Source organism: Niabella aquatica, from assembly GCF_054779315.1.
The window spans coordinates 114,804-172,474 of the sequence record NZ_BAAGYM010000003.1 but is presented as its reverse complement, the minus strand read 5'-3'; the positions used below and the strand labels follow the sequence as shown (position 1 = coordinate 172,474).

Here is a 57,671-nt window from a genome sequence, read left to right as displayed (position 1 = left end):
ACCGGAGACTGGCGCGACCCTGTCTTCTTCCAAAGCAGGTCCGTTAGCACTTGCATTAGAAACCCAGGATGATACAGCTACCGTGTTTAATTGGAATAAAGTTTCTTATGAAACCGATGTTCCTGTAACCTACACGTTGCAATATGATTCTGTTGGTAAAAATTTTTCCAGTCCTGTTGATGTGGTTTTAGGTGCTTCCACCTCGGTGGGCATTACACAGTCTATGCTGAACGGGTATGGTATCAAATCCGGAATTGCGGCAGATGCTTCGGGCGGGTTAGAGTTCAGGATAAAATCGGCCATTGGATTGAAAGGAGTTTTACCTTCTTATTCTAATGTAATTAAGCTTTTGTTTAACACGTATGGATCAATAGCGTACTGGTATGTACCGGGCGATTACCAGGGCTGGAACCCCTCTGCAGCGCCCCGGTTAGGCTCATCAGACCTGGACAATTATCAAGGCTATATATGGGTGCCATCCGGCAATAGCGGCGAATTTAAAATAACATCCCATCCTAACTGGGATCATACCAACTACGGGGGCACGAGTACTAAATTAGATCCATCTGGTCCCAATTTGGTATGGCCGGCAGTGGGCAAACATTATTTAGTAACAGCATCTCTCAGTAAACTTACCTGGTCTGCCACAACTATTAACACCTGGGGAGTAATCGGAAATGCCACACCCGGTGGCTGGGATAACTCAACCCCAATGACCTACGATCCTGCAACAGGTAAATGGAAGGCAACTGTAACCTTTACTGCGGGAGAGTTTAAGTTTCGTGCTAATAATAATTGGGATTTAAGCTTGGGATCTGGGCCTAGTGGATATTTAACAAGTGACAATGGAGGAAATTTATCTATTACAGGTGGTACTAAAACTATTTACTTGGATTTAAGAGAGCCATTGAAATATAGTTATACAATAGAGTAAAATAGTAGGGAATACGTAGAACAAAGGCTGTCAAAAGTATGACAGCCTTTGTTCTATTCAAAGTAATTGATCCTGATGTAAAATTAGCGCTATTGACTGGCGCTCCTGTAGCCCAAACGGTACCTCTAATTTGGCTCCAGTAGTTACTATTAATAACTACAAGAATTGTAGAATTAGTCAAGCGGAGTAAGTTAATGATTGTTGGGTAATCACTCATTGCGTTACCGCTATATCTTAATATACCGTTTGATATACTGAGAACGGGAATCCCCAATTACCTAAATTTCCACTACGAAAAAAAGCAATCTCTGCAGATTTTATTTTGTGCAACCCCCCATTTGTAATAACCAATAGCTGCTACAAAAACGCCTTTAAAATCTTCAGAAAAACCGTCAATAATTTTTTTAGTCAAAAATTTTACTGTAAATCAATTCTTTATGAAAGTGTCTTTAAAAAAATCTGCTATTTTTGATTGTTTTTATCTATAACACCGCTACTTTTGCACTCCCAAATCCAAAATGGAAAAAGGGCCGGGGGATAGCCCGGTTTTTAATAACAAATTGAATTTATAAAAAATGAGCAAACAACATTTCACCACCAAACATGCGAACGAGGCTACCGTGCAGCGTAATTGGTACGTTGTGGATGGTACTAATCAAACCGTAGGTCGTATGTGTTCCCGTATTGCCGCTATTCTGCGCGGTAAAAACAAAGCGTATTATACGCCACACGTTGATACAGGCGATTATATCATCGTTATTAACTGCGAAAAGGTAAAGCTGAGCGGTAATAAAATAGATCAGAAAGTGTATGATACTTTCAGCGGATATCCCGGAGGACGTAAGGAAGAGGTTGCCAGCGATCTGCAAAAGCGCCGCCCGGAGGTGATTATTGAAAGAGCGGTAAAAGGGATGTTACCTAAAAATCGCCTGGGCCGTAAGATGTACAAAAAATTATTTGTATATAGCGGACCTAATCACCCTCACTTTGCACAACAACCCAAAGAACTTAAATTCTAATAACCTGCTTTAAGCGTTAGGCTTTGAGCATTAAGTATAAAAATAAATGGAAAAACAAAAAAATGCAGTAGGTCGTCGTAAAGAAGCAGTTGCCCGTGTTTTCATTAGCAGGGGTAGTGGCGCCATTACTGTAAACGATAAAGATTATAAAACTTATTTTTCCCTGGTGTATTTACAAAACCAGGTAGCGCGCCCTTTAAATGCGGTTGAAGCTGCTGATAAGTTTGATATTAAGATCAATGCGTCTGGTGGCGGCGCAAAAGGCCAGGCTGAAGCGGCCATGCTGGGTATTGCGCGTGCATTGGTAGATGTAAATGCTGAGTACCGTCCTGCTTTAAAAGCTGCAGGATTGCTGAAACGCGATCCCCGTTCTGTTGAACGTAAGAAATTCGGTCACAAAAAAGCGAGGAAAAGCTACCAGTTCTCTAAAAGATAATGGCTTATGCCTGCCTGTTCGACAGGCAGGGTTCATGGTTCGCAGCCATGAATTATTAACCATGAACTATGAACGTTTAAAAATACTTTTCAAATTTATACGATGGAAAATAACAATACATCATTACAGCAGCAGCTTCTGGAGGCAGGGGTACATTTCGGTCACTTAAAAAAGAAATGGAACCCTAAAATGTTACCTTACATTTTTGCTGAGAAAAAAGGGATCCATATTATTGATCTTAACAAAACCGTTGAATGCCTGCAGGAAACTGCAGCGGCGATGAAACAAATCGCCCGCAGCGGTAAAAAAATATTGTTTGTTGGTACAAAAAAGCAGGCAAAAGATATTGTAACCGAGTGCGCTCAAAAAGTGGGAATGCCTTATGTTACCGAGCGTTGGTTGGGAGGTATGCTTACCAACTTTAATACGGTACGTAAAAGTGTTAAGAAAATGCAGAGCATTGAAAAGATGCTGAGCGATGGTTCTTTTGATAGCATTACCAAAAAAGAACGTCTTACTTTATCGCGCGATAAAGATAAAATGGAAAAAGTATTAGGCGGTATTGCTCAGCTGGGCCGTGTACCGGCTGCTTTATTCATAGTGGATATCGGGCATGAGCATATTGCCCTGGCAGAGTCAAAACGTCTTGGCATCAGTACTTTTGGTGTGGTAGATACTAACTGCGATCCTAATAAAGTGGATTTTGCCATCCCTGCAAATGATGACGCTACCAAATCGATCGCGATTGTTGTAAACTACATTACCGCTGCCATTGAAGAGGGGCTTGCGGAAAGGCAGGCCGCTAAAGATGAAGAGGTAGAAGACAATTTTGCAGATGAGAACGAAAAACAGGCGGCTAAAATACAGGCAGAAGCAGAAGCAGAAGCTGGTCGTGGTGGCCGTGGACGTGGTGCCGGGCAAGGTGGCCAGCGCAGAAGAACTACTGGCGGCGGTGCAAGAAGCGGGGCTCCGAGGAAGTAATTCCGGGTTTCAGGTTTGAGCTTTAATGATCTATGTTATGTTCCATAACTGAATATCAAGCTTTAAGCCTGGATAAGGTTTATGTCTGGCAGAAAGATGCATTCTTCTCATTGCCGGGTTAATAATAATTTAAGATCTAAAAAATAAGTTCGGGTTATGTTTGTTGCTGGTTAAAGTATACAACCTGTTACCCGAAACTTAAAATCTGAAAAAGCATGAGTACAGTAACAATTACAGCACAGGATATTAATAAATTGCGCCAGGCTACCGGCGCAGGTATGATGGATTGCCGTAAAGCACTTACAGAAACCAACGGCGATTTTGAAGCAGCAATTGACTGGCTGCGTAAACAGGGCCAGAAAGTAGCTGCCAAGCGCAGCGACCGGGAAGCAAAAGAAGGTGTGGTTGTAGCTCAAACTACAGCAGATCATAAAACAGGTATCATTGTATGTGTAAGCTGTGAAACAGATTTCGTATCTAAAAACGACGATTTCGTTGCGTTTGTAAAAAGTATTGCAGATGCGGCTATTGCCAGTAATGTAAGCTCTGTTGAAGAATTGAACGAGGCTGCTGTAAACGGCACCAAGGTTTCTGAACTGGTAAATGATAAGCTGGCTGCTATCGGAGAAAAGATCGGTATCACTAAGTTTGAAAAAGTAACTGCTCCTTATGTAGCTTCTTACATTCACGGTGCTTACCGTATTGGTGTACTGGTGGCTTTAGATCAGGAAGCTCCTGAAGCGGGTAAAGATGTAGCGATGCAGGTAGCTGCTTTAAGCCCTGTAGCAGTAGATGCCGCAAGCGTACCGGCTGATGTTGTAGCCCGCGAAAAAGCGGTTATTATAGATATTATGAAAGAAGATCCTAAAATGGCCGGTAAGCCCGAAGAAATGCTGGCTAAAATTGCTGAGGGTAAATTAGGGGCTTTCTTTAAAGAACAGACTTTGACTGCCCAGGCTTTTGTGAAGGATGGCGGCAAATCTGTAGGGGATTACCTGAAAGAAAACGGTGTGAATGTATTAGAGTTTAAAAGAGTGGCATTGGGGTAATCAGCCTTTAAAAAAAGATTTAAAAAGCGCTTCAGGAATGAGGCGCTTTTTTGTGTTTATAAGTAAATACGAACAAAGTCATTATTCAGAACCGGTTTCCGTTTAACAGCATTGTACAGGCTGGTGGCAAGGGTGCAACCCAATGAACAACCGGCCCCGTTCCAAATATTTACAGTGTTTATAGCCTTGCTGCCATCAATGCTGCCGGCTTTAAAACCGAGGTTGATATATAGTATAGAAAAACTATATCCCGTGAGGATAAATTTCCTGTGAGTTCATTTCCAAAATGTTGATCTGAAATAAGAAATTTTTGACTGATCAAGTGGGATCAAAGCCCCGAAGCCTTACGGCTATTGGGTTTATAAATTTTTTCAACAATCGGTGCATAACTATGATAATTGCTAACCGTATTTATGACGTTATTTTATGACCTGCTTTTGATATGCAGCCCGTGGCCCGTGGTAGCTGTGTTCTTTGTTGCCTGACAATGAATGCCCTGATCATAACATAAAACCTTATTATATATAAACTCGTAAATGATGGAAGTGTATGTAATTAAACGTAACGGTAATTTTAAAGCGTTCCAATCTTATAAAATAAAGGATGCTATTGAAAAGGGTTTTGAAAGTGTATCCCTGCCACCCGATAACAGCATTTTTGAGCGGGTAATGGAAGGTATAAGCCGGAAAACGGTATGGGAAGTGGAAGACATTCAAAACCTGATAGAGAAAGAATTATTCGATGCCGGGTATTTCGGGGTAATGCGATCCTTTATGCTGTACCGGCATACCCGAAAGATGCAGAGAGAGCATATAGCCGGTATTAATGATGATACTACGTATATTGACTGTACGCAGACTATAACGGAATATATCCATCAGCAGGATTGGAGGGTAAACGCGAATGCCAATGCTGGTTACTCCAATGCGGGGCTGGTTAATAACGTGGCGGGCAAAGTCATTGCCAATTACTGGCTGGATAAAGTGTACACCAAGGAGGAGGGGCACGCGCACCGTAATGGCGATATTCATATTCATGACCTGGACTGCCTTACCGGCTATTGTGCGGGATGGAGCCTGAGGGTATTACTCAACGATGGCTTTAACGGCGTAAGAAGCCGCGTGGAGAGCCGTCCTCCCAACCACTTCAGGGAAGCCTTGGGGCAAATGGCCAATTTCCTGGGCATACTGCAAAGCGAATGGGCCGGGGCGCAGGCTTTCAGCTCTTTTGATACCTACCTGGCGCCGTATGTGTTCAAGGATAAGCTGAACTACGAGGAGGTTAAAAAGGCTGTAAGAAGTTTTGTATATAACCTGAACGTGCCGGCACGCTGGGGACAATCGCCGTTTACCAATATTACCATTGACTGGACCGTACCGGAGGACCTTAAAAACCAAATGCCCACGCGTAGCAATCACCACCTGTTTTCCGGTATTGGTGATGCCGGCCTGGCGCTAAAAGCGAAGGAACGCGGCGCGGATACCCTGGAAGAGCTGTGCTACAGCCATTTTCAACCGGAAATGGACCTGATTAATAAGGCGTATTATACGGTAATGACCGAAGGCGATGCCAATGGCCAGCCCTTTACATTCCCCATACCTACTGTAAATATTACAGAAGACTTTGACTGGTACGGGCCTAATACCGACCTGTTGTTTGAGAACACGGCAAAAATAGGCTCTTCCTATTTTCAGAATTTTATCGGCAGCCAGTATATGTACGATGAGAGTGGGAAGAGAATGGAGAATCCTGATGCCTATAAACCTAATGCTGTTCGTAGCATGTGCTGCCGCCTTCAGCTGGACTTACGGGAGCTTCTGAAAAGGGGAAACGGTTTGTTTGGCAGCGCAGAAATGACAGGCAGCATAGGTGTTGTTACCATTAATATGGCGCGGCTGGGATATGTTTTTAAAGGTAATAAAGCGGGCCTGTACCAACGCCTGGATTATTTACTGGACATAGGAAAGAGCACGCTTGAAAAGAAAAGGATTTTTATACAGGACATGTACGAGAGAGGGCTGTACCCTTATACCAAACGGTATCTGCCTCATTTCCGCAACCATTTCTCTACGATTGGTGTAAATGGGCTGAATGAAATGATCCGTAACTTTTCAAATGACCGTTTGGATATTGCAGATGCTGAGGGCAAAGAGTTTGCGCTGGAAATACTGGACCACATCCGCGACCGCATGAAGCGATTCCAGGAAGAAACCGGTAATCTTTATAATCTGGAAGCCACTCCTGCCGAAGGCACGACCTATCGTTTTGCCAAAGAAGATAAAAAGAGATTTGAAGATATTATACAGGCCGGGTTTGATAAAAATATTTACTATACCAACAGCTCGCAACTGCCGGCACAATTTACGGAAGACCCGTATGAGGCATTAATGCTGCAGGATGAGCTGCAATGTAAGTACACCGGCGGCACTGTGCTGCATTTATATATGAGAGAGCGGATAAGCAATGCCGATGCCTGCCGCAGCTTTCTCAGGAAAGTTATCTCCAATTTCCGGCTGCCATACGTTACTGTTACACCGGTATTCAGCATCTGCCCTGTACATGGTTACCTGAACGGAGAGCATAAATATTGTCCCAAATGTGATGAACAATTATTAGAAAAATTATCGAATAAAAATGAACATGAATACGAAACCTGCTCATGCACTGTTGCTTCAAAATGAAGACCTGCGTACGAAATGTATGGTGTACACCAGGGTAATGGGATATCATCGCCCTGTGGAGAGTTTTAACATTGGTAAAAAAGGAGAACACAAACAAAGGGTGTTTTTTTCAAAAGTGAGCAGTGATAAAGACCATTTATGATATCACTCCTTTTTCGTTGCTCGATTATCCCGGTAAAGTAGCAGCCATTCTTTGGTTTGCGGGTTGTAATATGCGGTGTGCCTATTGCTATAATCCCGAAATCGTTTTAGGAAAAGGCAGGCATACCTTTGAGGAAGCGCTTGATTTTCTGGAAACCAGGAAAGCCCTGCTGGATGCAGTAGTTTTGAGTGGCGGAGAATGCACGCTCCATAAAGACCTGCCGGTTTTTGTAACAGCTGTTAAACAAAAAGGGTTCCTGGTAAAAATAGATACCAATGGAACGCACCCCGAATTGCTGGAGCTATTGATTGGCCGGGGCCTGGCAGATTATGTGGCGGTTGATTTTAAAGCACCTGCCAACAAGTATGGCATTGTAACCGGTACTCCTTATTATGACAGCTTTATAAGAACGCTGCAGGTGTTGGTGAACTCGTCCCTGCCTTTTGAAGTACGCACCACTGTTCACTCTTCCCTGTTACAGCAGGGTGATATAGAGCAGATGTGCCAGGTGCTGAAAGAACAGAACTATACCGGCAATTACTATTTGCAGTATGCTTTAAATAATGTTGCCATGTTAGAAGAATTGCCGGATTCGGTGGGCCGGGTGCAGATGGATGCCAGCCGGTCCATTAGCGGAGTGCCGATCGTGGAAAGATCTCTTTAATAGCTATTGGTCTTTTGCAAGTGTTGTGCAGCAACCTGCTTTATCCCAGCCATTCTTTAATAAGGTCCTTCAGCTCTTCTTCGATGCTTTTACCAGGCATGGTCGCGCCGGCTCTTTTATACCAGTAAGCGGCGTTCCAGTTGTCTCCTTCAACCCTGTGCAGGTAAGCATGAAGGCGGTCGAATTCTTTTTGCCCCTCATATTGCTGGGCAATATCATGCGCAGCATCCCATTCGCCTTTAGCTGCATGCCAGAGCGCTGTTTGAAGTGCTGTTAAGGCAGGCGGCGGAGCTGCATCGGTTAATGAATTATTAAATTGTATCAGGTCCATCAGGTTTTAAAAAGATATTTTCAATACGATCCACATCATATTGCGGGCATGCACCTTTTTGAGAGGCTACAAAAGCGCCTATCCTGCAGGCGAATGCCAGGGCTGTTTCAGGAGACCGGCCTGCCATGTACTTTGATAAAAAGCCGGCCAGGAAAGCATCTCCGCTGCCAATAGTATCGGCTACTTTTATCTTATACCCTGCATGGTAATAGAATCGTTTTTCAAAAAACAATACTGCACCATCTTCGCCTTTTGTAATAATGATGGTTGGTATGGAAAACTTTTCGCTCACCAGCAGCACCTGTTTTTCAAAATCAGCTTCATTGGTATACCAGCCGGCAATTAAAGCCAGCTCGTGATTATTCAATTTTGAAATATCGGCTTTATTCAACAGGATTTCTAACGTAGATGGCTCGTAATGGGGCGGCCGCAGATTGATATCAACAATTTTAGTACGGGCAACGTTCAGCAATTGAAATAACGTGTTTCTGGAGTGCCTGCTTCTTGCCACAAGGCTGCCGCAAATAAAGTAGTGAGCTTCTTTTACTTTTTGTAATAGCGCCTCATCATAATCTATAAAGTCCCATGCTACCGGCTGTACAATATCGTATTCCATTTCATTGCCTTTTTGCGTGGCCATAACGGTACCGGTTGGCTGTTCATGATCTACCTGCACCAGCGATGTATTGATATTGTTTTGTTGTAAGAAATCGATCAAGGCCTTCCCGTTTTCATCGTTCCCCGTTTTAGAAATGATGGCTGCCTTTCGGCCCAGCCGGTTTAAATGATAGCAAACGTTCATGGGCGCGCCGCCGGGAACTTTTTCATGAGGGAGAATGTCCCATAAAATTTCACCAAAGCAAATCGTGTTCATGCGGGTTATTTTTAATTTGAAAGTCGGAAAGAAACGTGCAAAATTTAAAGTTATTGTTGCTAATGCTAAACTAAGTGTGAGTTGTCAGTAGTGAGTATTGCGGATATATACTCACTACTGACCATTCACTTTAAATGCGACATTTTTTCATTAATATAACACGGGCATTTAGGTAATGCTTTTCCTATCATCTTCCGGACTTTCTTTACAAAAGAAATTTATCGTTCAGCCACCCGTTAATCAGCTTCAGATCGTCTTCACTAATAGAAATAGCCATGGCCCTTGCATTTTCTTCGGCTTGCTGCGCATTACGCGCACCTGCCAGGGCAGCAGCAACTGCAGGCTGATGAAAGGTCCAGGCCAGCACCAACTGTCCTGCGGTGGCATTATATTTTGCTGCCAGATCAGCAAGGTTATCCGTAAGCTTTTTAACCGCTGTAAAATCAAATCTTTTAAAATAATTATTACGATGATCTTCTGCATTCAGCGCATCCATACTTTCGTATTTGCCTGTCAGTAAACCCCTTTCCATAGGGCTATAAGCAATAATGGAAAGGTTGTTTTCAAGCGCATACGGAACCACTTCTTTTTCAATATCACGTTTTAACATGCTGTACGGCACCTGGTTGCTGGCCAGCTTTATAGTTTGCTCTGCCTCTTTGAGCTGGGTAGCATTGTAATTGCAAACGCCCACGGCTCTTACCTTTCCGTCCTGTAACATTTTCTCCATAGCACGCATGGTTTCCTCTATGGGTGTAGTGGTATCCGGCCAGTGTAACTGTATCAGGTCGATATAATCGGTCTGTAATCTTTTAAGACTTACCTCTACATCACGCAGTGCGGTTTCATAGCCGCCATACCGGTATATTTTCTTAATATCGCCTTTGCTATCTTTTCCTTCAAAAGCAAAATCACCTTTTTCCATGTCCCACACCATTCCAAATTTGGTCAGTATCTGCACTTTGCTGCGGTCATAATTTTTAATGGCTTTCCCCACCAGCTCTTCGCTGTAACCAAAGCCATAGATCGGCGCCGTATCAATAGAGGTTACCCCGTTATCAATATAAGCCTGTATGGCAGCGATCGAATCTTTTTCATCATTGCCGCCCCACATAAATCCGCCGATGGCCCAGGCGCCCATTGTAATGGGTGTTACTTCAACTTCGGTTGTTCCTAATTTCCGTTTCATATGTAAAACTATTTAAGACTTTAAATATACTAATAAGCTCATTAGCTAATGGCACAGATATCAATTCCCGTCTTCTAATCTCCAACTTCCGTACTTTCCGACTTTTTCGATCTTAAACTTTTCAACCTTTAAACTGTTCCCTATCTTCGCCACGCAATTTTGATCCATTAACCATAAAATAAGTAGAAATGCAGCCCAAATACAAAAGAATTTTGTTAAAACTTTCAGGAGAATCATTAATGGGGGATAAAAATTTTGGTATGGATCCCGACGTAATCGCTCAGTATGCCAAAGAAATAAAAGCTGTTGTAGATTTAGGTGTGCAGGTAGCATTGGTAATTGGAGGTGGTAATATCTATCGCGGTATGAACGAGGCGCAAACCGGTATTGAGCGCGCTCATGGAGACTATATGGGTATGCTGGCCACCGTCATCAATGGTATGGCATTGCAGGCAGGCCTTGAAAAAGCCGGTATGTTTACCCGCCTGCAGAGTGCTATAAATATGGAGCAGATCGCAGAACCTTATATAAGACGCCGTGCCATCCGGCACCTGGAAAAAGATCGCGTGGTTATTTTTGGCGCCGGCACGGGCAACCCTTATTTTACTACAGATACCGCAGGCTCATTGCGGGCTGTAGAAATAAAAGCAGATGTAATTTTGAAAGGTACACGCGTAGACGGGGTATATACTGCTGATCCCGAAAAAGATCCTTCTGCAACCCGCTATAAAACGGTAAGCTACCAAGAGTGTATCAGCAAAAACCTGCGTATTATGGATATGACAGCTTTTACACTTTGCATGGAGAACAAGCTGCCTATTATTGTTTTTGATATGAACAAAGAGGGCAACCTGGGCAAAGTTGTATCAGGTGAAGATGTAGGTACGCTGATCAGTTAGTTAGTATGTTAAGGTTATTATATTACTGTTGCTGATAATTATCATTTCTTACAGAGATATAAATCATCTTTATTGTATGGATTTTGGATAATTTTTACATTGAGAAGAATAAAAATCCACCATTCAAAATGCATTATTTTTTATGTCTATAGCCGATATACGTACGCAGTACTGCCAGAAAAGTTTACTGGAAGCTGAAGCTTCATTAAATGCTATAGACCAGTTTCAGCAATGGTGGAATGAAGCGTTGCTTGCGGAGCTTACAGAAGTAAATGCTATGACCCTGGCTACAGCTTCTGCTGATGGCACACCCGATGCGCGGATCGTTTTGCTAAAAGGTTTCTCCGGCAATGGGTTTACTTTTTTTACCAATTATGAAAGTACGAAAGGCCTGCAGTTAGCAGCTAACCCCCGGGCCTGCCTGTTGTTTTTCTGGAAAGAGCTGGAGAGACAGGTACGCATTAGTGGTACGGTTCTGAAAATACCGGTGGAAGAAAGCGAGCAGTATTTCTTTTCCCGTCCTGTAGGAAGCCAGCTCGGCGCCTGGGCTTCCAGGCAAAGTATGGTGCTGCAAAACCGCGAAGAGCTGGAAGAAAAGTTAGAAAAATTATTAGATGAGGTGGAAGCGGGGAAGAAGATCGAAAAACCTGATTATTGGGGAGGGTACCTTCTTCAGCCGCATGCAATAGAGTTCTGGCAGGGCCGCCCTAACCGGCTGCACGACAGGTTATTATATACGCTACAAAGTGATAATAGCTGGAAAATAGAGCGGCTGGCGCCTTAAGTTAAAAGTTGAAGGCCCTGGTCGGATCAAAGAAGAGACGGCGGTAATTAACTATTCTCTTTTACCGGTAGTTATCGCATAGGCATGAGGTGGAAGTTTAAATCCATAGGCTTATGTATGTTATAGATGCTGTGAGTTACAGGTAATATCTTCTATATCTTATTATAATTGAGCTGTCTTATTTACAAAACCACCGTTACTATTTAGTTGGCTGTTGAAAGGCTGCCTTGTCTTGCTGCTATACTCCCCTGCTTTTGTAAGAGCCTCCTTGCCGTTAACTATTGTTTATTTTCAATGAATTATACTGTTTATCAGCGACAACCCGGCGAAATATATTGATTTAATTACAGCGGAGTGTTTAAAAATTTGCCGTAAAACCACACAATCCCTTTTATAAATTAAAATTAAAAAGTACTTTTACTAAAGGATTGCGGCTGTAACAAATTTTTTCATTTAGTTTTAAACAGGTCCCCGTAAAAACATTTTACATTCAATATGCTTGTTTCACAAGTAAATTTAAAACCGTGCAGCATGTTTTAGCTTTCAAAAAGGAAGCAGGCTAAACTGTATATACTTAGTTCGTTAATTGAATTTGAATAAAATGGATCACAATGAGGAAATAATCATCAGGCAATTAAAAGAAGGCTCGGAAAGAGCTTACAAATATTTGTATGACAATTATTATGCAACATTGTGCCATACTGCGAATGGTTATTTACAGGACCATTATCAGTCGGAATTAATAGTAGGAGACCTTATTTTTCATTTATGGGAGATCAGGGAATCTTTGCAGATAGAAACCTCTCTGCTGGGATATTTAATCAGCGCTGTCCGAAACAGGTGTATCAACTATCTGTCTTCATCGCGTATGAAACATGAAGTGCCGGTCTCTTACCTGGTGCAGAGAGAGGTGGCAGGGCTGGAGATTTCAGATCATGCCACTCCAAAAGATTATGTGTTGAATATGCTGCTAGAGAAAGAATTAGACGGGGAATTAAAATACGCGATCAGTTTTTTACCGCATGAATGCAAAAACGTTTTTATAAAAAGCCGGTTTGAAAATAAAAAGTATGAAGATATTGCGCAGGAATTAAATATCTCTGTCAACACCGTAAAGTATCACATGAAAAATGCCTTACGGTTATTAAGAGAAAGGCTGGAAAAATATGTAGCTGTCATTCTTGTCATTTTATTCTTTAAGTAACCATTTTTTCTTTTGGGCATACATGCTATTAGCCTGTTTACTGAATAGTCGCATATTCCCGACCTGCAATCCGAAAGAAAATAGCATGTATTTATAAGCAGGAAATCATTATTCTTTTCTTTTTATTTTTTTTGACTACCCTTTTTCCCCGGATTACTGTCTTATATAAAAAGACTGTAAAATAAAAAATACGAATAGCCATATAGATGAATTGATTGCTGCTTTTTTATCCAGTGAACCGGACAAAAGCTCAATGAACGAATTAAACGACTGGATCAATGCTGCTCCTGCCAACAAATTGTATTTCCGGCAGCAGTTAGAGGCATGGTCTGATGCAATTGGGGAAAAAGATGCCTGGTTATATGATAAGCATAAAGCGTTTAAACGGTTTAAGAACAGGGTGCAACAAGCAGAAAAAGCAGCCCACACTAAAGCGCCTTTGCGCGGTTATGTAAATACAGCTGCTCATAAGCGCCGGTTGTATTATAAAATTGCTTCTTATGCTGCTATCCTGGTTATACTAGCAGGACTATCATTTTTTCTTCGTAATACGCTGCGCTCCGGGTTGTTTTCTGCTCCTGGCGAAGAACAGCTGGCGCTTATCCAAGTAGATGTTCCCTCAGGAGAAAGAAAAAAATGTGTGCTGCCTGATAAAACCGTGGTATGGCTTAATGCCGGTTCTGTTTTTAAATATGCCCCGGTTTTCAACGGTAATACCAGGGAAGTTTTTTTAGATGGTGAAGGTTATTTTGAAGTGGCCAAAGATGCTGCTCATCCTTTCATTGTACATACATCTAAAGGGCATATTACTGTTACAGGAACAACTTTTAATGTGTACGCTTACGCATCAAAACCCCGATTTATTACTGCATTGCTTGAGGGACATGTAAGCGTTGCTTCTAAAAACGGAAAAAGTGTGAGCCTGTTGCCCTTGCAAAAAGCAGAATTAAACAATGACGAGCTAACTGTTTCCACTGTGTCAGACCCGGATGCGTATCAATGGAAGGATGGTTTGGTCTCATTTGATAATGAACGTATCACTGAGGTATTGGAGCGCCTCGAAGCTTCATTTGGGCAAAAAATCACCATTAAGCACCTGCATGAACCCAACTTGTTGCTGACCGGGAAATTTAGGCTTAACGATGGCCTGGAATACGCGTTAAAAGTGCTTAGCGAGAGCTATAACATTACATACGAGCATGATCCTGGTGGTGGGGGATATATCATCACACACTGACCAAAAGAGAACATTTATGGGAATAAAAATGTAAACAATTTAAAAGATTGCTGTCATTAAATAGCTGCTATTTAATGCTGATTGCGTGCATTAATTTGTCATTGGGAATCATAATACTAAACATTCAATCATACATGAATATAAAATCAACATCAGTTTTCCCGTCCGGAAATTGTAAAAAGCGGGGCTCGAAGAGGTGCCTGATAAAAGTAATGGGTATGCTTCTTATATTATCATGCTGCATTAATAACCTAAGCGCTGCTGCTTGTCAAACCCGTACTGTATCGCTCAGCGTGCAGAATACGCCTTTAAAAGAAGTGCTGAGGGAGATTGAGGTTCAGACCAGCTATCTTTTTATTTATTCAAAAGATATAGACGTTTCCCGTAAAGTATCCTTAAATGTGCAAAAGGAAACAATATCCAACGTGCTCAGCACGTTGCTTACTCCCCTTAAGTTGGCATATAAAACTGAAGGGTTGCATATAACGGTCATAAAAGAAAACCCGGTGGGTAGGAATAATGCATCATCATCGGCCTCAAGGATGCTGCGCGGTACAGTAACAGATGCCAATACCCGGAAACCGGTGGTGGGCGCCAGTGTTACCATTATGGGAACATCCACGGGTACCACAACAGATAAGGATGGTTTTTATCAATTGCGTACCGATCAGAAAGAGTGTATCCTGAAAATAACCTATGTAGGATATAATGACCTGGAAATAAAAGTAAATGCCACTGAAAACATATATGATGCTGCCCTGTATGCGATGGAAAATTCGCTGACGGAAACAGTTGTTGTTGGTTATGGCACTCAACGTAAGATAAGCAATATAGGTGCACAGGCCTCGTTAAAAACGTCCGATTTGAAAATTCCTTCTTCAAATTTAACGGGAGTACTGGCTGGAAGGCTTGCCGGGGTGATCTCGGTTCAGCGCTCAGGAGAGCCGGGTAAAAATTCGGCAGATATCTGGATAAGGGGAATAGCAACGCCCAATACTTCATCTCCCCTGATTCTTGTAGATGGTGTAGAACGTCCTTTTAATGATGTGGATCCGGAAGACGTGGAATCGCTCACCATCCTCAAAGATGCTTCTGCAACTGCTGTTTACGGGGTACGCGGTGCCAATGGGGTTATTATTATCAAAACAAAGCCGGGCCGGATAGGCAAACCCACTATAAATGCTGATTATTATGAGTCATTCATCCGATTTACAAAAAAGGTGGACCTGGCAGATGGTATTGAATATATGAATGCGGCTAACGAGGCTTTGCGTAACGATGGTCTGGCTCCTAAATACTCTCAGCAGTATATTGATAATACAAGGCAGGGAAAGGATCCTTATCTCTACCCCAATGTTGATTGGCTGAAAGAAGTATTCAACGACTGGGGCTATAACCGAAGAGCAAATGTGAACGTGCGCGGGGGAAGCGAAAAAGCTACTTACTATGCTTCAGTAAGCTACTATAACGAAACCGGGATGACGGCTATCGACAAAAGCATTACGACCTACAACTCTAAAATGAAATACAGCCGGTATAACTTTACTACGAACGTAGCCATTAATGCAACACCTACCACAAAAGTAGAAATTGGCGCACAGGGTTATTTGGGCGAAGGAAACTATCCGGCTATTTCCTCTCATGATATTTACAGTTCTGCCATGTCTATTTCTCCTGTAGATTATCCCAAAATGTTTTATGTGCGTGGCCAGGCCTATGTGCCGGGTATCAACCCCAATGGGGGTTTCCGTAATCCTTATGCCGATGCCACAAGAAGGGGCTATGACAATCTTACAAAAAATCAGGTGTATTCAAATCTGAGGGTTACGCAGGACCTGGCAATGCTCACCAAGGGGTTCACTTTCTCGGCTATGTTCGCTTATGACGTATATAATGAAGTAGATCTTCATCAAACCCGGAGAGAGTCTACCTGGTATCTTACCGATATTGATGTTCCATATGATATGGATGGGTTTCCCATACTTACCAAAACGTATACGGGATCTGATGTATTGGGATATAGCCAATCAGCCTCGGGCAATAAGAAAACCTACCTGGAAACCTCTTTCAATTATGACAGGGCGTTTGGTGATCATCGGGTAAGCGGCTTATTGCTGTATAATCAGCAGCAAAGATTGCTTTATCCGCAAAGTACGCTGGAAAACGCCATCCCCTACAGGATGCAGGGCATTGCGGGGCGTGCAACCTATTCATGGAAAGACCGCTATTTTGCGGAATTTAATATAGGATATACCGGTGCTGAAAACTTTTCTCCCAAGAAAAGGTACGGAACATTTCCTGCTTATGGAGTGGGCTGGGTAGTATCCAATGAAAAATTCTGGGAACCGCTTCATGATGTAATCCCCTTCTTAAAATTCAGGTATACCGATGGAAGAATAGGAAACAGCAACGTATCGGACAGACGTTTTATGTATTTGGATCAGATATCCGGGAACGGTTCTTACGGGTATGTTTTTGGATCGAACGGTACAAAGTACGGAGGTTATGAAACCATAAATAATGCTGTTGACCTTGTATGGGAAGAGTCACGGAAACAGGATCTGGGTGTTGAGCTGAGAACATTGGGAGGCAATTTGTCTGTTATTTTTGACCTGTTCAGGGAAAGACGGAAAAACATTTTATTAAAACGTGAAAACTCCATCCCGTCGTTTATCGGGTATAATATGGCTTCGCCTTACGGTAATGTGGGTATTGTAGAAAACAGGGGATTTGACGGAACAATAGAATACAACAAACGTTTCAATCAAAACTGGACCATTAACCTCAGGGGAAATATTACCTACAACAACGATAAGTGGATCAAAGGGGATTTGCCGGAGCAGCGTTATCCCTGGATGAACCAGCAGGGACAAAAGATCCTTGCCCAAACGGGTTATGTAGCCGAAGGTTTATTCACTCAGGCCCAGATTGATGATATGGCGCGCTGGGAGGCTCTTTCAAACGAGGATAAGATCATTACCCCGAAGCCTTTTGCCTCTCAGTTTGGTAAAGTAAAAGCAGGTGATATCCGTTATAAGGATCTGAATAACGATGGTAAGATTGATGCATACGACAAAACATATATCAGCAGGGGCGATGTTCCGGCAATTGTGTATGGTTTGGGATTTACGATAATGAGGAAAGGCCTGTCCGTCAGCGCTCTCTTCCAGGGAGCCGAAAAGGCCCAGCGTATATTAAGCGGTAACAGCATACAACCTTTTAACGGGGGTGGCGGGGCCGGAAACCTGTACAGCAATATCGGTGACCGATGGACGGAAGAAAATCCCAGTCAGAACGTATTTTATCCAAGGCTTTCCTACGGAAGTGAAACAGCAGACAATCAGAATAACTTTCAACCCAGCACATGGTGGCTGCGTGATGTGAGTTTCCTGCGTCTGAAAACCCTGCAGGTTTCTTATAATCTGCCCAAAAGCTGGGCCCGGAAAGCTTCGCTTGATAATGCGGCAATTTATATGATGGGATACAACCTGTGGACGTTTTCCAGGTTCAAATTATGGGACCCGGAGCTGAATACAAATGACGGAACCCAGTATCCCAACACTACTTCATTTTCTGTAGGAATAAACTTTACATTTTAAATTCAAAAGCAATGCAACGCTCCTATAAAAATTTTTCACATACAAGGGAAGTGAGCGCTATCCGTAAACTTCACAGGAATAGTTTAGCCGCTTATGAGGCATTCCCTGCTTGCTCAACAGGCCGGCACCTGGCAATTAAAAACCCATCTGGCTCCGCCGCCGCGGGGGCGGGCATAAACGATACCCGAATGAAATATGTAATACTGAAATGTACGATAGTACTACTGGCGCTGTCAATAGTTTCATGCTCTAAATATTTTGACCAGGTTCCGCAGGACCGATTGTCAACAGATAAAATATTTGAGACAAGATCCGGAGCCCTGGGCTACCTGGCAAATGTGTACACATATATACCAGACGAATTTAATCAAAGGCAGGTACATGAAACGGCGCTTTACAGAACGCCTGGTCCCTGGACGGCAGCCAGCGATGAAACAGAGTACGTATTGTCCGATAATAAGGCGAAACTGATCAACAATAATACGCTCGATGCTACGGACGGAACTATGGTTAAATTCCGTTGGAAAAGCTGGTTTACGGGCATCCAGCAGGCAGGAGCATTCATCTCTAATATAGATAAGGCTCCGGCAGACCAGGTGAGTGCATCAGAAAAAACGCAATGGAAAGCAGAAGCTAAAGCAATGCGTGCCATATATTACTTTTATCTTGTACGCACCTACGGCCCTGTGCCTATATTGAAAGAGAATTATACACAGGATACGCCTACCGATGAATTACAGTTGCCACGGAGCACTGTAGACGAGTGTTTTAATTATATTGTTGCACAATTAAAAGAAGCGCAAAACGAGGGCCTTTTGGATAATGCAGCTACTGATGCTGTTTCGGGGCTGGGGCGCATCGATAAAGCCATCGCGCAGGCTTTCATTATAGAAGCGCTTACCTTCAGGGTAAGCTGGTTATTTAACGGGGAATGCAGCTATTATGCAGGTTTGGCAAATAACGATGGGCAGAAATTGTTTCCCGAAACGCCCGGTGCAGCAACTATTAGAAGTAACTGGCAAAAAGTGGCTGATGAATGTGCTGCGTTTTTAAGCACCTATGGAACCAGGTATAAATTAATGTATACCAATAAAAGCGGAACTGCTGTGGGCAGTGCTGATGATGCGGGCTTTGACCCATATGAATCGTACAGAAGAGGAGTGCGCACACTGCGAAGCGAGATAGCCAACAATACAGAAATGATCTTCTATCGTATTGATAATTCTGCTGGTACGATGGAATATGACCGCATGCCCAACGATCGCCGCATAAGCGACGGCAACTATAAAGGAGGAAGTTTACTTGGCGCCACGCAGGAGCAGGTAGATGCGTATTTTATGAGTAATGGCATATCCCCGATCACGGGTTATAAAGCTAACGGGATCACACCTTCCATTGACGAGACTTCGGGATATGTAGAAGACGGGGTCAGCAAATCTGATTATACTTCGGCAACCGGGCAAGTATATGCACCGGCAGGGACGCGTATGATGTATGTGAACCGGGAGCCCAGGTTCTATGCGGATATTACTTTCACCGGGCAGAAATGGTTTGCAGGCACAAACGGCGGAAATATCACTGATTTTACATACAGCGGCGCCTGTGGTAAATTGTACGGGGTGAACGACTATAGCAGCACGGGATATCTTGTGCGCAAACATATGGGAGCGGGCGATCGTAATCAAAGCCTGGTATGCATCTTACTGCGCCTGCCCAACATCTACTTGAATTATATGGAAGCGCTTTGCCATATTGATCCTGCGAGCGCCGAACTATGGAAATATATGAACGCCATCCGTAAACGTGCCGGCATACCTATGTACGGAGAGGGCGCGAATGCATTGCCCCGCCCTTCCGATGCCAGCAGCGTAATGGAATTAATACGCAAAGAAAAAAGGGTAGAATTAGGCTTTGAAAATACACGCTATTTTGATGTGCGCCGTTGGGGCCTCGCCACTGAGTTTTTTAATAAGGCCGTACATGGTATGAACATAAATGCCGATGGCAACGACTTTTTTGTTCGGTCAAAAGTAATTGACAGAAGCTTTAATCGCCAGTATTTTTTCCCTATTCCGCAAGGTGAAATAGATATTGATAAAAATTTAATTCAGAACACAGGGTATTAATTAAAAAGAAATATACATGAAGAATTATATAACCGCCACATTTCTTATTACCAGCGCTGTTTATACCAGTGCATGCAATAAATCTGATAATAAAGCATATGTCCTTGACTACGATATTGTGTCGCCTTATACAAATGCGGATACCTGGGTAGCCTATGATGCTTTCAATCAAAATCTGTTTGATACGAAAACGCATATTTACAAAGTAAATACAGATACAAAAGACGGGGCCGGTACTAAAGCTACCGTAGGTGCCATATGGACGCAGGCTATATACTGGGATATGGCTATGAATGCGTATAACAGGGCCGGCCAGGAAAAAAATACAGAAAGGCAGGTAAAATATAAGACCCTGGTAGACCAGATATACCAGGGCGCTAACGATCACTACGTAAACTTTAACTGGCACAACCAGGATCCGCAAAACGGATGGTTTATATATGATGATATTATGTGGTGGACCATTTCTTTTTCCCGGGCGTATGGTATTTTCAAAGACCCCAAATACCTTTCTCTTGCTGATGAAAGTTTTTGTCGTGTCTGGCATGGTTCGTATAGTCTGAAAGACAGAGGCTCTTATGATAAAGAAAATGGTGGTATGTTCTGGAACTGGAACAACAGTAATCCGCCGGATAACAGCGACAACGGTAAAATGTCCTGTATCAATTTCCCTACAGTAATAGCGGCCATAACGCTTTACAATAATATTGATCCTTCAGATGCGCTGCACAAAACCGATGATAAAACCGGTTTTAACGGTAACCCCAATTATCCCAGGTGGCATAGCCGTGATACGTACCTGCAAAATGCAAAGGAAATTTATGAGTGGGGTGTAAAAAATCTTTTCGATAAAACCACGGGTAATGTAGCTGACAGCCGCCACGGAAACGGCGTTAACTGGAACGCGACCATGTACAACCAGGGTACATTTATAGGGGCTTCCTGTTTATTGTATAAACTTACGGGTGGGCAGGAATATTTGGATAATGCCGTAGCTGCTGCCAATTATGCAATGAATATAATGTCTGCGCCACTTTATATTTTCCCCTACAGAGACGGGGAGGAGCAGGGAATTTATACAGCCATCTTTGCGCAGTATATGAATATGCTGGTATATGATTGCGGCCAGACACAGTTTCTTAAATGGGTAACACGTACAATAGATTACGGATGGAGCCGCAGGAACGATCGTAACCTTACTGGAAAAGAATATACAAAAACGCCTTCATCCAATGTTTCGTGTTATGATGCTTCGGGTATTCCTGCACTCATGTTGTTATTTCCCGCAGATAAATAATTAAAATCGTACAACAAATGAACAAAATAATCAATTTATTTTTATGTGTCTGCTGTACATTAGTGCTGGTACAATTCACATCATGTTCCGAGGAAAAGCACCGGTTTATGGAAACGGTTGGGATCCAGGACAAATACATAACCGATCTGGATGGACTGATAGCTTCGATAAATCAGCTAGCCGAAAGTTCTGATTACGGGGCAAGGAAAGGGCAATATCCTGCTGAGAGCCGCGCCATTCTTACGGATGCTGTCAGCAATGCCAATCGTTATGTATTGCTGATAAGGTACCAGAACCCTTCACCTTCAGAAAGCGAAAAGCAGCGTTATGTTTCCGTGATCAATGGTGCCATTGAAAAGTTTAAAAACAGTATCCGTACAGAAGATGCTGAAACGATCCCCGCAGAATTATTCGTAGATGGAAAAACCACCCAATCTTATATAAATTTTGGAAGAAGTAAAGATTATACAGTATTTGGAACCAATGGTAACCAGTCATTCACCGTAGAATTTTGGGTAAAGATCAAAGAGCGTGGTCCGTATGATAATAGTATTTTCATGTGCACCTATTTTTCAACCTCTCAATGGCGCAATGGCTGGATGATGTACTGGCGCAATGCTAATAATGGCATTTATCGTGTTACATGGGCTGGTATTCTTTCCGATAACAGCCGCCGTGGATTATGGGAACCCTCTTTCCCAGCTCCACAGGATGGTGTATGGCAACATTTCGCTTTTGTTTATAATGATAAAGGACTTGACGGTAACTCCGCGTTAAGAGCAAAGCTTTACCTGAACGGGACGGTTGTTGCCACACAAAACAACAGTAATGCCGGCGAGATATATAACTCTTCAGAATATGATAATTATGATAAACCGATGACAGCATTTTGCCGCTGGGTAAACAATGAAAAAATGGAAGAGGGCTTTTCCGGTTACATGAAAAAAATCAGGATATGGAAAGAAGCTAAAGGGGATACTTATATCCATGCATCATCTAAAGAAGAAACGGAAATTATCGGCAAGGAAAATAATCTGGTTGCCGCATGGGACTTTACGTCAAAGCCTTCGGGGGCCGACAATACCGTTTTAGATTTGACGGGAAAGCATGAAGCAAAAATTATAGGAACCTATAAATGGGAACAAACTCAGTAATTCACTTCAAGCGTATTATTAAAATGAGAAAGACAATATATTATACTCTTAGATCCGCCCGGCTGCTGAAACTGGTCGGACTTATACTGGCGCTATATACAATAACTGGGTGCTCCAATAACAAAGAGGATTTATTTATTACGGATACAAACCTGGGTATTTTGCAAACCAATAAAAGTAACCTGGAAACCTTGCTTGCCAGTTCAACCTACGGAACGGCTCCTGGAACGTATCCTGAAGAAAGTAAGGCCATACTCACAGCTGCCATTTCAAAGCTTGAAACAACAATCAGTGGGTTGAAATCAGGTGGTAGTATAACTAATAATGAACTGGAACTACAGGTTGCTGCCGTAAACCAGGCGATTGACGGGTTTAAAAACAGCAGGCTGTATAACCTGTCTCCCCAGGCACAGCAATTTATCACGAACCTGAAGGCAAAGGCCCAGGAATATGCTGCCATCCTGAACGACGCCGCTAAATGGGGTAATCACAAAGGGCAATACCCCGTTGAAAGTAAAGAGATCTTGCAGAATGCCATTACCTCTTTATATAATTTTGCCGAAAATATTCTATCCGGCGCTGTATCGAATGTAACACAGGCTTTGTATGACGATGCCATACAATCTGCGGCAGAAGCCATGCAAAAAGTGGAAGACACAAGATGGCAGGAAGACCACGTTACCTGGAACCTGTTTGTGGATGGCAATAACGGTGGGTATATTGACTTTGGTTACAAGGAAGATTTTGTACGTTTTGGCCCAGATAACCACCAGAACTTTACCATCGAGCTTTGGGTGAATATAAAAGAATTCTGCAACAAACCCGGTGAAGACAACAGCACATTTCTGGCTTCGTTTGTTGAATCCCCACGCAGTGGATGGCGCGTTCAATACCGTAAGGTGAACAATGGGAACGAGCATTGGCTCAGAGGCTCGATGGCGCACTGGCAGAACGAAGGGCCCAAAGACCCTGAATGGTGGGAACCGAGGGCTATTGTCAGCAATCCCAAAGATAAATGGACCCATTTTGCTTTCGCTGTGGCGGATGACGGTGTGCCGGGATTCAGTCCTCCGCAGGAACATACAAAATCGTGCGTATTCGTCAATGGTTCCCAAACGGGTGAAGTAATCCGGGTAGGCGAGCCCTGGCGTACCTATATAGAAGACGGCTCGGTGGATCAGCAAATGCCGATGACTGCATTCTGCCGTTTAGGCTCCGATAAGATAACCCGTCATGAATATTTCTCCGGCTATATCAAATACATACGTATATGGAAAGGTGTCAGGAGCCAGGATGATATCCGTGCTTCGGCGTTAGGCAATCACCAGGTTGATCCGGATGATCCGAATTTGGTGGCTGCATGGGATTTTGAAACCCTGGGTAATAAACCGGAAGGCACAGCAATCAGAGACCTGACGGGCAGGCATACAGCTACGCTGAAGGGTACTTTTAAATGGCTGGAATCATCCGGGATACCGCAATAGGATACCTGCTTTATTCATGATTTAGCTTATTGGAAGATTGGCGCTCATTGCTGCTTTTGACAGTAGTGGTGAGTGCTTTGCTATATGGTAACAGGTCTGGAATTGTGCTCATTTTCAGATGATTAAGGTGTATATCGGGCAAAGTTTCGTAGGTTTAAAGGCTCATAATTTGATATAGTAACGATTGGCCGATCGAAAGAGCAATAACCTGCTTTTCAGCAAATTGGCCTGTTGAATTACGAGGGGGATCCGAACTTTTCCCGATTTCGTAAAATTTTTTTCCCGATGCGGCATTATAAAATACCAGGTGAATGCAATTTTTGCCGGAAATTTTTTTATGTCTTGCGATTTTCAATCTCTCTATTGCGGTGAAGATGGTTATGTGGTACGCTGCAGACAGTGCGGTCATTACCAGGTAGCTTTTATATCTACCATGCTTACTTTTAGCGAAGCCGATTTTTATGTTTTTTGCAAACAGGCAAAAGATAAAGCGTTGCAGTCATACGACCATGTTAACCCCGATTCAAAAATCATTATGATTGCCACACCTTCACAGGATGTGTATTTAATACTTACGCCTTCCGAGCTGCTGCGGTTATACAGGGCGCTTGAAGAAGCCGATAGCGAGATAAAGGCCCAGGAATTGTTGTGCCTTTTTAAGCAGGCATAAAAAACAGGAGCGCAACCGCTCCTGTTATATAAGCTCATCCCTAAAGTATTAAATTACTTAGCAGCTTCTTCTTTTTTGGCAGCCAGCTTTTTCTTTACCTCGGGAGAAATTGCAGGGCGGCTTTTACCAAAAGACCCTTTAAAACGTTTTCCCTTTGCGGTTTTTTTATCGCCTCTTCCCATAGTTTGAAATTTAAAATTTTTGCAAATGTAATTGGGATTTCGCACACAAACAAGCTTTTATTGTGGCCTGCCGCGCGCGGGAGCTATTGAGGAAAAGGAATATTTAAAAGCTTTTCTGCGTTTTATTGTGCTGCCGCCGCTGCCTCGCTGACGTTTTTCCAGGTTCTCCCATTAATAACATTTTGAAAACCATTTCTTTCCAGTATGCTTTTCGCCTGGCTGCTCCTTGCCCCGCTTCTGCAAAAAGTAATAATGTGTTTTTTACCTTTGAACTTGCCAAGTTGCTTTTCGATCTGATCCACTGAAATGTTCACTGCGCCTTTTACACTGCCTGATGTAAATTCACCCGGAGTGCGCACGTCTACTAAAAAAGCGCCTTCTTTGAGGGCATTACTTAATTGATTATTATCAGCTGTGGCGAATAAGTTTTTGAATAGTCCGAACATGGGTATAATGATGATTTGAAGTATTAAAATATTTTACTTTGGCATACATAATCTGTTCTGGTTACATCGGTTTTAGCGATGGCATTAAAACCTCCTTCTACTTCAGTGAAGTTTCTATACCCTCTTGCCTGTAAAATGCTGGCAGCTATCATACTGCGGTAGCCTCCCGCGCAATGAAGGTAAAAGTGTTCCTTCGGGTTGATTTCTTTTATCCAGTCGTTGATGTAGGCCAGCGGTTTGCTGTAAGCCCCTTCAACATGCTCAGCGGTGTATTCGCTTTCTTTTCGAACGTCAATGATCCTGCTTTTCCCTGTTTTTACCTCCCTTGCAAATTGTGTGGCACTGATACGTTCTACAAGATCAATCTCTTTCCCGGCTTTCCGCCAGGCTTCAAAGCCGCCCTGTAAGTGGCCCACAACATTGTCGAAGCCTACACGGCTTAGCCTTGTAATGGCTTCTTCTTCGCTTCCAACCCCGGTAACTAATAAAACAGGCTGTTTCACATCAATGATCAATGCGCCTACCCAGGGCGCAAAATCACCGGCCAGTCCGATATTTATAGATTGGGGGATAAAGCCCTTACAAAAATCTGCATGGTCTCTTGTATCTAAGATCAATGCGCCTGTGGCTTCTGCGGCGGACTCGAATGCTTCCGCAGGAAGCGCTTTCATTCCATGGCTTAATACGTCATCAAAGCTTTCGTACCCTTTTTTATTCATAGCCACATTCATCCCAAAATAGGCAGGTGGTGGCAGCAAACCATCTGTAACGGCTTTTATAAAAGCCGCCTTATCCGGCTGGTTCAGGGCATAGTTTATCTTTTTCTGATTACCGAGGCTATCCACTGTTTCTTTCATCATATTTTTTCCACAGGCCGATCCTGCGCCATGGGCAGGATATATGGTAATGTGATCGGGCAACGGCAGCACTTTATTGTAAAGACTGTCGTATAGTAATCCGGCTAATGCTTCCTGGGTTAAATTAGCCGCTTTCTGGGCCAGGTCGGGCCTGCCTACATCTCCCAGGAAGAGCGTGTCGCCGCTGAATAATGCTGTTTCTTTCCCTGTTTCGTCTATGAGCAAAAAGCAGGAGCTTTCCATGGTATGCCCTGGCGTATGTATTACTTTGATTTTTACGTTGCCTATTTCAAATACCTGGTTGTCTTTGGCTACAACCGCCTCAAACTCAGGGCTGGCCGTAGGCCCGTAAACGATAAGCGCACCTGTTTTCTTAGCCAGGTCTATATGACCACTTACAAAATCTGCGTGAAAGTGAGTTTCGAAAATATAGGTAAGCCTTGCATTATCTTTTGCCAGCCTGTCGAGGTAAGGTTGTGTTTCCCGTAAAGGATCAATAATGGCAGCTTCGCCGTTTGATGTAATGTAATAGGCCCCCTGGGCCAGGCATCCTGTATAGATTTGTTCTACTGTCATTGCTGTATGATTTTGATTCAATGATACAAAGTTGAAGAAAGGTTTTTAATATTACGGTTACTTTAGTTACATAAGCGTGATCTTATTTCTGCCAAGTTTTACCACTTTGCTTTCTTCCAGTTGTTTTAACAACCTGGAAACCACCACGCGCGCGGTTCCCAGCTCATTAGCCAGCTGCTCATGTGTGATCTGAACTGTTTTCAATTGAGTCAGCTCGGCTTTTTTTTGTAACAGGGCCAATAATCGCTCATCTACTTTTTTGAAGGCTATTGCGTTTATAATTTCCAGCAGCTCTTCGAAGCGTTTGTGGTATAGCCTGAAAATATAATCGAGGAACTGGGGGTATTCTTTAATAAAGAGCGATACTTTTTCGATAGGCAGGAACAGGATTTCAGCGGCTTCTTCAACTTCGGCTTTTACTTTACTGGTTTCGTTATGCAGGCCGCCGAGGAAAGACATAATGCAGCTTTCGCCTGCTTTGATATAATAAAGCAAGATCTCCTTCCCGTCATCTTCGGTACGAACTACTTTTAATGTACCCCGCATTACTATGGGAATGGAGCGTATATACGAATGCTTATTAAGTATGATGCGCCCCGCTGCGTAATTTTTTTGGATGCTGTGCCGGTACAGCTTTTCGATAAGCTCCGGTGATGATCTGAACTCGGCTATTTGATGCAAATCTTCCATAGGGCAAAGGTAAATATTTGGAACAGAGCCGGGGGGTGATTGGAGGTGCTGAGGGCACGGAGAAGGTATCCACCTTACGGAATTTAGTATTCCTGGCATACAATACTCCAGCCTGATACCTGAATCTGCCAGGTTAAATTTGTGCGTGCGCTCTTATCCTTATTCTAAAGTATGTTAAAAGCACTTCCAATTATTAATCAGTGCTAACGGAATACGAACTGGTATAGAAAGCATAAAAAATGCCCGGCTTTTTGCCAGGCATTAAAGCGTTTGATTTGTAACTGTTAGATTTTAGAAGAAAGCTCTTTACCAGCTTTAAAGCGGGCCACTTTTTTAGCTTTAATTTTAATAACAGCGCCTGTTTGAGGGTTGCGGCCATTACGCGCAGCCCTTTTGGTAACAGAAAAAGTACCAAAACCAACCAAAGTTACTTTATCACCTTTTTTCAAAGTTTTAGTTACAGCTTCTACAAATGAGTCTAAAGCGGCGTTCGCCTGTGTTTTTGTGATTGCAGCATCTTTGGCAAGCTTTTCAATCAATTCTGCTTTGTTCATAGTTAAATTTTTAATGAGTTTTATTTCGTTGACAAATTTAGAGGCTTTTAAATCATACCAGCAAAATATTTTGTTATAATTGTGCTTTTGCAAATCGCCTGTAATACAGATGTGGCAAGCGTTTTCAAAAAAATGCACCATTGGCTTTAAAGATATTTTAATGGCTTGCCGGCTGAAACCCTTTACTGTACAGGGTTTGAGAGCCGACTGGCTGAAATGCAGTGCTGTAAAGGATTTCAGAGTAATATAGCATTTTTTTTGGATCCGCGAGCAGAAAAAAATAATTTATGCACATTCAATTCACAACCTGCATAACTGTTCTGAATGCAATGAATTGGTTCCCCCATTTGTCCAGAACCTCCTGTCGCAGCCCGGCAGAAAAGCGGGCCCGATAGCGTTCATAATCGGTTTCATTGGCTGCATGGTACTGTATAGCATAGGTAGGTCCTTCATCCTCATCTATCTCTTTAAGCCTTAATATGGTAGCTTTAAAGAAGCATCCGGTACCCAAAACTGCCGGAATATGATGCTCCTGCATCCATTTCAACCATTCTTTATGAATATTGTGGGACACTTTGCTGGTTACGTTATATATAAGGGTGGTTTCGGGGTGCATTACAGATCGAGTTTAAGATAAACAGGGCAATGATCGCTATGCTTTACATCAGGATATATTTCAGCATCTGCCACCCTGTTTTTCAACGGGTCAGTAACGGTAATATAGTCAATGCGCCAGCCTTTGTTATTGAGGCGAACGCTGGGAAAGCGCTGGCTCCACCAGCTGTACCGATGTGCCTCATTAGGATGCACCAGGCGGAATGTATCATTATATCCTTGTGCAAGAAACTTATCCATCCAGGCCCTTTCTTCAGGTAGAAAGCCCGATGACTTTTTATTCCCTTTCGGGTCGTGAATGTCTGCTTCTGTATGCGCAATATTATAATCACCACAGATAACCAGTTTTGGATATTTCTTTTTCTGGTCGTTCAAATATACCAGGAACTCATCCAGCCACATATACTTAAAAGCCTGTCTCACATCGCCGCTGGTACCCGAAGGAAAATACGCATTGATCAGGCGTATATCGCCAAAATCAAGCTGTATAACGCGGCCTTCATCATCGCTTACCTGGTGGCCGGTGCCGTACACTACGTTATCCGGTTTGATCCTGGTAAAAACGGCTACACCGCTGTATCCTTTTTTTTGAGCAGAAAACCAGTAGCTTTCATAGCCCAGCTCTTCAAAAAGCGCACAGTCGATATTTTCCTTTTCGGCCTTGGTTTCCTGCAGGCAAACAATATCGGCAGGATCGGTTTGCAGCCAATCCAATAAACCTTTTTTAATGGCGGCGCGTATGCCGTTTACGTTATAGCTGATGATGCGCATGCGGGATATTTATTTTGCGGCAAAAATAAGGTGCAAAATGAACTTGGGGATGTTTAAATTTCCCGGTGCCACTTTAGTATGATGGGGTAGCAATCATCCACCGGCCGTGCGCCTGTTGTTATATTGCAGCCCTGCGCCGGAATCTGAATAGCCGGTTGCGGTTCATAAAAAATGTTTATCTTGTTTGCATTTGAAGCGGTTGTAAGCTAGTTCCATCAACCATTTTAAAGATTAACCGGAAGTTTAAGAATGACAACAAAAAAAATAGTGCGGATCGTGATGTGGATAATGGCCGGAGGAATCGCTCTTTTTATTTTTTTTCTTTATGCCACCATCAAAACCAAATCTACCAGTCTTAGCAGTTACGCTCCTTTCAAAGAATGGATCGGGGAAACAGTAACGCTGAACCGGGAAACCGTACTGTGTAAGGAGAAAGACTACCTGAACGTAAACAGTAACTATCCTTACACGCTGTTAGATAGTCTGCACCCCGACTGGCAAAAGGTGGAGCAGCATCATCCTGATATAGAGCCGGTCATGGTTTTCCCTGCTGGTACAAAGCTTCATATAGAAAAAGCGGTTCAATATACCAATGGAGTTTCGGGCAGCTCTTATCCCACGATGTTTGGTACCATCAGCGAAAATGGCCGGGAATACAGGATCAGCTACCGGTGGGGCGAGCGTAACCTGGCCCTCTATTTTGACCGTACCAAAGAGTGCTGGTATTTTCATCAGGCGCCATGGCAGTCCAAAACAGATACTGCCTTTTACTATTTGCCCGTGGCAGAATGGTGGTAACAACCGTTTTATACCTGTTGCTTATGTTTTTTGAATTTATATTCGCAGAAGTTTAGTTATAAATTTTATGGAAGCTATAAAAGAAGAAAAAAAGAAGGAGATTGCTAAGAAGATTGCCGAGCCCATTATACCTGCCAAGGAGGCGGTATATCTTGAAGGGCCTAAGAGCCGGGGGTATGAGTTTATATTTCTTTTTAAAGTAGCCTGGGAGTTTTTCAAAGGGCTGCGCAGTTTACATTTTGTAGGACCGTGCATTACGGTATTTGGCTCTGCCCGGTTTAAGGAAGACCATATTTATTATCAACAGGCCATGGAATTTGGAAGGCGCATTGCCGAAACCGGTTTTACCACTATGACGGGTGGCGGGCCGGGCATTATGGAAGCAGCTAACCGCGGGGCTTTTGAAGCCGGCGGTAAATCGGTAGGGTGTAATATTAAGCTGCCTTTTGAGCAGCATTATAATAAATACCTGACCAAAGCCGTAACTTTCGATCATTTTTTTATAAGGAAAACATTGCTGATCAAATATAGCTATGCTTTTATTATTATGCCCGGTGGCTTTGGTACAATGGATGAGTTTTTTGAAACGCTTACCTTAGTGCAAACGAAAACCGTTACAGAATTCCCTATCGTGATTTTTGGAAAAGATTTTTATGCCGACCTCATGGTGGCTATCGAAGATATGGCAGAAAAAGGTACTATATCGCCTGAAGACCTGGACCTGGTATTGCTTACCGATGATATTGATGAGGCCATGAATCATATCAGCAAGTATATTACTTCAAATTACGAGATCAAAAAGCGCCGCCGTATCCCCTGGCTGTTTGAAAAGAGTTAATAAGTAAATCAATCGGAAAGACCGGAAGATGATCGATGAAAGTGGTGCAATGCTTTTTAATTTGCAGGCTTCAGGTTCCTCCATCTCCCCGGCTAAAATTTAGAGCTTGATAAGTTGAAAAGGATAAGTAGGGGAGCTTAAAATATAAACGGGTAACCGATCCCTACCTGCAACTGGCTTCCCTTAAAAAACGGGTAAGCAAAAAACCGGTTCTGGTATGCCGCGTTGTTAGGAGAGGGATTAGGGTCTTTTACTTTGTAGGCATAATCGAGCCGTATTACAAAAAAACCAAAGTCTGCACGTATGCCAGCTCCCGAGCCTATGGCCAGGTCTTCACCAAGGCGCGATAATTTAAACCTTTCTTCAGGGCTGCCGGCTGTTTTTTTCAGCAGCCACACATTACCGATATCTGTAAAAAAGGCGCTGTTAACAGGAATGCTGGCTATATTGAACAGGGGAACCCGGTATTCAATATTCGCTTCAAGCTGCACATCGCCAAATCGGTCGGGGACAATGGTCTCATTATCGACGGATGGATCGTTCTCATAATATTTTACGGCAGAACCGGGGCCCAACCTGCGCAATTGCCATGCCCGCATACTATTGGGGCCACCGCTGAAATATTGTTTGAAGAAGGGCAGCTGCGACCTTTTTAAAGGATTGGCTGTAGCATCGAGCTCATAGCCTATACCTCCAAACCCCCTAAGCACCAGTCCGGTTTTGGGAGTAAATTTAATGAGTTTGGCATATTCTGCATCAAACTTTACAAAACGGTAGAGTTGCTCATCGATAAATTTATTGTGTATCAATCCTGCTAAAAGGCCCGATGCTTCAAGGTTTACTCTTAATACATTGATACTTTTTTCATTAGCGCTGTTCCATGGCATAGAGAAGTTGGTAATCACAGAAGTAATCAGCCCATCAGAAAACAGGTTCTGTATGGATGGGTTGTTGGTAATGAGCCGGAGCAGGCTGTCACGCTTGCGAATGTAAGAGTACTCAATGTTGGGGATCTTTACTCCCAAATTATAAGTGCGGTTGGTTAGGCTGTATTCTTTTGCCCGCCAGGCAAATTCATAGCCCCAGGAGGTATTAAAGCTGGTGAGATTGAAGAGGTAGCGGCGCTCGGTACTGGCTGCATTTAGACTCAGGATAGATTGAATATTGCCACGGAAAGCATTTCTGAACCCGCTCATTCCGGGGAAAACATAACGGGGGAAAATAAGCGAGTTGCTAAGGCTTAGCTGCTGTGTTTGTATAAACTCGTTTGCGTTAATACCTCCCAGCTCTACCCCATAACGGATATTTGTGGTAGCAAGATTGGCGCTGCGTAAAAAGTTCCTGTTTTGTAAACCTACATTTATACCAAGGCCTACAAAGTTGCCGCTGATAACACTTTGGCTAAAGCTTCCTTCAAGGTTGGTGGTGAAATTGAACTTAGGGGCAGGGGTCAGCCGCATTACAAAATCTACGGTATCGGTTGATTCGCGGGGGATGGGCGCAATGTCTACCAAACGCCAGGCTCCCAAATTATTGAACCTGTTAAGGGTACGCATGTATCTGCTTTGCCGGTACATTTCTCCGCGGTTTAAATAAATATACTGCGGAAAGATTTTGGATTTGAATTTATTGAATTGCTGTACAATAGTTATGTTTTTAATGGTAGTGGTTTTTTCTGCCCTGGTTGATGTATCCATCCTGATGTCAGGATATATGGTTACATGCCCTACATAGAATTTTTTCAGGCTGGAAGTATCGCTTCCAGGCTGTTTATACCTTATGTCTAAGCTGGCCGTTGGATGCTCTTTTCTTTCCTGTAGTTTTTTCAGGTGGCTGAACTGTTCCAGCGGATCCAAAGCAGGTTCCAGCAGATCCAGGCCCAGGGTGTCCCAAAGGCCATATAAATTTGCCCTGGAAAAGAGCAGGTATCCATTATTGCGGTATAGTTCTACCAGCCGGTCCAGCTCGGCTGAAACAGGTGCCTGAGCAAAAGGATCACCTTGTTTAATAAGGGCATCGCTGATATTTTTATCCGCCAGCTCTTGCAGGCTGTCATCCTGCAGTGTATAAGAAAGAGCGCCAATACGGGTAACTTTCCCCGGCCATACATTAAAGTCGATATAAGCTTTTTGCTGGTCGCTGATATTTTTAATGCGGGTGGTGTAGCTGATGGAATCATGAAAATAGCCTTCTGCTGCCAGGTAATTGTTCATGTACTCTAATGATTTGCTGATAAGGCCGGTGTCGAGCGGCTGCGGATTTTTTAATACCTCCCAAAAAACCTTATCCAGCTTTCTTGCAGCAATACTGTCATCTAATTGCTGGTACAGGCCTTCTTCCAGCCTTGATCTTTCCTGCTTTTTAAGATCATCGCCTCTTACATGGATCTTTGTTTCAAAAATATAGGCCCTGTTTTGGGGTTCGTTTTTAACAATGGTGAACAGGGCGCATGAAGAAAAGGTTACAGCCGTTATAACGGCTGCTGTGAGCAGGCGGAGTTGCTTAAGATGAACATTATACCTGTATGGCCGGGCTTTCCGTATGCTGATCGTGAAAAGTACGGTCTTTGCCAGGCTTTTCCAATGGAATTCCTGGGGCAGGATGAATTTTTTCTCTTTGAATCGCTTCAAAAAATAAAAGTTTAAACGGCCTGGATATTTATTTTTGTATAATAGTACGTTTTTACGCAATTGATTGAATTATTGTAACAGGATGCTTAATAAATCTGAGGTCAAATATATTCAAAGTTTAAGCCAAAAAAAATTCAGGCAAGAAGAAGGGATTTATCTTATTGAAGGACCCAAAATAACAGGAGAAGCGCTGGCTTCACAGGAGGTAAAAATTACTAAAGTATATGCTCTTGAAGAATGGGCCGGCAATCATGCAACCTCCTGCCCGGATGTAATGTTGCAGGTTGTTTCAGCATCTGATCTTCAGAGGATATCCCAATTAAAAACGCCCAACCAGGTATTGGCACTTGCTGAGATTCCTACCGGCCATTTCAGGTTCAGGCAGCACCTGTTAAGCCTTGCCCTTGATGGCATACAGGACCCGGGGAATTTGGGAACCATTATCCGTATCGCCGACTGGTTTGGTATAGAGCAGATCATTTGCAGTAAAGATTGTGCAGATGCTTTCAGCCCTAAAGTGGTGCAGGCTACCATGGGCAGTATTTTCAGGGTGAAGCTGTTATATACTGACCTGGATGGCTGGATGGCTGCCCAACCGGATACCTGCTTTTATGGGGCCGCTTTAAATGGAACACCTTTAAAAAAAATTCCGCCGCTGTCTCATGGGGTTATTGTAATTGGTAATGAATCGAAAGGTATAAGAAGTGATATAATGAAAAGGGTTGCACAAAAAATAACTATTGAAAGATGGGGCATGGCAGAGTCTTTGAACGCGGCTGTAGCTACAGGTATTATACTCTCGCATGTGAAATAAGTGAGTAGGGAGTAGTGAATAGTGAGTGAAGAGTGGTGAGTAGGCTGTTGTACACTGTACATCTTATATGTCTAACATCTCATTCCCTTCGCTTTACCTGAAATGAATGGCTTTTACCGGCTGTATTTTTTTTACAATATAAGAAGGAATTAACAGCACCAGCATACAGATCATAAAAGTAATGGAACAAATAAGAACCACTTCTCCTGCCGTTATCTGCACCGCAGCCCGATCCATATAGTACGCCTCTTCATCTAATTTTATAAACCCTGTTTTTACCTGAGCATATAAAATAGCTAATCCTATACCAGCGCCGATCAGGATACCGCGGAGCGCAATAATTAAGCTATGCCGCAGAAATATCTTTTGTACACTCCAGTCGGTGGCGCCTAAAGCTTTCAGCACACCTGCCATGCGCATTCTTTCTAAAACCAGGATAATCAGGCAGGTGATCAGGTTGATAACCGCTACAACGATCATGATACCGATGAGCACATTTCTTGTAGTATCCTGCATGTTCAGCCAGTCAAAAATATTAGGAACAAAGTCTTTAATATTCTGAACACTCCAGTCTTCATCAAAACCAGGCAGCCGCTCAAGTTGTTGTGCCACGCTATCTGCTTTTTGATAGTTGTGTAAAACAATTTCGTACCCCCCCACCTGGTTCTGCTGCCAGTTATTCAGCCTGCGAATGAGTTGGATATCCCCGATCGCGAAAGAGTTGTCAAAATCGCCGATACCTGTTTTGAAAATTCCTTTAATAGTAAGCCTGTCGGGCCTTTTGGAGCCATCAGGCCGGATAAAATAGATCAAAACCTTATCACCTAATTTCAACTTCAGCTCCTGCGCTGTTTTTTTCGAAATCATGATGTCGCGGCTGTAGGTACTATCGTTAAAACGAACAAAACTGCCTTCCACCATGAATTCTTTTAAATAGCTGGGATCGTAGCTTTTGTCCAGTCCTTTTACCAGTATACCCTGCAGGTCATCTTTTGTTTTAAGAATGGCGTACCGGGTGGCGAAAGGATAAATACTTTTTACTTCGGGGCTGGATTTTATTCTATTAACCATTTCCGAATTGTTGGTAATGGGTATTTCTTCTGTTATAAGAGAAGAGTAGGGTAGCGTTTGCTGTATACGTACATGCCCCCAGAAACTAAATACCTTTTCGCTTACCTTTTTCTGAAATCCATTCGCAAACGCCAAAGTAATGATCATAGCGGCTACGCTTATTGCCGAAGCTACAATAGACAGCCTGATGATAAACCTGGAAAAAGACCGGTTTGGGTTGAATGCAATACGATGGGCTATGAAAGAAGATACGTTGATATGTTGGAAAGTTGATATGTGGAGCGGTTGATAAGTTGACAGGTCGGGAGTCGGTACTCCCCTGTAAACCTGCTAACTTATTACCTTATAAACTGATTTACTGTGATTTCTTGGCATCCTCCAAAAACTTGGCGAGGCCGATGTCTGTTAAAGGATGCTTTAATAATGCGAGGATGGGTTCCAGCGGGCAGGTACAAACATCGGCACCGGCTTCAGCACAGCGAATGATATGATTGGCGTTACGGATCGAAGCTGCCAGCACTTCTGTTTTAAAACCCTGTATATTATAAATATGTACGATCTGCTCGATCAGCTGAACGCCATCCCAGCCGCTGTCATCAATACGGCCGATAAATGGAGAAACATATTTAGCTCCTGCTTTTGCCGCCAATATGGCCTGCCCGGCGTTAAATACCAATGTGCAATTGGTTTTAATACCATTATCAGCAAACCACTTAATGGCTTTTACGCCGTCTTTAATCATGGGAACTTTTACGATAATATTAGGATGAAGGGCTGCCAGTTTTTTCCCTTCAGCTATGATGCCATCAAAATCAGTGCTGATCACTTCTGCGCTGATATCGCCATCTACAATATTGCAGATATCAACATAATGTTTCATGATGGCGTCGTGACCTTTAATGCCTTCTTTAGCCATTAAGGATGGGTTGGTAGTCACACCATCTAATATGCCCATATCATGGGCTTCTTTGATCTGGTCGAGGTTTGCGGTATCAATAAAAAACTTCATAAGAATGTATTAATATTTAATAATAAGATAGGAAATTAATACTGTCAAAGTTTAAGAAAGATTAGCAAAATACAATGGGAAAGGATATTAAATATTCAATAAAAAAAGCAGGCTACTCATATCGCGCCGCTACAACCGAATATCCTTGCTGTCTTCCGACCCTGGGGAGGTTCATCAGGAGCTGGCCGTATGAGACCTGCGCTGCAAAGATAAGAAATTCTACTCAATTACTTCACCATATTCTTCTTTCCACTCATGCTTCCATCTTCTATGGCTCCATAACCACATATCAGGGTTGGCTTTAATCACCCTTTCCAGGTAGGTAACAAACTGATGTGTAAGTTCAATTTCGCTTTCTGGTTTCGGGTTTTCTTCCGCAACAGAGAAAGTTATATTATAGTAACCTCTTTTTGGCCGGCTGATAAAAGCAAATATTACAACCGTATTGTTTTTTGCCGCATTTTTAGCAGGGCCCATGATAAAAGCAGTTTTGCGATCGAAAAAATAAAACCATGCTGCTTTTGCTGCATTAGCCGGGCTTTGATCGGCTACCAGCCCCAGGCAATATTGGGTATTCCGGTGGGGTAAAAAAGCTTTTGTCATGTGGTGGGCGCTTAGCAGAACCGTGCCGCTGCGGGAGCGTATTTTCTTAAATATCCTGTCTATTGTTTTATTAGATATGGGCATGTAAACGCCCAGGAATTTATAGCTTAGTTTTTTAACGGCAACCACGTTGCCCCATTCCCAGTTAAAATTATGGCCCAGGTGTAGCTGTACCGACCGCCCCTGTTCATAATACTGTTCCACGATTTCCCAATTGCCGGTTAAACGTTTTTCAAAAAAAGAGTCCGGCGCTGATAACAGCTTAATGGTTTCGATAAATGAATCAATGAATTTGTGGTAAAAGTTCTTTGCAATGCGTATCCTTTCCTGTTTTGTTTTTTGAGGAAATGCAATTTCGAGGTTCTGCATCACCACCTTTTTCCGATAACCAATAACATAGTATACCACACCATAAAAGAAGTTGGATATAAGGTATAATACCCGCAAAGGCAGCAGGGAAACAAGATAAAAAAAGAAGTAAACGATGTAGTACATTTTAAGTTAATGGTTCATAGTTCATAGTTCATGGACTTACTATCCACCATGAACCATTAACTACGGGCTTATTTTACAATACAATATTTTGCAATAATTCACTCTTCTGCGGATAATCTGTATTGTAATTGAGGCCCCGGCTTTCTTTACGGAAGCTGGCCCCTTTTACAATAAGATACCCCACAGTAATAAGGTTGCGAAGTTCCAGCAAATGGGGCGAAACGGTGCTGGTTTTATACAATATTTCTGTTTCTTCAAATAGCAGGTCGAGCCTTTTGGATGCACGCTGCAGCCTGATATTATTGCGTACGATTCCCACATAATCGCTCATTACCTGGCGAAGCTCCTTAAGGCTTTGGGTGATCAGGATCATCTCTTTCGGGTTTGAAGTGCCTTTGGCACTCCATTCGGGGAGCACAGGAACCTCGCAGGCTTCTATTTCGTCTATCCTGCCGGAAATATGAACAAAACATCGATGTGCAAAAACCATCGCTTCCAACAGCGAGTTGCTGGCCAGCCGGTTAGCGCCATGCAGACCCGTGCTGCTGCATTCGCCTACCGCATATAAATTGCGTATGGAGGTTTGCCCCCATTCATCTACTTTGATACCACCGCAACTGTAATGTGCCGCAGGTGAAACGGGTATCATATCTTTTGTAATATCGATGCCTATGCTCTTGCATTTTTCATAAATATTGGGGAAGTGCTCTGTAAATTTTTCAATATTGAAATGCCTGCAATCGAGGTAAACAAATTCGGTACCGGTGCGCTTCATTTCACTGTCTATAGCGCGCGCCACAATATCGCGGGGGGCAAGATCTTTACGTTCATCATATCGTTCCATAAAGGCCTCGCCCTCTTTATTACGCAAAATACCACCATCGCCACGTACTGCTTCTGTGATCAAAAATGCCTGCCCTACAAGGCCCGGTTCGTACAGGGCTGTGGGATGAAACTGGATGAACTCCATATTTTCTATACGTCCCTTGGCCCGGTACACCATTCCAATGCCATCGCCTGTAGCAATGTAGGGATTTGTGGTAACCCTGTACACCTGCCCGTTTCCGCCCGAAGCTAAATAAGTTGTTTTGGCCGCAACTGTTTCAATCCGGTTGGTTTCCAGGTTCAGCACATATACGCCGTAGCATACAATGTCCGGGGTTGCTTTGGTAACCAGGTAACCTAAATGGTGCTGGGTAATGATGTCAATAACAAAATAGTGTTTGCATATCTGTATATTAGGGCATTTACCTACAGCTTCCAGCAGGGCACGTTCCATTTCCCAGCCCGTAATGTCTTTATGGTGCAGGATGCGAAACTCGCTGTGTCCGCCTTCTTTGCCTCTTTTATAATCGCCATCGGCTTCTTTATCAAAGTTGGTTCCCAGGGCAATTAGTTCGTTAATGCGATCGGGACCTTCTTTCACCACAATTTCTACAATTTTTTCATTGCATAGCCCGTCCCCGGCAATAAGCGTATCCTCTATATGCTTTTCAAAGCTGTCATTTTCAGGATCGTTTACTACGGCCACTCCGCCCTGTGCATATTTTGTATTGGTTTCGTCTGCAGCTGCTTTGGTGAGCACCAGCACTTTTTTATCGGGATATGTCGATGCCATTTTGAAGGCATAAGTAAGACCGGCTATGCCTGTACCGATTACTAAAAAATCTACCTGTTGCATGTGCTCGCTTTAAACTTTTATGGGCCGGGCCGAGCGCCGGTAGCATCAATATTGCCTCGCACTCTTTATTGTCCCGGGTTATATGGCATCAAACCTACATAAAAATTTTCGTTCACAGAACCTGCCTGCCCCGAACAGGAGTATAACATTTTTACGTTTCGCAGGCAAAGGATGTGGCAGTATAAGCAGGTGTAGCGAAAACGCTGCACCTGGCTCCTAAAATACATCATGCTCCCTTACGGAGGAGAGATGCCACTGTATAGGTTTTTTATCGTGGTCAGGTTATAGCTACTGCTTTGTATTTAAAAGTAAAGGCCCTGTATGCCTCTTTTATATCATGAAATAATTATGGATGCTCAATAATAACAGGCACAATCCACCAGTTGCCATACCATGCCAGCACCTCAGGATCTCCTGGTATAAAATTAACCTGTGTGCTGCCGGTTGCCTGCTTGGGCTGCATGCCAAACTGCGGTTTTAGATTGATATTCTCTTTCATAAAAAGAACCGGACCATTTTCCAGCTTTAATTCCATTTTATAACGGCCTAAGGGAATATTATTGATGTAAAGCTCTGTGCTTTCTACAACTTTACGGATAGTAAAGCTGATCTTTTCATCAGCATGCACCAGGTCGATCGGAGTGAGTTTGACCAGGATCACACTGCCTACCGGGAAACTTCCGGGCAGTGGTAACGACTGTGTGCGCAATGTATAGGAAAGATGTATGGAGCCTCCCAGGTAGCTGCTGGGCCAATAGGGACCGCTTCCTATATTTTCAGGTTCTGCATGACTATACGGGAGGAATACGAAGTTTTTTACTGCGCCGCTGGTAGATGTAAAACTGCTCAGGCTACTGTCTGCAGGAAACAGGGATACAGGTGCTTTCCCTGATTCATAATCCAGCAGGTATTTTGTTCCCCATATCTCAACAGTACCCACCGGTAGTAAAATCTCATAATAGCCTGTAGCATCGGTATCGCCAGAGGCAGAACTGTAGCTGCCCCCGATGATGGAAGAGCGTATACCTATGCGGGCACCCTGCAAAGGACGGCCATACATGTCTTTTACATAACCTCTTAACTTATTGGGCTTAATTTCGAGCGTTTTAAATTTAGGAAGTCTGGGGCGCTGCATTCCCATAACGTCTACATAAAATTGCGGACCTGGTACTGACAGCTCCCGTGAAGAAGCGGGCAGTTGATTAAAGGGAATGGGCGTGCGTATTTCATCCCCGGTAGTTTCCGGAGGCTCATCAGGGCCGGGAGATGATGAATCTCCTGATTTGGAACAGCTTAAAATAAGCGTGCCAAGCAGGCACAGCGCAATAAACAAGGGTCGTTTCTTCATTTTATTTCCAGCTTTTAAAGTTTTAATAAAATTTTTTATTCAGATTTAATTGTATGGTGTAACAGGATAAAAGCAACGGCTGTACTTATCTTAAAAATGGTTTTTACTTTGTTTGGGCACTGCATTCTTCGGGAGAAGGGAAAAGCATACAAAAGAGCGGCAATCAGGTTGCCTGAAGGTTTAAAATCTTTTTATACTACAGGTTTTGCTCCTTCACTGCTTTTACCACTTTACTATATGTAAAACGGCCATCCTTATCTACCTGCTTAATTCGTACATACAGGCTGCTGTCAGCTCCCGTTGAAGGACCATTGTTTTTAGTACAGCCTGCAATGCTTAACCCCATACCTGGCACCATCAGCAGCAGGAACAGGTATTTTTTACGAAAGCTGATGCCCAAACCGGCGCTGCCTAACAGCAGCATTCCCATGCCCGCCATCCATGCCGGACCGTTTATGCTGCTGCTGAACTCATAATTTAATTGTGCTGACGAGCTGCCTTCTTCTGCTTTGGATAAAACCCTGCCTGTTCTGGTAAAGCTTATACCATCTGCAGCGGTTTCTATCTCAAAATAGCGGTTATTAGTTTCGGTAAGGGTAGCCCAACTCACCAGCAGCCTGCCGTTTTTGAGTGTGGCACTTACATTGCCAAAGGTTACGGGCAATACCATATCGTAACAGGAATTAGCGGGAGTGGCTATACCATCCATACTAATGCTCCATCCTTTGGCAATAAGCATATTACGATAAGATTCAGCGGTATTGGCATATATAGCTCCTCTTTGGACTGTAAAGTTTACGTTGTTGGTGGTAATGGGATTGCTGGCCCAGCTTTTTAAGGTACGGCTGTAATTCTCGCAGCTTATACCGCTGTTGCTGAACATGCCTGCCGCATTGACAAGTGAATTCAGCTTCCATGTTGCCAGGTCCCGGTTAAAAGAGCCTGTTTCCGCAAACATAGACTCCATATCGGTTACACCGCTTACATTCCAGAGGTCCATATTAAAAGGCGGTACAAAAAGAGGGCAAATCCAAAACATCTGTTTCATACTTTTAACTCCTGACAGATTGGGCACATCTGTAGCTATCAGCTTAAGGTTAGCACAATTAGTAAAGGCAACTTCCATACTTGTCCAGGGAACATTTCCCCATTGCCTTATTTCTATCAGCTGACGGGCATTTGAACCGTTATACCCGCCAGCCATAAAAAAGCGCCTTAGGTTGGCGGGTTCCATATTCAGCGTCACCGTATCACCGGCAGCTATGAATATTGGCAAATGTATCGGCTCATTATCTTTACTGTTATTGAATCTGACAGTGCCTCCCGCAGGGGTAGAGGTAGAGGTCCATCTGCAAACCACATCTCCCTCTGTCAACCCGTTAAACGTTATGGTTCTGGAAGGTTCGGTGAATGCCCACTTCGTAATAAAATTCTGGGCACCGGCAGCAAGGGACAGCAGTATAGCCGGGATCAAAAAAAAGTGTTTCATTTGTTTGGATTTTTATTTGTTAATTAAAGATTTGTTCATGATTGTGGCCTGGCAGGATAGTAAAAAGGTTAGTAGTGCTTATGGCTTTTCTGTAAAGCATATTGAAGGCTTCTGATATGGATTACTTTAATTGGAATAAGCGGTAAAGGCTTTCTTTATGCCCTGATAAACTAACCGCATAAAGAATAAAAACACTTATTCCAACCGGCCGCCCATCTGTATCATCAAAGAGGTGATAAAGCAGTATGGAAACTACAATAGGCGCTAAAGCCACAAGGCAGAGGAACCGGAGCCGGCGCGTTAATAATAGAATCCCGAACAAAAGCTCCACGAGTTTTTGAAGTATGAAAATATAATTCGTTTGAGACAGAACTGTTGCAAATGCTGAACCGGGGTTTACAGGAATGATCGCTTTATATCCGAACGGAATGAGTAAACCATTCACTGCGCCAAACACAAAGCTGATTCCTAAAAGAAGCTCTGATACAAAAATTATTCTTTTCATTTTTGTATAGCTTTCATTAACTCTTTCAGATCACTTTGGGTTAATCCTGGTCCATCTGTCATTTTCCAGAACATTTTCTGTATAATACTATAGGGTTTTAACCACTCCGGCTCTATATAATCTTCTTCAAACTGCTCCCGTGGATTATAATGTCGGGTAAGCCGCAGATGTTCTTTGCCTTTCAGTAAGGATAAGAATTTAAGCACTTCTTTATTGGTGGTTACAACATAGGGCCTGTGCATACCTTTAGCAATGGGGTAATTGCGGTCATCCTCGCCAGAATTGTCGGCCCAGGGAATGCCTTTACCCGCATTCATACATGCCACACCAAGATATACTGTGGTGGTGTCCCTGTCATTCGATGAGCTATAAGGAGGAACGGTTACAGGTTCTCTGTCGATAAGCATGCCGTTCTGTATACGGCTTGGCGCAGTATTAAGCAGCACCAGTCCTTGCGGGAAAATCACTTCTCCTCCTGCCCAGGCCTTATCCGAAACAATATTAATATCTACATAAAAAGTATTCATATTCCCCTTTAGCTTACTGAGGTCCGGGTCAAATGGATGATGGGTGCGCGTTACGAAATGCAGGCCTTTCGGCAACCCGAACGGCGTACCTTGCGGCATTTCATCGCTGTTACCAAAACCGGGCTGGCGGCTTACGCTCTCAATACTGTTAAATAACAATTCGTCTTCTTTGTTAACCCATTGGGTGTTCTTGCCACAACCTGCCAACACTGCAACCAATATGCAGCCTGTACAATAACTGTCTAAAAATTGTTTATTCATACGCCGAATGTAGCATGTGGTAACAGGTATATATAAACTATTCGTTGAACAACCACCGGCCGGGATGAACGACTTTATCAGCCGATGAATAGCATGGAATAGAACAATGATTGGTTTCTCTTTAAGAAATATTTATTGATCAATACGCTGATTGGCCTGATGTTGCAGTATGCTGCTAATAGCAGCATTACTGTTACAGTGTATACCACATTTCGGGATAGGCTGTGAAAGGATGCTGAAAGTAGTAAGGCGGGCCGGTATCCTGATAAAAATCAGCATTGATGAATACACTTATGAATAAGAAGGAATATAAAAAGAAATGGCTACTCCGCCATGTGGCTTTATCGATATGTGTAACAATGCTCCATACAGGCTTTGCAGCCGCTTTGCTGTGTTAGACAGGCCTAAACCTTGTCCTTCAAACATATTATCAACCGTACCTGTATAAGGATGACCGGTGTTTTCAATACGGATATGTATTTTGTTTTCCTCCTGAATACAGCTTATAAATATTTCTCCGCCGTAAATGGAAGGCTCTATGCCGTGCTTTATGGCATTTTCTACCAGCGGCTGTAAGAGCATAGGAGATATGTAAACACCCTCTACTTCCCGGTTGGTTTCTATTGTATATACGAGTCTTGTTCCGAAACGCTCTTTTTCCAGTGAAAGGTAGGTGCGGATAAAATCCAGCTCCTGCGATAAGGGCACCAGATCCTGTTGTGTAGCGCGGAGCGCATACCGGAAAATATCGGCCAGCCGTCCTATCAGTATCCGCGTATGTTCCTGCGCTGCCGGAACAGAAGCGCTGATACTGCTTAAGGCATTAAAAAGAAAATGAGGCTGTATCTGTGCCTTTAGCGCATTGATCTCGGCCTGGTGAGTTGATTTTTGTAATTCCTGTTCGCGCTGATGCTGTGCCGCTCTTTCCCTGAAAAAAAGATCGATATGCAGCGAGCTGAATACCTGGATATAAAACAGCAGATTGGGACCTATATTCTGAAAAACCTGTTTGCCGCTCATTGGGGGAAGACCAGCCACCCGGTTATATAACTGATAAAGCCCGACCCAGATGATGTAGTACAGTATTCCTGTGATAAAGTGCAACGAAAAACGGCGTTTTATAGGTAAGTGAGCCCACATCCGGAACTGAAGCCACCATACCGGCAAACAGGCAACAGCCATAATGAAACAATCTACAGCCAGCTCTCCAAGGAAGGGAAATGAAAACCCCTGGGAGAATAATCTTGGCGTGCTATAAAGTACACTCATAACCACGAGACAAAACACAAAAAGGGAGATCTCTCTTCTTGTTGCCTTACTGCCTTTAAATACTTGTTCCATAAACCGCTTTATTACGATGATGTATTTTGGATGCATAACTTTTTTATCAGTCGGAAAATACGACAACTGTGAACAGCCATTACTGGTGAAAAACACCGGGAATATCGCTCACGTATAAAAATGTCAGGCCTCTGTATGTTCTATAATGAAATCAAGAGTTATAAATTTAAGTATCTTGCATTAAAAGAAATGTTTTAAAAAATAAACAACATGCCCAGGAAGCCGGTATTGATTATAGATGATGAAGAACATGGCAGAACACTGGTAAAGCAGTATCTGCAGCCCTATGATCAGTTTTTTGTTGCAGGTGAATGTGTCAACGGGCCGGAAGCTATCAGGTCCATCAACCAGATGGAGCCGGATCTTGTTTTTCTTGACATCCAGATGCCCGGCGCTAATGGTTTCGAAGTGTTGCAACAGATTGAACATGTTCCCCAGGTTATATTCACTACTGCCTATGATAAATATGCCATACAGGCTTTTGAAGCCAATGCTGTCGATTACCTGCTGAAGCCGTATACAAAAGAGCGATTTGAACGCACTATGTTCCGACTGGAGCAACAGACTCCTCATCAATCATTAGCTGCCGCCGGAACCTATCAAAAGCAAACCGTTTTTTCCAACCGCATCCTGGTAGAGCATAACAAACGGTTTCGCAATATAGCAACAGATGATATCCTGTTTTTAAAAGCTAATGGAGATCATACTGAAATCCATACTTTTGGTTCCAGCTATCTGAGCTCAGCGGGTATCAGTGCTTTATCTTCTAAATTTGACCAGCAAAAATTCGTGCGGGTACACCGGTCTATTGTAGTAAATATGTCGTATGTCAGGGAAGTGTATAAAGATATCGGTAAAACATTCCTGGTAATGGAAAACGGTATAGAATTTAATGTGGGCAGAAACTACCTGCCCCTGATTAAAAACCTTATGGTGTAAAAACATATACAGCCGTTATGAGATGTAGTCGGTTGCTGGTGTCGGTGAACCTGTAACTCAGCGTGAGCCGGCCGGCCGCATATTTTACTATTTTAAACTCCTGTACCTGATCTTCTTCATTCAATATAAGGGTCTGCTTTTTTTCGTTATATTCCCAACGGCCGCTTACCCTGAAATCTTCTTCGTCTTCCTCACATTTTATTTTTCCCGAGCTGCGTATAACCCGGTGATCGCTTTGTAAAACAAGCCTGTCATCCTTTTCGCAGGGTTCCAGAAGCGCATAAATGTCCTTATCCGGAATTCCGTCGATATTCCAATCTACATCGGGTGTTACGGTGAGCGCTTTTAATTGCATGCGTTTGCCGATAAAAGGAGCATTGCGTGTTCCCGGCTCTTTTGGCCCCTGGCATGATCCTGTAAAGACGAATAGTATGACAGTAACAGTTACTAAAGCGGCCTTGCTGTTTTTTAAATTCATTTGAAATTTTTTTAAATAATTACGTAAAAGTAACGGGCCAGAAAAACCGGCTTTCCAGTATTCGACCAACAGCATTATAGAGGCATAAACGTATTTATAGAGGGGTAAAGTAACCAATGACCGCTAAGAGATTCAACAATTTGTATTGAGGATATGATCCAAAAAGATAGCAAACAGAGAAAACATCAGGGATGCATATTCCTGTTGTTTTCCTTCTTAATTCATATATTTTTCGGGAACGGATCATTAAACCGGGTTTTCGTATCAAAGAGGTAGACTTCATCATCCCGTAACAGGCATTTTTCCAGCTCGTTTATTATCTTTTTCTTATCAACGTAGTGGCCTATAAACACCAGCTCATTCATACGGTCGCCCCATTTTTTGCTCCATCTTTCTTCAACAATTTCCCTGTTATATACATAAGCGGCATAGCGCATTCTTTCATCAAAAGGCATGCTGCACCACCATACGCCGGCCCGTTCAAGCCTTGAGGAGCCGCCGGCCTGGGAAAAATTTAAGGCATCGTTGGGTCGGGAGGCCAGCCAAAACAGGCCTTTGGCGCGTATTATATTTTCAGGATATTTTATGTTGAGATAGCGCCAGAACCTTTCAGGATGAAAAGGCTTTTGGTTACGAAATACAAACGAGCTGATACCATATTCCTCTGTTTCCGGCGTATGATGTTGCGCTTCCAGCTCTTTTTGCCAGCCTGCAGAGTTTTGGGCTTCTTCAAAATCAAAAAGTCCTGTATTGAGGATCTTTTTGGGATCTACCCTGCCAAATATGGAAGCAATGATCTTTGCACCCGGGTTTAATTGGTGAATAGCAGCTTTTAATAGGCCTGTGGTATAAGCATCCACGAGATCGGTTTTATTTAAGATGATCACATTGGCAAACTCCACCTGGTCCGTCAATAAGTTGACAATGGTGCGCTCGTCGCCTTCTGTATCGGTAAGGTGACGATCCTGCAGTAATTCATTGGTTCCGAAATCTTTTAAGAAATTGAAACAATCCACTACTGTAACCATTGTATCGATGTAGCTGAAGCGGGAAAGATCTATACCGTTGTTTTCATCCACATAAGAAAAAGTTTGTGCGACTGGTATGGGCTCACTGATACCGGTGCTTTCAATGAGCAGGTAATCAAAACGTTCTTCCCTGGCGAGTTTTTCCACCTCGGTCATAAGGTCCTGCCGGAGTGTACAGCAGATGCAGCCGTTGCTCATCTCTACCAGTTTTTCTTCGGTACGGGAAAGCGTATTTTCGTGTTCTACCAATCGCGCATCTACGTTTACCTCGCTCATATCATTTACAATAACCGCTACTTTAATTCCTTCTTTATTATGTAAAATATGGTTGAGCAGGGTTGTTTTTCCTGCTCCCAGGAAGCCGCTCAACACGGTCACAGGAAGCTTTTTGGTGACAGGCTTTTCGTCAGGATTTAATGGTTGTGCATAATTTTCTGTCATAGATAATAGTTTATAGTTTTACTTTTTAGCAGTCGAAAGCAGATGGGCCACGTATTATTAAGTTCCTGCCACGAGGTTGAGCCATTCAACAATATGCCGTAAATGTTGGGCTCCGTATAGCTGAACGAATTTTTTTGTTTCAGGATGGTCGCTTTCTTTATAGATAGCAAGACGGCTTTTTGCAAAATCTTTGGTGAGTGGGATGCGGCATTTATTGACTATGCAATGTTTCCACTGTTCAAATGTTTGCGGTATCATCGTTTATACAGCTTAATGTTTGTGATTTTTGAAATTGATGATATGTGCGGTTATCAGTAACGCAGCGCCTATATAAATCAACGGGGAATGGATATGGAATATTAAGTCCAGCAGTACTGAAACAGCTATCAGGCAGATAGCCGCCCAGAAAGTATATTTCAGTTTTTTAGATGCTATATTACCTGTAACCCGGTACACCACAACAGAACCGATCAGCAAAAAGGTCGCATCAATGTAGGCATTATGCTCTATACCCAATGGAATAACCATCAGCACAGGAAATAGCAGGCAATGAATTAAGCATAATACAGCGGCGGATATGCCTAACCAGTCAAATACTTTGGATTTCATAAAAAAGTTTAAGTTTTAATATTTGCAACAACGTTGCAAATATATGAATTTTTTGTTTTTCCCATTGAAACAGGAAGAATATTTTATTGGAGTTGAACTTATTTAGATTTTTGGTTGTGCACTATAAGGTGAAGAAAAATTGCATCCCGTATAACTGTGAGAACTATGTACATAATTATAAAGTGTGGAATCGCCCTGAATCTGTCGAAGAGCCGCTATTAATGCTCCTTTATTGGCGCCTTAAGGTAGCTGCTCATTATTATTGCAAAGATTTTCACGATAGCATTACTTTTTAACCTCTTCTGTATTCCTGAATATATATATAAAGTCATTGACGTTGCTGTCATTCAGCTCCAGCTTTCCTTTCATATAGCAGTATTCATCGGTTTTATAGCGCCGGGGCTTTGTTTTGAACTTGAGAGAGATAACAGACTCAACACCGGCGGCCCCGCAAAAAAAGCACGCCGCGTAAGTATTTTTAGAAAGCGCATACAGCCCGCTTTCTATATCCAGCGGTATCATATAGCCCGATATAATCCATTCCTGTCCTGCCATTTTCTTAACGCTGTTCCCAAATACCGGATACTGTATCTCTATATCAAACTGTTTATTATATTTAGAAACATAGTTTACATCTGCTAGCTGGTTCCATGTAATATTCCCGGGTGCTGTGCCTGTCAAAACCATATTACCATTTTCCTTAAATGATGCAAAAGATGCATATACAGGAGCCGGGAGTGAAGAGGCTGTTTGGTTATAAGTAAACGCTGCATTTGCTTTATTGACCCAACCATGCCTGCACAAGGATGAAAAATTGGTTGTAACAATAACGAGGATCAATGCAGACCACAGCACCAGCTTTCTTATTTTATCCATTAGCCAATGTTTTTGATATATTAATGAACCAGGCTTTTACGGCAGGAACCAGAGATGCGATAAGCCCTATTGTAACAGCCAGCATACATACATACAGTTCGGCGGGTAATTGTAGTGTCCATGCCTGAATGGAAATGTGGTAATCTTTTTCAAAGCGACCCGCTATGAACCACAGTGCCAGGCGACTTAATAACAGCCCGGTAATAATACCTGCAATGCTTAACATGACTCCCTCCAGTAATACCAGCCCTGTTAGTTTTCCTCTGCCGGCGCCCATAGTGCGCATCAGCGCCAGCTCATATTTCCTTTCTTTAAGTGAGTTGAACAGGGCTACAAATACGCTCAATCCTGATAATAGCATGATACCCCATGCCATGCTCTTTAACGTATCAATACCTACGCCAAATAATGTAAACAGGCGGTTGACTTCAATAGCCGGAACGGCTGCCATCATATTGGTTTGCTTATTGATAATGCGGGGCAACTGTACATTCCCCATCGGGGTGCGGAACTTTAACAGAACGGCGGTCAATTCTTTTCCCCTGTGCGCTTCCCCATGTTCTTCTTCTTCGTGGTGTCCGTTTGTTTCGTGGTGTTCTTCACTCTCATGATGATGTTCATGTATCTTCCATACGCTCTCCATGTTACCAATAATAAGATTATCCACCACGCTGCCGGTAGGGTTCAGCACACCTGTTACGGTATAGGCTTTTTCCCTGTGCTCTTCGCCATGCTCATCATTACCATGCATACCGTAAAAGCTGCTGCCTGCTTTGAGCTGCAGCTTATCAGCCAAGGCGCTGCCTACCACCACTTCGAAATCGTTTTTATTCCAGTGGCCGGTTGCTATGGTGGCGCCATATTTACCGGGGTAATCCTTTGTGGTGCCAACGATGCTGTAGCCTTTGTACGAATCCCCGTAAGCAAGTGGGATCGCTTTTTCTACAAAAGGATGCTGCATCCATTTTTGTGCTTCTTCATAGCTGATATTGCCTGTGGGCGCGTCAACATGGTAAACTGCCGATAGTATTAGCTGCAACGGGCTTCCTTTAGCGCCCAGCACCATATCAATGCCGCTGATATTATTGGCGAACTGATTTTCAAAACGATCTTGTAAGATGATCAGTAAAAAAATAGTGCCTGCACTTACGGTTAATAGTATCCAGCATAGCAAAGTGCTGAGCGGTTTATGCAGTAAATTTTTCCATGCAAGCTTCAGCATCATACTAATTCTATTTTTTGGTGAAAAATTTGTTTCAACCGCTGGTCGTGCGTTACAATAACAAGCGCTGCATTGGACATAGCTGCCTGCTCCCGCAACAGCCTGGCTACTTTATGGCAGTTCTCATCATCCAGGCTTGAGGTGGGCTCATCGGCTAACACCAATACAGGGGCATTCATCAGGGCTCTTGCAATAGAAGCTCTTTGCAACTGGCCCTGGCTAAGATGTGAGGGCTTTTTATTGGCCTGCTCTGCAATATTTAATTGTGCCAGCAACTCTTTCGCCCGGTTTTTATTTGTTTGGATGCCCGCGAGATAGGGAGACAGCAACAGGTTATCCATTACTGATAATGATGCTACCAAATGGGGCTGCTGGAAAATAATACCTGTTTTTTGTCCTCTGAATTTGTCTAACGCGCCGGCAGATAGAGCCGTAATATCCGTTTTCCCGATATAGATGCTCCCGCTTTCAGGCTTTAATAACCCTGCTAATAAATGCAGCAAAGTGGTTTTACCCTTTCCGGAAGAACCTGTTACTAATAATATATTTCCTGCGGAGCAGCGAATATCAGGAAACCGGAACTGCACCGACGGATAAGAAAATTGTATGTTGTTTGTTTGTAGCATTGTTATAGCGGATTGATAGAGCTATGCCATAAAATTTATTCAGCTACTTGCTACTCTTTGTTTCAACTATTTCAAAGGCACTTCGGTAGGATTGTATCCTGCTTTAAACCGGAGTATTAAGTATGAGTACAAATATATATGTTCTTTATTTAATTGCAACTTTGTTGCAATTAAATAAGGTCGGGAAATGCTCTTTTAACATGAGCTTTAGACATTAAATGCACAGGGTTATGTTTGATTATAATCACTTACCGGCTATCTGCTTTTTTATAAACATCTTATGCTAACTTTTTCTTAATTGACAGTATCAGTGCTGTTGTTTTTGGAAGCATTTGCTAATCAGGTACGTACATAATCTCGCCGTTATCCAGCTGGTAGGCAGTACCTATTTTTTTCCCCTTACTGCTGCCTGCGTCTTTACTGCTGCCGGCGCGGTACTTTTCTATTTTATTTCCTTTTTTAGTGATAATCTCCATGTTGTCCTTGCCCGGATTCTTAATCATACTAAAATCTTCTTGGCTTAGTATTTCAGACATGCCATAGCGGGTAACCAACGCTACCATCAGCGCTACGGCAAATACCAGGGAAAAGTCAAACAGGTTGGCTACTGCTGCAATGGGGTCCAGTGCCTCATCGCCTGTACGCCTGAAGCGTTTTTTTCTTATTCTGTTACTATTCATTGTTTTTCCCCAATAAGTTCATGAACAAATTCCAGGTCGGCCAGGTCTTCATTGTACCAGCGCTGCTTTATCTGTAGTGTAATAAAACCTACTCCGCCAATGATCAATCCAAGAATGGTAGAAGCAAAACCCTCCTGCATATTTTTAGCGATCGAAGTAAGATCGCCGCTGCTAAGTCCTACGAGTGCGGGCTGTATAGGAATGAGCGTGCCTATCAAACCCAGGATAGGACCCACTTTCGAAAGTGTTCGTGCCAGGTCCAGCTCTTTCTGTGTAAGCAGCTCGTAATCGGTCAGCACTTTTTCCCGCATCACTTCAGATGAAGCATTACTGACGATCCGGTTAAGCGCATCTTTAAAAGCCGAAGCAGGCAGCCCATCCGTTGACAGTGTCAGCACATTATTCTGTTGCAAGCCCGCAATCAATGGTATTACACGACGGCGCGTTTTTAGCCGGTTCATATAAAAGCCATAGAAAGATCCCAATAGCAGCAACGTACGGAAAAACAAAAACACCAGCGCCAGTACTGTTGGCACCAGGAAACCGGTAGAAACCCAGTAAATCAGTTTATTTAAAAAATCCATTTCTTTTTATTTTAATTATTGACCATATATAACCCAATGTACCCACCAGCAGCACCAGCAATACCAATACGGCAAACGGGCGGTAATCCGCTACTTTATCGGCGGTATCGCCCAACTGGTCAAACTGCACATTTACAGACAGCATGCAGGTGGTTACCGCAGTGATGAAGATCAGTAGCTGTGCCAGCTCCAGCCGTTGCTCTCTGTTGGGCAGTAACCGGCGTAACACAATTCCTGCTGATAATAATCCCAACGCTGCAGCAACTGCATAAATCGCCGCCAGGGTCTGGAAAGATGTATCTCCATCCTTATAAAAAAGCATAACCTGAAACAGGAAAAGTGCAGCAGGCAAACCTGGTAATGGCACATACTGGAACCAGCGCACCCATTTTTTTACAGAATAACCCAATGCCTCCCGTAGCGCACGGTTGATTATCATCCAGCGCAGCAGCAACTCTGCGAGGGCTAGCGCTGTAATGCGCTGCAGCCAAAGCGGGTCTTCTGGCAGTTTTTTCAATACAGGCATACTCTGCTCTACGGCGAGGGAATAGGTGGCATAACAAAAGACAGCGGCTGCCAGTGTCAGCGCCACCAAAGGCCATAATGTAACATCGGCAATATACTGGAGTATACTATTCAGTAAGCTCCATACCAGGATCAGCAGTAAAAGCTCAAAAATCATTTTACAGTATTATTCTTTTTTCGGAAATACCATACTAATAGAGAAAGCGACAGCAGCAAGGTGGTGCCGATCAATAGCCACCGTGTGCCGGATATAGTATTACCCTGCTGCTTTGCATTGCTCCGCTTATCATTCGCTTTCTCGTCTACCTTTCTTAACACAGTGGACTTATTATCAGTACCTGAACCAGCGGCCTGCATTTCTTTTGCAGCTTTCAGGCTGGCTTCATAATCAGTACGTGCGGTTCCCTGAAGGTGATCAGCTATATATTTGTTCAGTGCTGCATTGCCACACACGAATCCTGAGCAGCCGGCTCCATGATCTTTCATTTCTGCCAGGTGCAGGTTGGTGATTTCCTGCAATTGCTTACCTGCGGGCTTCCAAAGACCTTTGCGGGCCGTTTCCAGCATTACAGCTGTCAACTCCTGCAGGGCATAAGGATTTTCCCGGTCAAAAAAGGTTTTCAACCCCAGGTGCAGCTTGTCCTGCACATAGGTTTCGTGCAATTCATTCCAGAGCGCTGCATCAATTGCTCCGGGTTTCATCACGTTCCAGCTATAGATATTGCGGAATGTTTCGGCAAACACTTCAGCCGAAGAAGCGCCTCCTTTCAGCAGCTCGCTCATGTATTTGGGATTGAGCAGGGTGCTGCGGGCTTCCACCCAAATGGCTTCTTTGAGTTCCTGTACCCGGGGGTTGGATGGATTCCGGGAATCGCTGAAATACACTGCAGGCTCATTGCCCGTTACTTCATGCACAGCCAGGTTCAGCCCGCCGGCAAATTCATATACATGGTCGAGGCTAAGGGGCCCCCAGGTATTGGAGGAACGGGGATGAATGATGACTTCGGTATTTTGTAATGCAGCCTCAAAAACACCTTCTTTGAAATCAGCCCAGTGTTTGTCATCGTTATACAGTGCCCCCATATTATTCAGGTAAGTGTGTGCTACTTCACTGCGGCTTTCCCAACTGTCGCCTTTTTCCACCATGCTGCTGATGCCCGTGCCATAGCTGCCATTTACACCGCCGAACACACGCAGGGTAGACAATTCCCTTGCCTCACGCGGAGAAAAGCCTTTTTCTTTCAGCATTTTTTCCGCCAGGCCGGCGCCTGCTTTTACCGGGTTACCGGCATCATCTGCAGCAGCAGCCATGGCTACGGCTTTATTGACCAGCTCCAGGCGCGAGGCTGCAAGGTCGCGCAGCTGGCCGGAGGTTTGCACCACCACATCCACGCGCGGCCGGCCGAGTGTGGAAGCCGGTATCAGCCGCACATCGTCCACACGGCCAAAAGCGTCCCTTACGGGTTCAATGCCCAGCAAATAAAAGATCTGCGCGAGCATGGCTCCTTCGGTTTGGATAAAGTCGCCTGCCCAAAGGGTAAAGGCCACTTTTTTCGGGTATTGCCCGCCGTGTTCCTGCCGGTGCTTTTCCAGCATTGAGCGTACCTGCATCTTGCCTACTTCCCAGGCCTCCGCAGATGGTGTTTTCTCTGCATCAATAGAAAACAGGTTGCGTCCTGTAGGTACACTCTGCGGGTTGCTGATGGGATCGCCTCCTGATGAAGGCAATGTATAGCCGCCGTTTAACCCGTCTATTACCGCCTGCAATTCTTTGTCTGTGCTGTTCAGCAGTGCCTGTCGGTAAGCGTCCAGGTGGTTAACGGCGGTTTCGATGCGATCGACGGCAGTGGCAAAATCAGCCGCTTTCTGCTCCTGCTGGCCTGGTGTTTTTTTTGCATTGGCTAAAGCAGCGGCCACCTCCGGGGGCGGGCCGCCGCTGTCCTGTTGTGGCCCTGATGGTTTTTGAGCTTTTGCTTTGGCAACTTCCGGCGGAAAGCGGCCACCACGTTGCGGTCGCTGTAGTGCCTGTTGCGCTTTCCATGCCTGTGCCCGGGCCAGGTCTGCCGGAGGCACAATGCTGCTCACCGTCATCTTCCGGCCCTGCTGCCAGTCCTTTATGACGGCTTCAGCACGCTTCACATAGTTTGCCTTCATGAATGTTTTTTGTTCCAGGCGGGCTGCGGGTATCAGCCCTTTGATGGCGTCGAGCTTTGCCAGACCATAGGCAATAGGATCAATGGCCATGAGGCGCGCCGTTGCAGCGGCCTGTGCAGTGGTGTACGGAACTCCCAAAGTATAAAGTCCCGCCGTTACTTTTTCCGACCCGATCTCTTCCACGAGCTCCGCCAGGCGGTGTACTTCTGCCACCGAAAGATCGCGTGTACTGTCCTTTACCTGCAGGTCGTTGTAAAGCCCCATTTTTCTTGCACGGGCGGATATTGACTTTGCATAGGCAAGCTGTACGGAGGGATCTTCCAGTGTAGTGAATTTATGTAAGGTTTGCTCCAGCGCTGCCAGCTCGTTGTAGGTTTCCCCTTCCATAAAGGGGGGTGTAAGATAGCTGAGCAGGGTAGCATAGGTGCGTCTCCGGGCAATCATGCCTTCCCCTACGTTGGAGATGGTATATACGTAAAAATGCGGGGTATTGCCAATCAGCATATCGGGCCAGTCGTTGCTGGACAAAGCCACCTGCTTACCCGGCGTGAACTCAAGGCTTCCATGAGTACCGAAATGGAGTACGGCATCTGCATGAAAAGCATGGCGCGCCCACAGGTAACTGGCAATATAGGTATGGGGCGGCGCCTGGTCGGTTCCATGCACCATTTTAAACGTGTTGTCACCGCTGCCGGGCATGGGTTGCGGCAATAATACTACGTTACCGAATTGAATCCGGGCTACAGCCAGGTAGCTGGTATCCGCCTTTCGCAACGCCATATAATCGCCGGGAGCGGGGCCGTAACGATCGAGTACGCTCTGCCAGCGCTGCGGTGTCAGGTCCTGTTTGGCCCATTGCTCATAGTCGGCCGCAGCTACCAGCGCCGGGTTCCCGCTGCTGAGGAATTTTTTGATGCTTCCTTCGGCGTACGGTCCCAGCACGGCACCGTTCTGCTGGATCAGCGCTTCAAGCCCTTTTGCCGATGCCGGAAGCCCGTCCACCTGGTAACCTTCCTGCCTGAGGCGAAGCAAAAGATGGTACAGGCTGGGAACTACCTCCATATTGGCCGCCACCAATGCGTTTTTGCCCGGCCCTTTAAAATAATAGATGGCTATTTTTTTCTGGCTGTTGGCTTTTCGTTTCAATGCGATCCGCTTTTCTACCATACCCGCGAATCGCTCCAGCCTGTCGGGGATCGCCCTGAAAGCCAGGTAGCCGTTTTCATCACGGTATTGGGCCACGATGGCATAAGGAGCTACCAGGCCGTCAAGCTCAGGAAGCGTAACAGACATGTTGAGGATCCCTCCTGCCATTCCGCGCGGATCCGTGTTCCATTTGTCGTACGGTTCAAATACACTGACAGGTGCCAGCACGGGGATATTGTTTTCTTTCAGCCAGGTGGTAGTACTATCCGCCTCACCCAGGCTGAAACGGCCATGCGGCATGGCTATAATGAGGTCGGGCTTCAGCTGTTTGAGCCATTTGGTGCGGCTGTTAGATGCTGCGATGGGGTATACATTGAGCCCTCTGTTCTGCAGCGCGGTGATGAGGCTGTTAAGGTGGTCGCGGTTGGCGTTAAAAGGCCCGGGGACCGAAGTAAGGAGCGCCACTACGGGTGCTCCGCTTTTAATAAACCCTTTTTGTTTCCCGTATGCCTCAAAAGCTCCGGGGCTTTTGAAGGTACGCGTCTCGTCTATGTGGAACAGCACGTCCCGGTCTGTTTTTTCGGGAGCGGCTATGCTGCCGGTAAAAAGCGATTTCCTGTCCAGCACTTTGCGCACATAATTCAGCAGACTTTTATTGTTGGATAGCCCGCCATAATCAAGGTAGCCTTTTATAGCTTCCAGGGTATCGCCCTTCAGGTTGGTAAAATCCATCGCAGGATTGGTAGCGCCGTCCACATACACCGGTGTACCTTTACGGCTTGCCCGCTGCAGTTGCGCCTGCTGGGCCTCGGTCAGGTGAAAGCCACGGCCGAAAATAAAAACGGCGCTGTAGTTCCCGGCCTTGTCCAGCTCGTCTTCAGATAAGATGCTGGTGCGTACGAACCGGCTCTCATTGGCCTTGCTGATGGTGGACAGCCGGAACTCCGGGAAGTTCACAAAGGCAATGCGCGTAGGGGCCAGGAACCTGGCGTACAGGAGATACAGGGCAAAAGCGGCAGCAAGCAACAGGAGTACCCGCACCAGCTTTCGCTTGTATTTTTTAATAGATAGTTTCATGGTCGGGAAAAGTTTACTTGATCTCTTTGTATTCAAAAGTGGGATAGCCCTTGGTGATATTGGGACCGCCTTTATAAGCCAGGAATTTCATCTTGAAATAGCGGCCGTCAACGTCTTTAACGATATAGGTTTTCCAATCATAGATCTTATAATTACCATCGCGGTGCGGCTGCAGGATCTGGTACCAGTCGGACCCGATGGACAATGGCTGGTCCGATGGCTGCAGCGAAGTATAGTCTGCCACCGTAACCTGGTCGTAGCGGCTGTTTGACGAAGGAAAATTGTTGACAGGTGCCTGGGGGTCATCGCTGCCTGCCAGCTCTTTGCCGGGGTTATCAACGGCCACCCGTACACCGCCGTAGGTATTTACCAGGGCGCCCACGCTGACCACAAAGCTATATGGCGGAGGGCCGCCGCCCGGACGTGTGTAT

At 43.9% G+C, this 57,671-nt stretch carries 55 protein-coding genes and 1 other RNA gene (2 of these 56 cut by a window edge); 23 read left to right on the top strand and 33 right to left on the bottom strand.

The genetic code is table 11. The annotated features are described in order from the left end of the window. From ACYVBM_RS02305 to ACYVBM_RS02270, 8 genes are all read left to right on the top strand, one after another. Positions 1 to 934: the 3' portion of a SusE domain-containing protein gene (locus tag ACYVBM_RS02305; RefSeq protein WP_460683996.1), read on the top strand. Its footprint begins 41 nt before the window's first position; only the last 934 of its 975 coding nucleotides appear in the window; its start codon lies beyond the left edge, outside the window; the stop codon is at positions 932 to 934. A 575-nt stretch (positions 935 to 1,509) separates the two neighbouring features. Beyond that, complete coding sequence (gene rplM / locus ACYVBM_RS02300) at positions 1,510 to 1,953, top strand: 50S ribosomal protein L13 (protein WP_460683995.1); 444 nt, start codon at positions 1,510 to 1,512, stop codon at positions 1,951 to 1,953. 46 nt (positions 1,954 to 1,999) lie between these two features. Beyond that, on the top strand, positions 2,000 to 2,389 hold the full coding sequence (rpsI, locus tag ACYVBM_RS02295) for a 30S ribosomal protein S9 (protein WP_460683994.1): 390 nt from the start codon (positions 2,000 to 2,002) through the stop codon (positions 2,387 to 2,389). Between the two features lie 102 nt (positions 2,390 to 2,491). After that, positions 2,492 to 3,370, top strand: coding sequence for a 30S ribosomal protein S2 (gene rpsB / locus ACYVBM_RS02290; protein ID WP_460683993.1), 879 nt, complete (start codon positions 2,492 to 2,494; stop codon positions 3,368 to 3,370). 215 nt (positions 3,371 to 3,585) lie between these two features. Further along, the gene (gene tsf, locus ACYVBM_RS02285; RefSeq protein WP_460683992.1) at positions 3,586 to 4,419 is read left to right on the top strand and encodes a translation elongation factor Ts; all 834 of its coding nucleotides are present in this window, start codon (positions 3,586 to 3,588) and stop codon (positions 4,417 to 4,419) included. A 536-nt stretch (positions 4,420 to 4,955) separates the two neighbouring features. Continuing rightward, the gene (locus ACYVBM_RS02280) at positions 4,956 to 7,100 is read left to right on the top strand and encodes a ribonucleoside triphosphate reductase (protein WP_460683991.1); all 2,145 of its coding nucleotides are present in this window, start codon (positions 4,956 to 4,958) and stop codon (positions 7,098 to 7,100) included. Next, on the top strand, positions 7,060 to 7,242 hold the full coding sequence (nrdD, locus tag ACYVBM_RS02275) for an anaerobic ribonucleoside-triphosphate reductase (RefSeq protein WP_460683990.1): 183 nt from the start codon (positions 7,060 to 7,062) through the stop codon (positions 7,240 to 7,242). Before ACYVBM_RS02280 ends, nrdD begins: the two co-directional genes overlap by 41 nt. Next, entirely contained in the window at positions 7,223 to 7,906 is a 684-nt protein-coding gene (locus ACYVBM_RS02270) for an anaerobic ribonucleoside-triphosphate reductase activating protein (RefSeq protein ID WP_460683989.1), read from the top strand. Before nrdD ends, ACYVBM_RS02270 begins: the two co-directional genes overlap by 20 nt. Positions 7,907 to 7,946: 40 nt before the next feature. Here ACYVBM_RS02270 and ACYVBM_RS02265 read toward each other — a convergent pair whose 3' ends face one another. The 3 genes from ACYVBM_RS02265 to ACYVBM_RS02255 form a co-directional block, all read right to left on the bottom strand. Then, positions 7,947 to 8,237 (bottom strand): hypothetical protein, encoded by a 291-nt coding sequence (locus ACYVBM_RS02265; RefSeq protein WP_460683988.1) that lies wholly within the window; start codon positions 8,235 to 8,237, stop codon positions 7,947 to 7,949. Beyond that, complete coding sequence (locus ACYVBM_RS02260; RefSeq protein WP_460683987.1) at positions 8,218 to 9,111, bottom strand: carbohydrate kinase family protein; 894 nt, start codon at positions 9,109 to 9,111, stop codon at positions 8,218 to 8,220. Before ACYVBM_RS02260 ends, ACYVBM_RS02265 begins: the two co-directional genes overlap by 20 nt. Positions 9,112 to 9,316: 205 nt before the next feature. Beyond that, complete coding sequence (locus ACYVBM_RS02255; RefSeq protein ID WP_460683986.1) at positions 9,317 to 10,300, bottom strand: aldo/keto reductase; 984 nt, start codon at positions 10,298 to 10,300, stop codon at positions 9,317 to 9,319. A 188-nt stretch (positions 10,301 to 10,488) separates the two neighbouring features. Here ACYVBM_RS02255 and pyrH point away from each other — a divergent pair, with 188 nt between their 5' ends. The 10 genes from pyrH to ACYVBM_RS02205 all read left to right on the top strand — a co-directional run bounded on the left by pyrH (position 10,489) and on the right by ACYVBM_RS02205 (position 24,754). After that, complete coding sequence (pyrH, locus tag ACYVBM_RS02250; protein ID WP_460683985.1) at positions 10,489 to 11,199, top strand: UMP kinase; 711 nt, start codon at positions 10,489 to 10,491, stop codon at positions 11,197 to 11,199. A gap of 142 nt (positions 11,200 to 11,341) precedes the next feature. Beyond that, on the top strand, positions 11,342 to 11,983 hold the full coding sequence (pdxH, locus tag ACYVBM_RS02245; RefSeq protein WP_460683984.1) for a pyridoxamine 5'-phosphate oxidase: 642 nt from the start codon (positions 11,342 to 11,344) through the stop codon (positions 11,981 to 11,983). 601 nt (positions 11,984 to 12,584) lie between these two features. Then, entirely contained in the window at positions 12,585 to 13,187 is a 603-nt protein-coding gene (locus tag ACYVBM_RS02240; RefSeq protein ID WP_460683983.1) for an RNA polymerase sigma-70 factor, read from the top strand. A gap of 253 nt (positions 13,188 to 13,440) precedes the next feature. Beyond that, entirely contained in the window at positions 13,441 to 14,424 is a 984-nt protein-coding gene (locus ACYVBM_RS02235) for a FecR family protein (RefSeq protein ID WP_460683982.1), read from the top strand. A 218-nt stretch (positions 14,425 to 14,642) separates the two neighbouring features. Next, the gene (locus tag ACYVBM_RS02230) at positions 14,643 to 18,023 is read left to right on the top strand and encodes a TonB-dependent receptor (RefSeq protein WP_460683981.1); all 3,381 of its coding nucleotides are present in this window, start codon (positions 14,643 to 14,645) and stop codon (positions 18,021 to 18,023) included. Positions 18,024 to 18,034: 11 nt separating this feature from the next. Then, positions 18,035 to 20,149, top strand: a complete 2,115-nt coding sequence (locus tag ACYVBM_RS02225) for a RagB/SusD family nutrient uptake outer membrane protein (protein WP_460683980.1) — start codon at positions 18,035 to 18,037, stop codon at positions 20,147 to 20,149. Between the two features lie 16 nt (positions 20,150 to 20,165). After that, on the top strand, positions 20,166 to 21,446 hold the full coding sequence (locus tag ACYVBM_RS02220; protein WP_460683979.1) for a glycoside hydrolase family 76 protein: 1,281 nt from the start codon (positions 20,166 to 20,168) through the stop codon (positions 21,444 to 21,446). Positions 21,447 to 21,463: 17 nt separating this feature from the next. Further along, positions 21,464 to 22,600 (top strand): DUF4972 domain-containing protein, encoded by a 1,137-nt coding sequence (locus ACYVBM_RS02215; RefSeq protein WP_460683978.1) that lies wholly within the window; start codon positions 21,464 to 21,466, stop codon positions 22,598 to 22,600. A gap of 23 nt (positions 22,601 to 22,623) precedes the next feature. Then, a complete protein-coding gene (locus ACYVBM_RS02210) occupies positions 22,624 to 24,084 on the top strand; it encodes a DUF4972 domain-containing protein (protein WP_460683977.1) in 1,461 nt (486 codons plus the stop codon). A 337-nt stretch (positions 24,085 to 24,421) separates the two neighbouring features. Then, complete coding sequence (locus ACYVBM_RS02205) at positions 24,422 to 24,754, top strand: DUF6686 family protein (RefSeq protein WP_460683976.1); 333 nt, start codon at positions 24,422 to 24,424, stop codon at positions 24,752 to 24,754. Positions 24,755 to 24,807: 53 nt separating this feature from the next. Here the strand turns inward: ACYVBM_RS02205 and ACYVBM_RS02200 are convergent, their stop codons facing one another. From ACYVBM_RS02200 to ACYVBM_RS02170, 7 genes are all read right to left on the bottom strand, one after another. Then, complete coding sequence (locus ACYVBM_RS02200; protein ID WP_240832763.1) at positions 24,808 to 24,936, bottom strand: 30S ribosomal protein THX; 129 nt, start codon at positions 24,934 to 24,936, stop codon at positions 24,808 to 24,810. A gap of 122 nt (positions 24,937 to 25,058) precedes the next feature. Then, the gene (locus ACYVBM_RS02195) at positions 25,059 to 25,382 is read right to left on the bottom strand and encodes a rhodanese-like domain-containing protein (RefSeq protein ID WP_460683975.1); all 324 of its coding nucleotides are present in this window, start codon (positions 25,380 to 25,382) and stop codon (positions 25,059 to 25,061) included. A 23-nt stretch (positions 25,383 to 25,405) separates the two neighbouring features. Further along, complete coding sequence (locus ACYVBM_RS02190; RefSeq protein WP_460683974.1) at positions 25,406 to 26,815, bottom strand: MBL fold metallo-hydrolase; 1,410 nt, start codon at positions 26,813 to 26,815, stop codon at positions 25,406 to 25,408. Between the two features lie 66 nt (positions 26,816 to 26,881). Next, the gene (locus ACYVBM_RS02185) at positions 26,882 to 27,505 is read right to left on the bottom strand and encodes a Crp/Fnr family transcriptional regulator (RefSeq protein WP_460683973.1); all 624 of its coding nucleotides are present in this window, start codon (positions 27,503 to 27,505) and stop codon (positions 26,882 to 26,884) included. A 284-nt stretch (positions 27,506 to 27,789) separates the two neighbouring features. Then, positions 27,790 to 28,200, bottom strand: a complete 411-nt coding sequence (locus tag ACYVBM_RS02180) for an HU family DNA-binding protein (RefSeq protein ID WP_460683972.1) — start codon at positions 28,198 to 28,200, stop codon at positions 27,790 to 27,792. Positions 28,201 to 28,354: 154 nt separating this feature from the next. After that, the gene (locus ACYVBM_RS02175) at positions 28,355 to 28,675 is read right to left on the bottom strand and encodes a DUF4286 family protein (protein ID WP_460683971.1); all 321 of its coding nucleotides are present in this window, start codon (positions 28,673 to 28,675) and stop codon (positions 28,355 to 28,357) included. Then, positions 28,675 to 29,445: an exodeoxyribonuclease III gene (locus tag ACYVBM_RS02170; protein ID WP_460683970.1), complete on the bottom strand. Its 771-nt coding sequence runs from the start codon at positions 29,443 to 29,445 to the stop codon at positions 28,675 to 28,677. The genes ACYVBM_RS02175 and ACYVBM_RS02170 overlap by 1 nt, the downstream gene beginning before the upstream one ends. A gap of 249 nt (positions 29,446 to 29,694) precedes the next feature. On the opposite strand from ACYVBM_RS02170, the gene ACYVBM_RS02165 reads away from it, so the two are divergent. Together ACYVBM_RS02165 and ACYVBM_RS02160 are read left to right on the top strand one after the other, a co-directional pair. Further along, complete coding sequence (locus ACYVBM_RS02165; RefSeq protein WP_460683969.1) at positions 29,695 to 30,243, top strand: hypothetical protein; 549 nt, start codon at positions 29,695 to 29,697, stop codon at positions 30,241 to 30,243. Positions 30,244 to 30,310: 67 nt separating this feature from the next. After that, entirely contained in the window at positions 30,311 to 31,081 is a 771-nt protein-coding gene (locus tag ACYVBM_RS02160) for an LOG family protein (protein ID WP_460683968.1), read from the top strand. Positions 31,082 to 31,218: 137 nt separating this feature from the next. Here ACYVBM_RS02160 and ACYVBM_RS02155 read toward each other — a convergent pair whose 3' ends face one another. Next, the gene (locus tag ACYVBM_RS02155) at positions 31,219 to 33,711 is read right to left on the bottom strand and encodes a BamA/TamA family outer membrane protein (protein ID WP_460683967.1); all 2,493 of its coding nucleotides are present in this window, start codon (positions 33,709 to 33,711) and stop codon (positions 31,219 to 31,221) included. 82 nt (positions 33,712 to 33,793) lie between these two features. On the opposite strand from ACYVBM_RS02155, the gene ACYVBM_RS02150 reads away from it, so the two are divergent. Continuing rightward, complete coding sequence (locus ACYVBM_RS02150) at positions 33,794 to 34,525, top strand: TrmH family RNA methyltransferase (protein WP_460683966.1); 732 nt, start codon at positions 33,794 to 33,796, stop codon at positions 34,523 to 34,525. Between the two features lie 93 nt (positions 34,526 to 34,618). Here the strand turns inward: ACYVBM_RS02150 and ACYVBM_RS02145 are convergent, their stop codons facing one another. After that, entirely contained in the window at positions 34,619 to 35,743 is a 1,125-nt protein-coding gene (locus ACYVBM_RS02145) for an ABC transporter permease (protein ID WP_460683965.1), read from the bottom strand. Here ACYVBM_RS02145 and ACYVBM_RS02140 point away from each other — a divergent pair. Beyond that, positions 35,736 to 35,885 (top strand): hypothetical protein, encoded by a 150-nt coding sequence (locus tag ACYVBM_RS02140; protein WP_460683964.1) that lies wholly within the window; start codon positions 35,736 to 35,738, stop codon positions 35,883 to 35,885. The two genes, ACYVBM_RS02145 and ACYVBM_RS02140, sit on opposite strands and share 8 nt — an antisense overlap. A 66-nt stretch (positions 35,886 to 35,951) precedes the next feature. Here the strand turns inward: ACYVBM_RS02140 and fsa are convergent, their stop codons facing one another. From fsa to ACYVBM_RS02095, 9 genes are all read right to left on the bottom strand, one after another. Next, positions 35,952 to 36,605, bottom strand: coding sequence for a fructose-6-phosphate aldolase (gene fsa / locus ACYVBM_RS02135; RefSeq protein WP_460683963.1), 654 nt, complete (start codon positions 36,603 to 36,605; stop codon positions 35,952 to 35,954). A gap of 102 nt (positions 36,606 to 36,707) precedes the next feature. Continuing rightward, positions 36,708 to 36,807: signal recognition particle sRNA small type (gene ffs, locus ACYVBM_RS02130), an RNA gene on the bottom strand. Between the two features lie 17 nt (positions 36,808 to 36,824). After that, positions 36,825 to 37,703 (bottom strand): lysophospholipid acyltransferase family protein, encoded by an 879-nt coding sequence (locus ACYVBM_RS02125; RefSeq protein WP_460683962.1) that lies wholly within the window; start codon positions 37,701 to 37,703, stop codon positions 36,825 to 36,827. Positions 37,704 to 37,776: 73 nt separating this feature from the next. Continuing rightward, the gene (gene nadB, locus ACYVBM_RS02120; protein ID WP_460683961.1) at positions 37,777 to 39,384 is read right to left on the bottom strand and encodes an L-aspartate oxidase; all 1,608 of its coding nucleotides are present in this window, start codon (positions 39,382 to 39,384) and stop codon (positions 37,777 to 37,779) included. 346 nt (positions 39,385 to 39,730) lie between these two features. Further along, positions 39,731 to 40,732, bottom strand: coding sequence for a carboxypeptidase-like regulatory domain-containing protein (locus ACYVBM_RS02115; protein ID WP_460683960.1), 1,002 nt, complete (start codon positions 40,730 to 40,732; stop codon positions 39,731 to 39,733). A gap of 196 nt (positions 40,733 to 40,928) precedes the next feature. Then, positions 40,929 to 42,221 (bottom strand): BspA family leucine-rich repeat surface protein, encoded by a 1,293-nt coding sequence (locus ACYVBM_RS02110; RefSeq protein ID WP_460683959.1) that lies wholly within the window; start codon positions 42,219 to 42,221, stop codon positions 40,929 to 40,931. A gap of 121 nt (positions 42,222 to 42,342) precedes the next feature. Continuing rightward, positions 42,343 to 42,726: a hypothetical protein gene (locus ACYVBM_RS02105; RefSeq protein WP_460683958.1), complete on the bottom strand. Its 384-nt coding sequence runs from the start codon at positions 42,724 to 42,726 to the stop codon at positions 42,343 to 42,345. Then, positions 42,723 to 43,514 carry a hypothetical protein gene (locus tag ACYVBM_RS02100; protein ID WP_460683957.1) on the bottom strand — a complete coding sequence of 264 codons (792 nt, stop codon included), beginning with the start codon at positions 43,512 to 43,514 and terminating at the stop codon, positions 42,723 to 42,725. Before ACYVBM_RS02100 ends, ACYVBM_RS02105 begins: the two co-directional genes overlap by 4 nt. A 291-nt stretch (positions 43,515 to 43,805) precedes the next feature. Continuing rightward, a complete protein-coding gene (locus ACYVBM_RS02095; protein ID WP_460683956.1) occupies positions 43,806 to 44,855 on the bottom strand; it encodes a sensor histidine kinase in 1,050 nt (349 codons plus the stop codon). 210 nt (positions 44,856 to 45,065) lie between these two features. Between ACYVBM_RS02095 and ACYVBM_RS02090 the strand changes: the two genes are divergently transcribed. After that, a complete protein-coding gene (locus tag ACYVBM_RS02090; protein WP_460683955.1) occupies positions 45,066 to 45,794 on the top strand; it encodes a LytR/AlgR family response regulator transcription factor in 729 nt (242 codons plus the stop codon). On the opposite strand, the gene ACYVBM_RS02085 is transcribed toward ACYVBM_RS02090, so the two are convergent. The 12 genes from ACYVBM_RS02085 to ACYVBM_RS02030 form a co-directional block, all read right to left on the bottom strand. After that, a complete protein-coding gene (locus tag ACYVBM_RS02085) occupies positions 45,784 to 46,272 on the bottom strand; it encodes a hypothetical protein (RefSeq protein ID WP_460683954.1) in 489 nt (162 codons plus the stop codon). The two genes, ACYVBM_RS02090 and ACYVBM_RS02085, sit on opposite strands and share 11 nt — an antisense overlap. A 221-nt stretch (positions 46,273 to 46,493) precedes the next feature. Further along, positions 46,494 to 47,741: a GTP-binding protein gene (locus tag ACYVBM_RS02080; RefSeq protein WP_460683953.1), complete on the bottom strand. Its 1,248-nt coding sequence runs from the start codon at positions 47,739 to 47,741 to the stop codon at positions 46,494 to 46,496. A 57-nt stretch (positions 47,742 to 47,798) separates the two neighbouring features. Continuing rightward, positions 47,799 to 47,999, bottom strand: a complete 201-nt coding sequence (locus ACYVBM_RS02075) for a hypothetical protein (protein ID WP_460683952.1) — start codon at positions 47,997 to 47,999, stop codon at positions 47,799 to 47,801. A gap of 12 nt (positions 48,000 to 48,011) precedes the next feature. After that, positions 48,012 to 48,350 (bottom strand): MerC domain-containing protein, encoded by a 339-nt coding sequence (locus tag ACYVBM_RS02070; protein WP_460683951.1) that lies wholly within the window; start codon positions 48,348 to 48,350, stop codon positions 48,012 to 48,014. A 285-nt stretch (positions 48,351 to 48,635) separates the two neighbouring features. Beyond that, entirely contained in the window at positions 48,636 to 49,226 is a 591-nt protein-coding gene (locus ACYVBM_RS02065) for a hypothetical protein (protein WP_460683950.1), read from the bottom strand. Next, positions 49,219 to 50,451 carry an ABC transporter permease gene (locus ACYVBM_RS02060; protein WP_460683949.1) on the bottom strand — a complete coding sequence of 411 codons (1,233 nt, stop codon included), beginning with the start codon at positions 50,449 to 50,451 and terminating at the stop codon, positions 49,219 to 49,221. The genes ACYVBM_RS02065 and ACYVBM_RS02060 overlap by 8 nt, the downstream gene beginning before the upstream one ends. Continuing rightward, positions 50,448 to 51,074, bottom strand: coding sequence for an ABC transporter ATP-binding protein (locus tag ACYVBM_RS02055; RefSeq protein WP_460683948.1), 627 nt, complete (start codon positions 51,072 to 51,074; stop codon positions 50,448 to 50,450). Before ACYVBM_RS02055 ends, ACYVBM_RS02060 begins: the two co-directional genes overlap by 4 nt. Before the next feature lie 335 nt (positions 51,075 to 51,409). After that, positions 51,410 to 51,754: a DUF2149 domain-containing protein gene (locus ACYVBM_RS02050; protein WP_460683947.1), complete on the bottom strand. Its 345-nt coding sequence runs from the start codon at positions 51,752 to 51,754 to the stop codon at positions 51,410 to 51,412. Continuing rightward, positions 51,751 to 52,338 carry a MotA/TolQ/ExbB proton channel family protein gene (locus ACYVBM_RS02045; RefSeq protein ID WP_460683946.1) on the bottom strand — a complete coding sequence of 196 codons (588 nt, stop codon included), beginning with the start codon at positions 52,336 to 52,338 and terminating at the stop codon, positions 51,751 to 51,753. Before ACYVBM_RS02045 ends, ACYVBM_RS02050 begins: the two co-directional genes overlap by 4 nt. Next, on the bottom strand, positions 52,322 to 53,020 hold the full coding sequence (locus ACYVBM_RS02040; protein WP_460683945.1) for a hypothetical protein: 699 nt from the start codon (positions 53,018 to 53,020) through the stop codon (positions 52,322 to 52,324). Before ACYVBM_RS02040 ends, ACYVBM_RS02045 begins: the two co-directional genes overlap by 17 nt. Then, positions 53,017 to 57,240: a cobaltochelatase subunit CobN gene (locus ACYVBM_RS02035; RefSeq protein WP_460683944.1), complete on the bottom strand. Its 4,224-nt coding sequence runs from the start codon at positions 57,238 to 57,240 to the stop codon at positions 53,017 to 53,019. The genes ACYVBM_RS02040 and ACYVBM_RS02035 overlap by 4 nt, the downstream gene beginning before the upstream one ends. 13 nt (positions 57,241 to 57,253) lie before the next feature. Next, positions 57,254 to 57,671: the 3' portion of an HmuY family protein gene (locus ACYVBM_RS02030; RefSeq protein ID WP_460683943.1), read on the bottom strand. 656 nt of this gene lie beyond the right edge of the window; only the last 418 of its 1,074 coding nucleotides appear in the window; its start codon lies off the right edge, out of view — the gene reads right to left on this strand; its stop codon occupies positions 57,254 to 57,256.

What these genes read in the sequence shown, in the direction of transcription:
- fsa (WP_460683963.1), bottom strand. Translation starts at nt 36,605, where the DNA reads ATGAAGTTTTTTATTGATACCGCAAACCTCGACCAGATCAAAGAAGCC.
- ACYVBM_RS02095 (WP_460683956.1), bottom strand. Translation starts at nt 44,855, where the DNA reads ATGGAACAAGTATTTAAAGGCAGTAAGGCAACAAGAAGAGAGATCTCC.
- ACYVBM_RS02110 (WP_460683959.1), bottom strand. Translation starts at nt 42,221, where the DNA reads ATGAAACACTTTTTTTTGATCCCGGCTATACTGCTGTCCCTTGCTGCC.
- nadB (WP_460683961.1), bottom strand. Translation starts at nt 39,384, where the DNA reads ATGCAACAGGTAGATTTTTTAGTAATCGGTACAGGCATAGCCGGTCTT.
- nrdD (WP_460683990.1), top strand. Translation starts at nt 7,060, where the DNA reads ATGAATACGAAACCTGCTCATGCACTGTTGCTTCAAAATGAAGACCTG.
- ACYVBM_RS02210 (WP_460683977.1), top strand. Translation starts at nt 22,624, where the DNA reads ATGAGAAAGACAATATATTATACTCTTAGATCCGCCCGGCTGCTGAAA.
- ACYVBM_RS02080 (WP_460683953.1), bottom strand. Translation starts at nt 47,741, where the DNA reads ATGACAGAAAATTATGCACAACCATTAAATCCTGACGAAAAGCCTGTC.
- ACYVBM_RS02050 (WP_460683947.1), bottom strand. Translation starts at nt 51,754, where the DNA reads ATGAATAGTAACAGAATAAGAAAAAAACGCTTCAGGCGTACAGGCGAT.
- ACYVBM_RS02200 (WP_240832763.1), bottom strand. Translation starts at nt 24,936, where the DNA reads ATGGGAAGAGGCGATAAAAAAACCGCAAAGGGAAAACGTTTTAAAGGG.
- ACYVBM_RS02150 (WP_460683966.1), top strand. Translation starts at nt 33,794, where the DNA reads ATGCTTAATAAATCTGAGGTCAAATATATTCAAAGTTTAAGCCAAAAA.
- ACYVBM_RS02115 (WP_460683960.1), bottom strand. Translation starts at nt 40,732, where the DNA reads ATGAAGAAACGACCCTTGTTTATTGCGCTGTGCCTGCTTGGCACGCTT.
- ACYVBM_RS02235 (WP_460683982.1), top strand. Translation starts at nt 13,441, where the DNA reads ATGAACGAATTAAACGACTGGATCAATGCTGCTCCTGCCAACAAATTG.
- ACYVBM_RS02075 (WP_460683952.1), bottom strand. Translation starts at nt 47,999, where the DNA reads ATGATACCGCAAACATTTGAACAGTGGAAACATTGCATAGTCAATAAA.
- ACYVBM_RS02035 (WP_460683944.1), bottom strand. Translation starts at nt 57,240, where the DNA reads ATGAAACTATCTATTAAAAAATACAAGCGAAAGCTGGTGCGGGTACTC.
- ACYVBM_RS02090 (WP_460683955.1), top strand. Translation starts at nt 45,066, where the DNA reads ATGCCCAGGAAGCCGGTATTGATTATAGATGATGAAGAACATGGCAGA.
- ACYVBM_RS02230 (WP_460683981.1), top strand. Translation starts at nt 14,643, where the DNA reads ATGCTTCTTATATTATCATGCTGCATTAATAACCTAAGCGCTGCTGCT.
- ACYVBM_RS02125 (WP_460683962.1), bottom strand. Translation starts at nt 37,703, where the DNA reads ATGTACTACATCGTTTACTTCTTTTTTTATCTTGTTTCCCTGCTGCCT.
- ACYVBM_RS02160 (WP_460683968.1), top strand. Translation starts at nt 30,311, where the DNA reads ATGGAAGCTATAAAAGAAGAAAAAAAGAAGGAGATTGCTAAGAAGATT.
- ACYVBM_RS02215 (WP_460683978.1), top strand. Translation starts at nt 21,464, where the DNA reads ATGAACAAAATAATCAATTTATTTTTATGTGTCTGCTGTACATTAGTG.
- ACYVBM_RS02145 (WP_460683965.1), bottom strand. Translation starts at nt 35,743, where the DNA reads ATGATCATTACTTTGGCGTTTGCGAATGGATTTCAGAAAAAGGTAAGC.
- ACYVBM_RS02100 (WP_460683957.1), bottom strand. Translation starts at nt 43,514, where the DNA reads ATGAATAAACAATTTTTAGACAGTTATTGTACAGGCTGCATATTGGTT.
- tsf (WP_460683992.1), top strand. Translation starts at nt 3,586, where the DNA reads ATGAGTACAGTAACAATTACAGCACAGGATATTAATAAATTGCGCCAG.
- ACYVBM_RS02045 (WP_460683946.1), bottom strand. Translation starts at nt 52,338, where the DNA reads ATGGATTTTTTAAATAAACTGATTTACTGGGTTTCTACCGGTTTCCTG.
- pdxH (WP_460683984.1), top strand. Translation starts at nt 11,342, where the DNA reads ATGTCTATAGCCGATATACGTACGCAGTACTGCCAGAAAAGTTTACTG.
- ACYVBM_RS02190 (WP_460683974.1), bottom strand. Translation starts at nt 26,815, where the DNA reads ATGACAGTAGAACAAATCTATACAGGATGCCTGGCCCAGGGGGCCTAT.
- ACYVBM_RS02195 (WP_460683975.1), bottom strand. Translation starts at nt 25,382, where the DNA reads ATGTTCGGACTATTCAAAAACTTATTCGCCACAGCTGATAATAATCAA.
- ACYVBM_RS02055 (WP_460683948.1), bottom strand. Translation starts at nt 51,074, where the DNA reads ATGCTACAAACAAACAACATACAATTTTCTTATCCGTCGGTGCAGTTC.
- ACYVBM_RS02260 (WP_460683987.1), bottom strand. Translation starts at nt 9,111, where the DNA reads ATGAACACGATTTGCTTTGGTGAAATTTTATGGGACATTCTCCCTCAT.
- ACYVBM_RS02170 (WP_460683970.1), bottom strand. Translation starts at nt 29,445, where the DNA reads ATGCGCATCATCAGCTATAACGTAAACGGCATACGCGCCGCCATTAAA.
- ACYVBM_RS02040 (WP_460683945.1), bottom strand. Translation starts at nt 53,020, where the DNA reads ATGATTTTTGAGCTTTTACTGCTGATCCTGGTATGGAGCTTACTGAAT.
- ACYVBM_RS02060 (WP_460683949.1), bottom strand. Translation starts at nt 50,451, where the DNA reads ATGATGCTGAAGCTTGCATGGAAAAATTTACTGCATAAACCGCTCAGC.
- ACYVBM_RS02070 (WP_460683951.1), bottom strand. Translation starts at nt 48,350, where the DNA reads ATGAAATCCAAAGTATTTGACTGGTTAGGCATATCCGCCGCTGTATTA.
- pyrH (WP_460683985.1), top strand. Translation starts at nt 10,489, where the DNA reads ATGCAGCCCAAATACAAAAGAATTTTGTTAAAACTTTCAGGAGAATCA.
- ACYVBM_RS02165 (WP_460683969.1), top strand. Translation starts at nt 29,695, where the DNA reads ATGACAACAAAAAAAATAGTGCGGATCGTGATGTGGATAATGGCCGGA.
- ACYVBM_RS02175 (WP_460683971.1), bottom strand. Translation starts at nt 28,675, where the DNA reads ATGCACCCCGAAACCACCCTTATATATAACGTAACCAGCAAAGTGTCC.
- ACYVBM_RS02065 (WP_460683950.1), bottom strand. Translation starts at nt 49,226, where the DNA reads ATGGATAAAATAAGAAAGCTGGTGCTGTGGTCTGCATTGATCCTCGTT.
- ACYVBM_RS02255 (WP_460683986.1), bottom strand. Translation starts at nt 10,300, where the DNA reads ATGAAACGGAAATTAGGAACAACCGAAGTTGAAGTAACACCCATTACA.
- ACYVBM_RS02265 (WP_460683988.1), bottom strand. Translation starts at nt 8,237, where the DNA reads ATGGACCTGATACAATTTAATAATTCATTAACCGATGCAGCTCCGCCG.
- ACYVBM_RS02140 (WP_460683964.1), top strand. Translation starts at nt 35,736, where the DNA reads ATGATCATAGCGGCTACGCTTATTGCCGAAGCTACAATAGACAGCCTG.
- ACYVBM_RS02105 (WP_460683958.1), bottom strand. Translation starts at nt 42,726, where the DNA reads ATGAAAAGAATAATTTTTGTATCAGAGCTTCTTTTAGGAATCAGCTTT.
- ACYVBM_RS02205 (WP_460683976.1), top strand. Translation starts at nt 24,422, where the DNA reads ATGTCTTGCGATTTTCAATCTCTCTATTGCGGTGAAGATGGTTATGTG.
- ACYVBM_RS02220 (WP_460683979.1), top strand. Translation starts at nt 20,166, where the DNA reads ATGAAGAATTATATAACCGCCACATTTCTTATTACCAGCGCTGTTTAT.
- ACYVBM_RS02225 (WP_460683980.1), top strand. Translation starts at nt 18,035, where the DNA reads ATGCAACGCTCCTATAAAAATTTTTCACATACAAGGGAAGTGAGCGCT.
- ACYVBM_RS02180 (WP_460683972.1), bottom strand. Translation starts at nt 28,200, where the DNA reads ATGGTGCATTTTTTTGAAAACGCTTGCCACATCTGTATTACAGGCGAT.
- ACYVBM_RS02085 (WP_460683954.1), bottom strand. Translation starts at nt 46,272, where the DNA reads ATGAATTTAAAAAACAGCAAGGCCGCTTTAGTAACTGTTACTGTCATA.
- ACYVBM_RS02185 (WP_460683973.1), bottom strand. Translation starts at nt 27,505, where the DNA reads ATGGAAGATTTGCATCAAATAGCCGAGTTCAGATCATCACCGGAGCTT.
- ACYVBM_RS02240 (WP_460683983.1), top strand. Translation starts at nt 12,585, where the DNA reads ATGGATCACAATGAGGAAATAATCATCAGGCAATTAAAAGAAGGCTCG.
- ACYVBM_RS02280 (WP_460683991.1), top strand. Translation starts at nt 4,956, where the DNA reads ATGATGGAAGTGTATGTAATTAAACGTAACGGTAATTTTAAAGCGTTC.
- rpsI (WP_460683994.1), top strand. Translation starts at nt 2,000, where the DNA reads ATGGAAAAACAAAAAAATGCAGTAGGTCGTCGTAAAGAAGCAGTTGCC.
- rpsB (WP_460683993.1), top strand. Translation starts at nt 2,492, where the DNA reads ATGGAAAATAACAATACATCATTACAGCAGCAGCTTCTGGAGGCAGGG.
- rplM (WP_460683995.1), top strand. Translation starts at nt 1,510, where the DNA reads ATGAGCAAACAACATTTCACCACCAAACATGCGAACGAGGCTACCGTG.